Source organism: Alloalcanivorax profundimaris (genome assembly GCF_015265435.1).
GTDB lineage: Bacteria > Pseudomonadota > Gammaproteobacteria > Pseudomonadales > Alcanivoracaceae > Alloalcanivorax > Alloalcanivorax profundimaris.
On record NZ_JABJWH010000033.1, the window covers coordinates 63,984 to 114,665 of the forward strand.

The 50,682-nt window shown below is 68.7% G+C and carries 44 protein-coding genes, 1 tRNA gene and 1 pseudogene (1 of these 46 cut by a window edge); 26 read left to right on the forward strand and 20 right to left on the reverse strand.

What is annotated here, in order from left to right; all coding sequences use genetic code 11:
• The 3 genes in view from yajC to secF are tightly spaced (at most 37 nt apart) and all read left to right on the forward strand, a layout consistent with a single transcriptional unit that may run on beyond the window.
• A protein-coding gene (gene yajC / locus HMJ39_RS14145; protein ID WP_161383289.1) for a preprotein translocase subunit YajC crosses the window boundary here: on the forward strand, positions 1-205 show its 3' portion. Its footprint begins 128 nt before the window's first position; the window shows 205 of its 333 coding nt (coding positions 129-333); the start codon falls outside the window, past its left edge; its stop codon occupies positions 203-205.
• An 11-nt stretch (positions 206-216) separates the two neighbouring features.
• A complete protein-coding gene (gene secD / locus HMJ39_RS14150; RefSeq protein WP_161383290.1) occupies positions 217-2,097 on the forward strand; it encodes a protein translocase subunit SecD in 1,881 nt (626 codons plus the stop codon).
• A gap of 37 nt (positions 2,098-2,134) precedes the next feature.
• On the forward strand, positions 2,135-3,028 hold the full coding sequence (gene secF, locus HMJ39_RS14155; protein WP_256245550.1) for a protein translocase subunit SecF: 894 nt from the start codon (positions 2,135-2,137) through the stop codon (positions 3,026-3,028).
• 187 nt (positions 3,029-3,215) lie between these two features.
• Here secF and HMJ39_RS14160 read toward each other — a convergent pair whose 3' ends face one another.
• From HMJ39_RS14160 to suhB, 7 genes are all read right to left on the reverse strand, one after another.
• On the reverse strand, positions 3,216-4,418 hold the full coding sequence (locus tag HMJ39_RS14160) for a pyridoxal phosphate-dependent aminotransferase (RefSeq protein WP_194297789.1): 1,203 nt from the start codon (positions 4,416-4,418) through the stop codon (positions 3,216-3,218).
• Positions 4,419-4,420: 2 nt separating this feature from the next.
• Complete coding sequence (locus HMJ39_RS14165) at positions 4,421-5,839, reverse strand: amidase (protein ID WP_161383293.1); 1,419 nt, start codon at positions 5,837-5,839, stop codon at positions 4,421-4,423.
• A gap of 15 nt (positions 5,840-5,854) precedes the next feature.
• Positions 5,855-6,820 carry a D-2-hydroxyacid dehydrogenase gene (locus HMJ39_RS14170; protein WP_194297790.1) on the reverse strand — a complete coding sequence of 322 codons (966 nt, stop codon included), beginning with the start codon at positions 6,818-6,820 and terminating at the stop codon, positions 5,855-5,857.
• Positions 6,817-8,067, reverse strand: a complete 1,251-nt coding sequence (locus HMJ39_RS14175; protein WP_194297791.1) for an aspartate aminotransferase family protein — start codon at positions 8,065-8,067, stop codon at positions 6,817-6,819. Before HMJ39_RS14175 ends, HMJ39_RS14170 begins: the two co-directional genes overlap by 4 nt.
• 58 nt (positions 8,068-8,125) lie before the next feature.
• Positions 8,126-9,283, reverse strand: a complete 1,158-nt coding sequence (locus tag HMJ39_RS14180; protein WP_194297792.1) for an isocitrate/isopropylmalate dehydrogenase family protein — start codon at positions 9,281-9,283, stop codon at positions 8,126-8,128.
• Between the two features lie 131 nt (positions 9,284-9,414).
• Entirely contained in the window at positions 9,415-10,869 is a 1,455-nt protein-coding gene (locus HMJ39_RS14185) for an NAD-dependent succinate-semialdehyde dehydrogenase (RefSeq protein ID WP_194297793.1), read from the reverse strand.
• Between the two features lie 219 nt (positions 10,870-11,088).
• Positions 11,089-11,910, reverse strand: coding sequence for an inositol-1-monophosphatase (suhB, locus tag HMJ39_RS14190; RefSeq protein WP_194297794.1), 822 nt, complete (start codon positions 11,908-11,910; stop codon positions 11,089-11,091).
• Between the two features lie 188 nt (positions 11,911-12,098).
• Here suhB and HMJ39_RS14195 point away from each other — a divergent pair, with 188 nt between their 5' ends.
• The 11 genes and pseudogenes from HMJ39_RS14195 to HMJ39_RS18970 form a co-directional block, all read left to right on the forward strand.
• Positions 12,099-12,872, forward strand: coding sequence for an RNA methyltransferase (locus tag HMJ39_RS14195; protein WP_161383299.1), 774 nt, complete (start codon positions 12,099-12,101; stop codon positions 12,870-12,872).
• A gap of 2 nt (positions 12,873-12,874) precedes the next feature.
• Positions 12,875-13,645, forward strand: a complete 771-nt coding sequence (cysE, locus tag HMJ39_RS14200; RefSeq protein ID WP_194297795.1) for a serine O-acetyltransferase — start codon at positions 12,875-12,877, stop codon at positions 13,643-13,645.
• An 18-nt stretch (positions 13,646-13,663) separates the two neighbouring features.
• A complete protein-coding gene (locus HMJ39_RS14205) occupies positions 13,664-14,572 on the forward strand; it encodes a bile acid:sodium symporter family protein (RefSeq protein ID WP_161383301.1) in 909 nt (302 codons plus the stop codon).
• A 52-nt stretch (positions 14,573-14,624) separates the two neighbouring features.
• Positions 14,625-15,335 carry an extensin-like domain-containing protein gene (locus HMJ39_RS14210; RefSeq protein WP_194297796.1) on the forward strand — a complete coding sequence of 237 codons (711 nt, stop codon included), beginning with the start codon at positions 14,625-14,627 and terminating at the stop codon, positions 15,333-15,335.
• 104 nt (positions 15,336-15,439) lie between these two features.
• Positions 15,440-16,468, forward strand: a complete 1,029-nt coding sequence (locus HMJ39_RS14215; RefSeq protein WP_194297797.1) for an ELM1/GtrOC1 family putative glycosyltransferase — start codon at positions 15,440-15,442, stop codon at positions 16,466-16,468.
• A gap of 2 nt (positions 16,469-16,470) precedes the next feature.
• Positions 16,471-17,589, forward strand: coding sequence for a glycosyltransferase family 4 protein (locus HMJ39_RS14220; RefSeq protein ID WP_260550985.1), 1,119 nt, complete (start codon positions 16,471-16,473; stop codon positions 17,587-17,589).
• A complete protein-coding gene (locus HMJ39_RS14225) occupies positions 17,586-18,605 on the forward strand; it encodes a glycosyltransferase family protein (protein WP_194297799.1) in 1,020 nt (339 codons plus the stop codon). The genes HMJ39_RS14220 and HMJ39_RS14225 overlap by 4 nt, the downstream gene beginning before the upstream one ends.
• Complete coding sequence (locus HMJ39_RS14230; RefSeq protein ID WP_194297800.1) at positions 18,602-19,294, forward strand: YrbL family protein; 693 nt, start codon at positions 18,602-18,604, stop codon at positions 19,292-19,294. Before HMJ39_RS14225 ends, HMJ39_RS14230 begins: the two co-directional genes overlap by 4 nt.
• A complete protein-coding gene (locus HMJ39_RS14235) occupies positions 19,291-20,334 on the forward strand; it encodes a glycosyltransferase (RefSeq protein ID WP_194297801.1) in 1,044 nt (347 codons plus the stop codon). Before HMJ39_RS14230 ends, HMJ39_RS14235 begins: the two co-directional genes overlap by 4 nt.
• A 2-nt stretch (positions 20,335-20,336) precedes the next feature.
• Positions 20,337-21,239, forward strand: coding sequence for a hypothetical protein (locus tag HMJ39_RS14240; protein ID WP_194297802.1), 903 nt, complete (start codon positions 20,337-20,339; stop codon positions 21,237-21,239).
• A gap of 107 nt (positions 21,240-21,346) precedes the next feature.
• A pseudogene (locus tag HMJ39_RS18970) lies at positions 21,347-22,282 on the forward strand (O-antigen ligase family protein); the annotation flags it as partial.
• 202 nt (positions 22,283-22,484) lie between these two features.
• On the opposite strand, the gene HMJ39_RS14245 reads toward HMJ39_RS18970, so the two are convergent.
• Complete coding sequence (locus HMJ39_RS14245) at positions 22,485-23,333, reverse strand: DMT family transporter (RefSeq protein WP_194297803.1); 849 nt, start codon at positions 23,331-23,333, stop codon at positions 22,485-22,487.
• A 3-nt stretch (positions 23,334-23,336) separates the two neighbouring features.
• Positions 23,337-24,428: a redox-regulated ATPase YchF gene (gene ychF, locus HMJ39_RS14250; protein WP_194297804.1), complete on the reverse strand. Its 1,092-nt coding sequence runs from the start codon at positions 24,426-24,428 to the stop codon at positions 23,337-23,339.
• Positions 24,429-24,624: 196 nt separating this feature from the next.
• Between ychF and HMJ39_RS14255 the strand changes: the two genes are divergently transcribed.
• Positions 24,625-25,359, forward strand: coding sequence for a glutathione S-transferase family protein (locus tag HMJ39_RS14255; protein WP_194297805.1), 735 nt, complete (start codon positions 24,625-24,627; stop codon positions 25,357-25,359).
• A gap of 77 nt (positions 25,360-25,436) precedes the next feature.
• Here HMJ39_RS14255 and pth read toward each other — a convergent pair whose 3' ends face one another.
• The 7 genes from pth to HMJ39_RS14290 all read right to left on the reverse strand — a co-directional run bounded on the left by pth (position 25,437) and on the right by HMJ39_RS14290 (position 31,180).
• A complete protein-coding gene (pth, locus tag HMJ39_RS14260) occupies positions 25,437-26,024 on the reverse strand; it encodes an aminoacyl-tRNA hydrolase (RefSeq protein WP_194297806.1) in 588 nt (195 codons plus the stop codon).
• A gap of 8 nt (positions 26,025-26,032) precedes the next feature.
• Positions 26,033-26,692, reverse strand: coding sequence for a 50S ribosomal protein L25/general stress protein Ctc (locus HMJ39_RS14265; protein WP_194297807.1), 660 nt, complete (start codon positions 26,690-26,692; stop codon positions 26,033-26,035).
• Between the two features lie 210 nt (positions 26,693-26,902).
• Positions 26,903-27,862 (reverse strand): ribose-phosphate pyrophosphokinase, encoded by a 960-nt coding sequence (locus HMJ39_RS14270; RefSeq protein WP_194297808.1) that lies wholly within the window; start codon positions 27,860-27,862, stop codon positions 26,903-26,905.
• A 59-nt stretch (positions 27,863-27,921) separates the two neighbouring features.
• Positions 27,922-27,997: transfer RNA gene (locus tag HMJ39_RS14275), tRNA-Gln, on the reverse strand.
• A gap of 11 nt (positions 27,998-28,008) precedes the next feature.
• Positions 28,009-28,920: a 4-(cytidine 5'-diphospho)-2-C-methyl-D-erythritol kinase gene (ispE, locus tag HMJ39_RS14280; protein WP_194297809.1), complete on the reverse strand. Its 912-nt coding sequence runs from the start codon at positions 28,918-28,920 to the stop codon at positions 28,009-28,011.
• Positions 28,917-29,483, reverse strand: a complete 567-nt coding sequence (lolB, locus tag HMJ39_RS14285) for a lipoprotein insertase outer membrane protein LolB (protein WP_194297810.1) — start codon at positions 29,481-29,483, stop codon at positions 28,917-28,919. The genes ispE and lolB overlap by 4 nt, the downstream gene beginning before the upstream one ends.
• On the reverse strand, positions 29,480-31,180 hold the full coding sequence (locus HMJ39_RS14290) for a tetratricopeptide repeat protein (RefSeq protein WP_194297811.1): 1,701 nt from the start codon (positions 31,178-31,180) through the stop codon (positions 29,480-29,482). Before HMJ39_RS14290 ends, lolB begins: the two co-directional genes overlap by 4 nt.
• Positions 31,181-31,365: 185 nt before the next feature.
• Between HMJ39_RS14290 and hemA the strand changes: the two genes are divergently transcribed.
• The 6 genes from hemA to HMJ39_RS14320 are packed head-to-tail and all read left to right on the forward strand — an operon-like array spanning position 31,366 to position 39,509.
• On the forward strand, positions 31,366-32,640 hold the full coding sequence (gene hemA, locus HMJ39_RS14295) for a glutamyl-tRNA reductase (RefSeq protein ID WP_194297812.1): 1,275 nt from the start codon (positions 31,366-31,368) through the stop codon (positions 32,638-32,640).
• Positions 32,637-33,728: a peptide chain release factor 1 gene (gene prfA / locus HMJ39_RS14300; protein ID WP_194297813.1), complete on the forward strand. Its 1,092-nt coding sequence runs from the start codon at positions 32,637-32,639 to the stop codon at positions 33,726-33,728. The genes hemA and prfA overlap by 4 nt, the downstream gene beginning before the upstream one ends.
• Positions 33,729-33,732: 4 nt before the next feature.
• Entirely contained in the window at positions 33,733-34,554 is an 822-nt protein-coding gene (prmC, locus tag HMJ39_RS14305; protein ID WP_194297814.1) for a peptide chain release factor N(5)-glutamine methyltransferase, read from the forward strand.
• A gap of 7 nt (positions 34,555-34,561) precedes the next feature.
• Entirely contained in the window at positions 34,562-35,311 is a 750-nt protein-coding gene (locus HMJ39_RS14310; protein ID WP_194297826.1) for a HesA/MoeB/ThiF family protein, read from the forward strand.
• Between the two features lie 47 nt (positions 35,312-35,358).
• Positions 35,359-38,157: a DUF2339 domain-containing protein gene (locus tag HMJ39_RS14315; protein WP_194297815.1), complete on the forward strand. Its 2,799-nt coding sequence runs from the start codon at positions 35,359-35,361 to the stop codon at positions 38,155-38,157.
• On the forward strand, positions 38,157-39,509 hold the full coding sequence (locus tag HMJ39_RS14320; RefSeq protein WP_194297816.1) for a DUF3999 domain-containing protein: 1,353 nt from the start codon (positions 38,157-38,159) through the stop codon (positions 39,507-39,509). The genes HMJ39_RS14315 and HMJ39_RS14320 overlap by 1 nt, the downstream gene beginning before the upstream one ends.
• On the opposite strand, the gene HMJ39_RS14325 is transcribed toward HMJ39_RS14320, so the two are convergent.
• Entirely contained in the window at positions 39,498-40,319 is an 822-nt protein-coding gene (locus HMJ39_RS14325; protein WP_161383325.1) for a Crp/Fnr family transcriptional regulator, read from the reverse strand. The two genes, HMJ39_RS14320 and HMJ39_RS14325, sit on opposite strands and share 12 nt — an antisense overlap.
• 166 nt (positions 40,320-40,485) lie before the next feature.
• Between HMJ39_RS14325 and HMJ39_RS14330 the strand changes: the two genes are divergently transcribed.
• From HMJ39_RS14330 to HMJ39_RS14340, 3 genes are all read left to right on the forward strand, one after another.
• Positions 40,486-40,989 carry a sigma-70 family RNA polymerase sigma factor gene (locus tag HMJ39_RS14330; protein ID WP_323370912.1) on the forward strand — a complete coding sequence of 168 codons (504 nt, stop codon included), beginning with the start codon at positions 40,486-40,488 and terminating at the stop codon, positions 40,987-40,989.
• A 41-nt stretch (positions 40,990-41,030) separates the two neighbouring features.
• Positions 41,031-42,008, forward strand: coding sequence for a FecR family protein (locus HMJ39_RS14335; protein WP_194297818.1), 978 nt, complete (start codon positions 41,031-41,033; stop codon positions 42,006-42,008).
• Positions 42,009-42,189: 181 nt separating this feature from the next.
• Entirely contained in the window at positions 42,190-44,880 is a 2,691-nt protein-coding gene (locus HMJ39_RS14340; protein ID WP_228462380.1) for a TonB-dependent receptor, read from the forward strand.
• Here the strand turns inward: HMJ39_RS14340 and HMJ39_RS14345 are convergent.
• The 3 genes from HMJ39_RS14345 to exbB are packed head-to-tail and all read right to left on the reverse strand — an operon-like array spanning position 44,864 to position 47,069.
• A complete protein-coding gene (locus tag HMJ39_RS14345) occupies positions 44,864-45,856 on the reverse strand; it encodes an energy transducer TonB family protein (RefSeq protein ID WP_194297820.1) in 993 nt (330 codons plus the stop codon). The two genes, HMJ39_RS14340 and HMJ39_RS14345, sit on opposite strands and share 17 nt — an antisense overlap.
• On the reverse strand, positions 45,849-46,283 hold the full coding sequence (exbD, locus tag HMJ39_RS14350) for a TonB system transport protein ExbD (protein ID WP_161383329.1): 435 nt from the start codon (positions 46,281-46,283) through the stop codon (positions 45,849-45,851). The genes HMJ39_RS14345 and exbD overlap by 8 nt, the downstream gene beginning before the upstream one ends.
• Before the next feature lie 3 nt (positions 46,284-46,286).
• Positions 46,287-47,069 (reverse strand): tonB-system energizer ExbB, encoded by a 783-nt coding sequence (gene exbB, locus HMJ39_RS14355; protein ID WP_323370913.1) that lies wholly within the window; start codon positions 47,067-47,069, stop codon positions 46,287-46,289.
• A 279-nt stretch (positions 47,070-47,348) separates the two neighbouring features.
• Between exbB and HMJ39_RS14360 the strand changes: the two genes are divergently transcribed.
• Entirely contained in the window at positions 47,349-49,934 is a 2,586-nt protein-coding gene (locus tag HMJ39_RS14360; protein WP_194297822.1) for a PKD domain-containing protein, read from the forward strand.
• 145 nt (positions 49,935-50,079) lie between these two features.
• Positions 50,080-50,682 (forward strand): IS4 family transposase (locus tag HMJ39_RS14365; RefSeq protein ID WP_194297823.1); only part of this gene is annotated, 603 nt, incomplete at its 3' end.

Genomic DNA, 50,682 nt, shown 5'->3' on the forward strand with positions numbered 1-50,682 from the left:
GCAGAAGCGCGCCAAGGAACACAAGAACCTGGTGCAGAGCCTGAACAAGGGCGACGAAGTGATCACCAGCGGCGGCATCGTGGGCCGCGTCACCAAGGTCACCGACGACTTCGTGGTTCTGGAGATCAGCAACAACCTGGAAATCAAACTGCAAAAACAGAGTGTCCAGGCCACGCTGCCCAAGGGCACCATCAAATCAATCTGAAGTAACGCCTTATGACCCGCTATCCGCGCTGGAAATTCTTCCTGCTCCTGGCCGTGCTGTTGGCGTGCGGTCTCTATGCCCTGCCCAACGCCTTTCCGGACGTGCCCGCCATCCAGATCAGCGCCGATGACGCCGGCGAGGAAGTGCCCGCCAGCGTGCGGCAGCGGGTGCTCGACACCCTGGATCAGGCGGGCCTGTCCCACGGCGAAGGGGAGACCGTCAACACCTCCTGGATGGTGCGGCTGGACAGCACCGACGCTCAGCTGCGCGCCAAGGAAATGCTCACCGAGCAACTCGGCGACGACTATGTGGTGGCGCTTAACCTGGCGCCCACCACGCCGCAGTGGCTGCGCGCGGTGGGTGCCTCGCCCATGAATCTGGGCCTGGACCTGCGCGGTGGCGTGCACTTCCTGCTGCAGGTGGACATGGAAACGGTGATCCGCCAGCGCATGGATGCCTGGTCCGGCCAGGCCAAGATGGCCCTGCGCGACGAGGGCATTCGCTACCGGGACGTGGCCATCGAGAACCGTACCCTGGTGGCCACCTTCGACGACCAGGTGGCCGCCGACGCCGCCCGTTCGCCGCTGCGCACCGCGCTGCCGGAATTCACCCTGTCCCAGGCCAGCGAGCAGCCGCGTCTGACCCTGACCCTCAACGCGTCCACCCTGGAAGAATTGCAGGACTACGCGGTGGAACAGAACCGCACGGCGTTGAACAACCGGGTCAACGAACTGGGCGTGGCCGAGGCGGTGGTGCAGCGCCAGGGCGCCGACCGCATCGTGGTGCAGCTGCCCGGCGTGCAGGACGCCGCCCAGGCGCGCCGCATCCTGGGCCGCACCGCGACCCTGGAGTTCCGCCTGGTGGCGGACCAGTATTCCTCCCAGCGCGCCGCCACCGGCATCGCGCCGCCGGGCACCGAGATCTTCCCGTTCAAGGATCAGGGCGACCGCCCGGTGATCCTGGAGAAATCCAAGATCGCCACCGGCGACCAGGTCACCAATGCGCGCATGGGCTTCGACCAGCAGAGCGGCCAGCCGCAGGTGAACGTGGAGCTGGACTCCACCGGCGCGCGCAGCATGCAGCGCATCACCGCCAAGAACGTGGGCAACCCCATGGCGGTGCTGTTCATCGAAACCAAGACCGACATGAAGACGGTGGAGGGCGAGGACGGCGAGCGCCGCCAGGTGCCGCAAAGCACCACCGAGCGTTACGTGATCAACGTGGCCACCATCCAGGACACCCTGGGCAGCCGCTTCCGGATCACCGGCCTGGACAGCCCGGCGGAAGCCTCGGAACTGGCGCTGCTGCTGCGCGCCGGCTCCCTGGCGGCGCCGGTCACCATCGTCGAGGAACGCACCGTGGGGCCGAGCCTGGGCCGCGAGAACATCGAAGCGGGCCTCAAGTCCATGGCCCTGGGCATGGCCCTGGTGCTGGTGTTCATGCTGGTCTGGTACAAGGTGTTCGGCATCTTCGCCAACATCGCCCTGCTGGGTAACCTGGTGATCATCGTCGGCGTGATGTCGCTGATCCCCGGCGCCACCCTGACGCTGCCGGGCATCGCCGGCATCGTGCTGACCGTGGGCATGGCGGTGGACGCCAACGTGCTGATCTACGAGCGCATCCGCGAGGAACTGCGCAGGGGACGGCGGCCCCGGGAGGCCATCGATGAAGGCTACAACCGGGCCTTCACCACCATCCTGGACGCCAACATCACCACCCTAATCGTGGCGGTGATCCTGTTCTCCGCCGGCACCGGTTCGGTACAGGGCTTCGCCGTGACGCTGTTCATCGGCATCCTGTCGTCCATGTTCACCGCCATCGTCGGTACCCGCGCGCTGGTGGAAATGACCTACGGTCGCGGCGCCCGGGCGCCGGCCAAACTGAGCATCTGAGGTGGCTATGCCTACGCCTACGAAAACGATCAATTTCATGGGCATTCGCAAGGTGCTGGGCACCTTGTCGATTTGCCTGGTGGTGGCGTCCATCATCCTGCTCGCCACCCGCGGCCTGAACCTGGGCCTGGACTTCACCGGCGGCACCACCGTGGTGGTGGAAGCGCCGGCGGACATCGACATCGCCCAGGTCCGCCAGGATCTGGAAGAGGCCGGTTTCAGCGACGCCGTGGTCCAGCAGTACGGCTCCGCCCGCGACATCAGCGTGCGCGTGGCGCCCCAGGAGGGCATGGAAGCCGATCAGGTCGGGCAGAACGTGTACCAGACCCTGTCCGGCGGCATCGATGACCTGCAGCTCAAGCAGGTGGAATTCGTCGGCCCCCAGGTGGGCGACGAGCTGCGCGACCAGTCCGGGCTGGCCATGCTGATGGCCCTGGGCCTGATGCTGGTGTACGTCTGGTTCCGGTTCAGCAACAAATTCGGCATCGCCACCGTGGCGGCCCTGCTGCACGACGTGATCATCGTGCTGGGCCTGTTTTCCCTGGTGCGCTGGCCGTTCGACCTGACGGTGCTGGCCGCGGTGCTGGCGCTGATCGGTTACTCGCTGAACGACTCCATCGTGGTCGCCGACCGCATCCGCGAAAACTTCCGCAATACCCGGGAAACCGATCCCCACGTGATCGTCAACGGGGCCATCAGCGAGACCCTGAGCCGCACCATCAACACCTCCTTCACCACCATCCTGGTGCTGGTGGCGCTGTTCTTCTTCGGCGGCGAGGTGATGCGCGCCTTCTCCGAGGCGCTGCTGGTGGGCATCTTCGTGGGTACCTACTCGTCCATTTACGTGGTGGCGAACCTGCTGTTCACCCTGGGCGTCTCCAAGGAAGACTTCCTGATCCCCGAAAAGGAAGAAATCGACGAAATGCCCTGAAAAGGCAGTTAAGAGTGAATAGTTAACAGTTAACAGTGAATAGTTAACAGCTAAAAGACGCGACGAGCGTCGCCACCAACGAAAAGGCCGTGCCCGCGAATGAACGCTGGCACGGCCTTTTTGTTTTCCCCAGGGCCGGCTATGCCGGCCAACTATTAACTGTTCACTGTTAACTATTAACTGCTCTTTACCAGTCTTGTTTTTCCATCCAGGGGATGATGCGCTCGAAGGCCGCCTCGATCTGATCCAGGGAGGTGGAGTAGCTGATCCTCAGCGCGTTCGAGCAACTGTCCCCGAAGGTTTCCCCGGCCACCGTGCACACGCCGGTCTCGCGCAGCAGCTTCAAGGCCACGTTGCCGCCGTTGACGCCGTCCGGCAGGGACGGGAACAGGTAGAAGGCGCCGTCCGGCCGGTAGCCGGTCAGGTGCGGGGTCTGCTTGACCAGGTCCACCAGCCGGTCGCGGCGGTGCTGATATTCCTCCAGCATGCGATCAATGAAGCTTCGATCACCGCGCAACGCCGCCACCCCGGCCCATTGGCAGGGCGTGTTCGCTACCGTGGTGGTGAACATGTGGTAGCGCCTCAATTTCTTGATCGCCCCCTGGCTGGCCATCAACCAGCCGATGCGCATGCCGGCCATGCTGAAGGTCTTGGAGAAACTGGAGATCACCATGACGTGGTCCAGGTCCGAGCAGCAGGACAGCACGCTGGGGTACTCCTTGCCGTCATAGATCAGATGGTCGTAGACCTCGTCGCTGATCACGTAGACGCCCCGGTAGGCCGCCTCCTGCACGATCGCCTCCACGGTCTCCCGGGGATAGAGGGTGCCGGTGGGGTTGCTCGGCGAGTTGAGCACGATGGCGTAGGTGTTGGCGTCGATGGCGTCGATCACTTCCTGGGGATCGAGCTGGTGCTGGTTTTCCGCCCGGGTGGGGATGCTCTTCACCACGCCGCCGTTCATGCGAATGAGCGGCGCGTACAGCATGAACGACGGCTCCGGCACGATGAATTCCCGGCCCGGCGCCGAGGTGGCGGTGAGCGCCAGATAAATCGCCTCGGTGGCGCCGGTGGTGATCATGATGTTTTCCGGCACCAGGGTGCGGTGGTAGCGCTCGCCGTAATATTCGGCCAGCGCTTCCAGCAGCTCCGGCAGGCCGGCGTCCATGGTGTAGCCGGTCTGCCCGGCCTGCAGGGCGTCCACCGTCGCCTGCACCACGTGCTCCGGCGGTTTCAGATCCGGCTGGCCGATCGACAGGTGGATCACGTCGTCCATGGTCGATGCCAGGTTCACCATGCGGCGAATGCCCGGCACCGGAATGGTGAGCAGCGCCGGGTTCCAGATCGGGTCCTCGGTTTCGTAGAAATCCGTGTCCAGGTTGATGTTGCTCATGATCACGCCTCCATGCCGGCGAGCGCCAGATCCGGGCGCTCGGTGAACGGGCGGGCCTGTTCGAACAGGTGGCCGGCCTTGAGCACCAACTCGTCCTGGAAGCGGCGCCCGACGATTTGCAGCCCCATGGGCAGGCCGTCGCTGGCGCGCCCCAGGGGCACCGACAGGGCCGGCTGGCCGGTCATGTTGAACGGGTAGGTGAAGGGGGTCCAGGTAGGCCAGCGGGTATTGGGCCAGTCCCGCGGCACTTCCCGGTTGGTGTCGAAAGCGGTGATCGGCAGGGTCGGGGTGACCAGCAGATCGTACTTCTGATGAAACACCGCCATCCGTTCCGACAGCGCCATGCGTTCATTGACCGCCGCCAGGTAGTCAAGCATGGACAGCTTCTCCGCCTTTTCCACCACCTGAACCAGAGCCGGGTCCATCAGGTCGCGCTTGCGCGGGCCCAGGTCCCGGCAGGCGTTGGCGGCGCCCCCGTAGAACAGGTGGCCGAAGGCGGCCAGCGGGTTGCTGAACCCCGGGTCCACCTCCACCACGGTGGCGCCCAGATCCCGGAATACCGCCAGCGCCTCGGCGGTGGCGCGTTCGATCTCCGGGTCCACGTCCACATAGCCAAGATTGTTGCTGTAAGCGATCCGCAGGCCGCTCAGGTCGCCCTGGAGCGCGCCCAGATAATCCACGTTGCGGCGCGGCGCCGCCTGGGCGTCGCGCGGGTCCGCTTCGGTGAGCACCTGCATCATCAGCGCGCAGTCTTCCACCGTACGGGTCATGGGCCCGGCGTGGGCCAGGGTGCCGAACGGGCTGGCCGGCCAGTGCGGCACTTCGCCGAAGGTGGGCTTGTGGCCGACGATGCCGCAGAACGCGGCGGGGATACGGATCGAGCCGCCAGCGTCGGTGCCCAGGGCCAGCGGCGCCATGCACGCCGACACCGCCGCCGCCGAGCCGCCGCTGGAGCCGCCGGCGGTCTTTTCCGGGTTCCAGGGGTTGTTGGTGGGGCCGCACAGAGGGCTGTCGGTGATGCCCTTCCAGCCGAACTCCGGCGTGGTGGTCTTGCCCAGGGGCACATAGCCGTGCCGCTCCAGGGCGGCCACCGCCGGCGAGCGCTTGTTTAGGGTGCTCTCCGGGTCGATGGTGCGCGAGCCTTTGACGGTGGGCCACATCGGCGTCAGGAAGACATCCTTCACCGCCACCGGGATGCCGTCCAGCAGCCCGCGGGGTTCCCCCCGGCGGTAGCGCTGCTCGGCGGCGCCGGCCTCGGCCAGGGTGGTATCGCGATCAATCAGACACCAGGCGTTGATGGCGTGGTCGTGGTGCTGCACGTGGTCGAGCAGGGTGGCCGCTACCTCCACCGGCGACAGCTCGCCGCTTTCGAAGGCCCGTTTCAGAGCGGTGGCGGTGAGCATCCTGATTTCATCGGCCATGGCTTTCCTCCTTCTTCAACGGCGTCCATAACCCCGCGCCGTGTCCACCGGATTGGCCAGCGGCTCGCCGAGTCGCCAGCGGTTGAAGTTGTCCACGAACTGCTCTCCCAGGGCCTGGCGCCAGCCGATGAAATCGCCGGCCATGTGGGCGGAGAGCATCACGTCCGGACGGTCCCAGAGCGGGTGGTCCGCCGGCAGCGGCTCCTGCTCGAACACATCCAGAGCGGCGCCGGCCAGCGGCCCGTCCAGGGCGCGCAGCAGGGCCTCGGTGCGAACAATGGCGCCGCGCCCCACGTTGATGAAGGCGGCGCCGGGCTTCATCAGCCCGAAATGGTGGTCGTCGAACAGGCCTTCCGTGTCCGGGGTCAGCGGCGCGGTGACGATCACATAGTCGGCGTCGCCGAGCAGGTCCGGCAGATCCTGCTGGGCGTGTACGCGGTCGAAGGCGGCGTCCTCCCGCGCGCGACGGGCGGTGCCCACCACCTCCATGCCGAGGGCGCCAAGCAGGGTGGCCACGGAGCGGCCGATGGAGCCGGCCCCCACCACCAGGGCGCGTTGGTCGCGGATCAGTGCCGTTTCCCGGTGTTGCCAGCGGTGCTCGCGCTGCAGCGCCAGGTTGGTGAGGGTGTCCTTGGCGAACAGCAGAATGGCGCCCAGCACGTATTCCGCGATGCCCCGGTCGAACACGCCGGCGGCATTGGTCACCGGGAAGCCGCCGTCGCGGATCGGCGGAATCATCAGAGCGTCGACGCCGGCGCTGGTGGCATGCACCCACTGGATCGGGCAGGGCTCCGGCCAGGCCGCCTCCAGGGCTTCCACGCGGAAGTCCGTGACCACCAGCACGTCGGTGTCGGCGAGGGCCTCGGCGAGGCCCTCGTCGCCTTGCAACTGACGCACCCGGGCCAGGCCCTCCAGGGCCTCCAGGCCGGGCAGCGGCGCTTCGTCCGGCGCCAGCAGCACGGTTACCCGGGTGTTGCTCATGCGGTCTCCTCCAGGGCGTCCTGGAACAGGTCCACCGCCTGGTCGATCTCTTGCCGGCTGGCGGTGAGCGGCGGCAACCAGCGCACCACCTGGCCGTGGGTGCCGCAGCGCAGCAGCAGCAGGCCGCTGTGTTCGCAGGCCTTGAGCAGGGCGCCGGCGCGCTCGCCGTCCGGCTGGCGTGGTGCCTTGACGATTTCCAGGCCCAGCATCAAGCCCAGCCCGCGCACCTCGTCGATGCACTCATAGCGCTCCATCAGCCCTTCCAGGCGCTGGCGCAGATAGTCGCCTTCGCCGGCGGCGTGGGCCACCAGGTCCTCTTCCTCGATCACATCCAGGGTGGCCAGGGCGGCGGCGCAGGCCACCGCGTTGGCGCCGTAGGTGCCGCCCTGGGAGCCGGGCCAGCCCTCGGCCATCAGGGCGCGGCTGGCGGCCACGGCGGACAGCGGATAGCCGCTGGCCAGGCCCTTGGCGGTAACCAGCAGGTCCGGGTGCGCATCGTAGTGCTGGTGGCTCCAGAAGCGGCCGGTGCGGCCGTAGCCGGCCTGGATTTCATCGGCGATCAGCAGGATGCCATGCTCGTCGCAGCGCTCGCGCAGCCCCTGCATGAAACGCCGGGTGGCCGGGTAGTAGCCGTATTCGCCCTGCACCGGCTCGATGATCATGGCGGCGGTGTCGGCCGGCGCGGACTGGGTCAGGAACAGGTGGTCCAGTTCCTGGAGGCAGAAATCCACGGTGTCCTCCTCGCTCCAGCCGTAGCGGTAGCTGTGCGGGAAGGGGCTGAAGCAGACGCCGGCCATGAGCGGCTGCCAGCCGCTGCGCACCTTGGTGGTGGAGGTGGTCATGGACGCCGCCGCCAGGGTGCGGCCGTGGAAGCCGCCGGTGAAGGCGATGATGTTGGGCCGGCCGGTGGCCTGACGCACCAGGCGCAGGGCGGTCTCGATGGCCTCGCTGCCGGAGTTGGAAAACGCCACCGCGTCCAGGGACCGGGGCAGGTGTTCGTAGAGCCGGTCGGTGAGCCGCAGCATGTTGGGGTGGGTGACGGTGGCGTACTGGGCGTGCACCAGGGTGCCCACCTGGCGCTGGGCCGCTTCCACCACGCGGGGGTGGCAATGGCCGGTGGCGGTCACCCCGATGCCGGAGGTGAAATCCAGCCAGCGCCGGCCTTCGCCGTCGTACAGCCAGCTACCCTCGCCGCGCTCCGCGCAGATGCCGCTGGATTGCACCAGCAGTGGAGACAGATGATTCATGCCTTGCTCCTCCCTCGTCGATTCGGGCGGGGGGTGCCGGCCTTGGATCAAGACCGGATCAGCGGCTCCCGCCCAGGGCGCCTTGAATCCGCGCACCGATGGCTTCGGTGCCGCTCGCCGGGTGTTCCCCGGCCAGGTCCGCTTTCAGCGTCTCATGCAAATGGCGCGCCGCGCCATTAAAAATCGTGTTTTTTTCACCCAGCCACTGGAGCAGCAGGGCGAGGCTGAAGAGAGTGGCCCGGGGATCCGCCACGCCCTGGCCGGCGATGTCCGGCGCCGAGCCGTGGGTGGGCTCGAACAGGGCGGGCTGCGTCGGATCGGAAGGATTGAGGTTGGCGGAGGGCGCCACGCCCAGGCCGCCGGACAGCACCGCCGCCAGGTCGGTGAGGATGTCGCCGTGCAGATTGCTGGCCACCACCACGTCGAAACGCCAGGGCGCCTGCACGAACTTCATGGCGGCGGCATCCACCAGCTCATGGTGGGTGGCGATGTCCGGATAGTCGGCGGCCACGTCCCGGAACACCTCGGTGTACAGCTCGCCCCAGAACGCCTGGGCGTTGCGTTTGGTGATCAGGCACACCTGGGCGGCCTTGTCCTCGCCGCCGGGCTCGTTGAACACCCGGTCGCGGCCGTCGCGAGCCCGGTCCGCGGCGCGGGCGCGGGCCTGCTCGAAGGCGTGGCGGATCAGGCGTTCGGTGGCGGCGTGGGTGAACACTTCCAGCTGGTTGGCGATCTCGTCGCGGGTGCCGGCGCGCAGCCGGCCGCCCTGGCCGGCGTACTCGCCTTCGCTGTTCTCGCGGATCACCAGCATGTCCAGGTCCCGGGCGCGGGGATCGGCCAGGTACTGGACGGTGCCGGGGTAGAAGCGGGCCGGCCGTTCGCAGGCCCACAGATTGAGCCCCTTGCGCAGGGTCAGCAGCGGCGCCAGGGAAATGCCGTCGGGCAGATGGTAGCGGCGCGGATCGTCCAGCGGCCCCGGGTCGCCCAGGGCGCCGAGCAGCAGGGCGTCGTAGCCGCGCAGCCGCTCCAGCGCGTCCTCGGGCATCATGGCGCCGTGGCGCCGGTGCCAGTCCGTGGCGGGCCAGGGCAGCACCTCGTAGTCCAGAGGCAGATCGTGGCCGTGGATCAGTGTGTTCAGCACCGTCTCGGCCACGGCCATCACCTCGGGGCCAATGCCGTCGCCGGGCAGCAGCGCGATGCGGTATGAATCGGTCATAACGACTCCCGACCAGAACATTCACCCCGTAGGAGCGGCCGGGCGGCGTTTCGCTTCAGCCGCGATCAGTCTCGATCAACGGGACCGCTGATGCCCTTTTCGCGACTAAAGTCGCTCCTACGGTCCGGGGGTTAGCCCATGCAGAGGTACTTGATCTCGCAGTATTCCTCGATGCCGTACTTGGAGCCTTCGCGGCCCAGGCCGGATTCCTTGACGCCGCCGAACGGCGCCGCCGCGTTGGAAATCAGCCCCTCGTTGATGCCCACCATGCCGGCTTCCAGGGCCTCGGCCACGCGCCACACCCGGTGGATGTTCTCGCTGTAGAAGTAGGAGGCCAGGCCGAAGGGCGTGTCGTTGGCCATGCGGATGCCTTCCTGCTCGTCCTGGAAGCGGATCACCGCCGCCAGCGGGCCGAAGGTTTCCTCCACGCAGAATTCCATGTCCTGGCTGGCGTTCACGATCAGGGTGGGTTGCACGAAGTTGCCGCCGCGCTCATGGGGCTCGCCGCCGAGCACCACCTTGCCGCCTTTTTCCCGGGCGTCCTTGATGTGCTCCATGACCTTGTCCACGGCGCCCTTGTTGATCAGCGGCGCCTGGGTGACGCCGTCCTCGAAGCCGTCGCCCACCTTCAGGTCCTGGATCGCCGCCTTGAGCTTTTCGACGAAGGCGTCGTGGACACCGTCCTGCACCAGGAAGCGGTTCACGCACACGCAGGTCTGGCCGGTGTTGCGGAATTTAGAGGCGATGGCGCCTTCCACGGCTTTGTCCAGGTCGGCGTCGTCGAACACCAGGAAGGGCGCATTGCCGCCCAGTTCCAGGGAGATTTTCTGGATGTGCTCGGCGGATTGGGCCATCAACTGGCTGCCCACCTCGGTGGAGCCGGTGAAGCTCACCTTGCGCACCACCGGGGAGCTGGTGATGGTCTGGGAAATGGCGGCGGCGGAGCCGGTGATCACGTTGATCACGCCGGCGGGGATGCCGGCGCGGGTGGCCAGCTCGCCCAGGGCCAGGGCGGAGTAGGGGGTGGCGCTGGCCGGCTTGACCACCATGGTGCAGCCGGCGGCCAGGGCGGCGCCGGCCTTGCGGGTGATCATGGACGCCGGGAAGTTCCATGGCGTGATGGCGGCGGTGACGCCCACCGGCTGCTTGATCACCACGATGTGCTGGCCGGGCTTGGCGCCGGGGATGGTGTCGCCGTAGACGCGGCGCGCTTCCTCGGCGAACCACTTCAGGAAGGACGCGGCGTAGGCGATCTCGCCCTTGGATTCCGCCAGCGGCTTGCCCTGCTCCAGGGTCATGATGGCGCCCAGGTCGTCCTGGTGCTCCATCATCAGCTCGTACCAGCGGTACAGCAGGTCGGCGCGTTCGGCGGCGGTCTTGGCGCGCCAGGCGGGCAGGGCGTTGTCGGCGGCGGCGATGGCCTGGCGGGTGTCCGCCTCCTTCATGCGCGGAACCTGGCCGATGATGTCGCCGGTGGACGGGTTGTCCACGTCCAGGGTGGCGCCGTCCTCGGCGTCGCACCACTGGCCGTTGATGTAGCACTGTTGGCGGAACAGGTCTTTGTCTTTCAGCTGAAACTGGCTCATCGGGCTCTCCTGAAGAAGCATCTTCGCGCAAACGAATTCAATGCTTTAACGCTAGCAGAGCTTGGCGGCCAGTCCTATCCCTTGAGGCAGGCTTTTACGTCGCGCGCCCCGGTAGGAGCGGCTTTAGCCGCGATAGCCATCCATGATTGGAGCGCGGTCGCGGCCAGAGCGGCACACCGCCCGGCCGCCCCGACAAGAGGCGGCGGGTATGGGCGCGGCTTAGCCGCGCTTGAGGCTGTCGGTGAGGTGCGGCTTGATCTTCTGCAGCAGGCCCTTGAACACCTTGGGGGCGCCGGCCACCAGGTTGCCCCGGGTCAGGTGGTTGTGGCCGCCGGCCACGTCGCCCACCAGCCCGCCGGCCTCGGTGATCAGCAGGGTGCCGGCGGCCATGTCCCACTCCTGCAGGCCCAGCTCGAAGAAGCCGTCGGTGCGGCCGGCGGCCAGCCAGGCCAGGTCCAGGGCGGCGGAGCCCGGGCGGCGCAGGCCGGCGGCGTCCTCGGCGATGGCCCGGAACATGCCCAGGTAGGCGTCGATGTAGGCCATCTGGTCCTTGCGGAACGGGAAGCCGGTGCCGATCAGGGCGCCGTCCAGGCTGGCGCGGCCGGAGACCCGGATGCGGCGGCCATTGAGGGCGGCGCCGCGGCCACGGCTGGCGGTGAATTCCTCTTCGCGCAGCGGATCATAGATCACGCCGTGCTCCACCCGGCCCTTGATCTTCAGGGCGATGGACACCGCGTACTGGGGAAAGCCGTGGATGAAATTGGTGGTGCCGTCGAGCGGATCGATCACCCACAGGTAATCGGCGCCTTCGCCCTTGCCGGGCAGTTCGCCGCCTTCCTCGGCGAGGATGCCGTGGTCCGGGTACGCCTTGCGGATGACGTCGATGATGCGTGCCTCGGCGGCCTTGTCCACCTGGGTGACGAAGTCGTTGGCCTCCTTGCGATCCACCTTGAGCGGGTCGCCGTTCTCCGCCGCGCGGCGGATCAGGTTGCCCGCCTGGCGGGCGGCTCGCAGGGCAATGTTCACTTGCGGCGCGTGCATGCAATCATCCTATCGGTTTGGAAGAGCGGGTTCCCGGGAAACGGGGAACCGGACGGGAGGCGGATTGTAGCAGAGCGCGCGGGAGGAAGGCAGGCCTCTCGCCGGCCCCCAACCGGGGCGGTCCTCGCGTTTGCCGGGCGCAGGGCCTAAAATCCCCTTCCTTCTTAGCAAGCTCCGGGATATCGAAGATGCTCGACAAGGTGCGCGTGGTGATGGTGGAGACCACCCACCCCGGCAACATCGGCGCCGCCGCCCGCGCCATGAAGACCATGGGGCTGGCGGACCTGCGCCTGGTGGCGCCCAAGATCCATCCCAGCGCCGAGGCCACCGCCCGCGCCTCCGGGGCCGGCGATATCCTGGCCAATGCCCGGGTCTGCGCGGACCTGGACGAGGCCCTGGAGGGCGCCACCCTGGTGGTGGGCACCAGCGCCCGCCTGCGCCGGGTGCCCTGGCCTTGCCTGACGCCCCGCCAGCTCACCGCCCAGCTCCAGCACGAGCCGGACGACACCCGCATCGCGGTGCTGTTCGGCCGCGAGGACCGGGGGCTCACCAACGAGGAGCTGCACCGCTGCAACCTGCACGTCACCGTGCCCACCAACCCGGACTACGGCGTGCTCAACGTGGCCTCGGCGGTGCAGCTGCTGGCCTATGAACTGCGCCTGGCGCTGGTCGGCGACGAAGCGGAGCCGCGCGGCGCGCGCTCCAAGCGCGCCACCATGCCGCTGCCGGAAATGTTCTGGGACGTGGAGCCGGCCAGCAATCAGACCGTGCAGGGGTTCCTGGAGCACCTGGAGCGGTTGATGGAGGACAGCGGGTTCCTGGACCCGGAACAGCCCGGGCAGGTGATGACGCGCATGCGGCGTTTGTTCCTGCGCGCCCGCCCGGACAAAATGGAGATCAGTATTCTGCGCGGCACCCTGGTGGCTTTGGAGAAGCGCCTGCGGGGCCAGGATTCGAGGTAGCTATGCTTAAGCAGATCAAAGAGGACATCAACTCCGTTTTCCACCGTGACCCGGCGGCGCGCAACACCCTGGAGGTCCTGCTCAACTACCCGGGGCTGCACGCGGTGCTGTTCCACCGCCTGGCCCACTGGCTGTGGCGGCGCAACTTCAAGCAGCTGGCGCGGTTGATCTCCACCTTCAGTCGCTGGCTCACCGGCATCGAGATCCACCCCGGCGCGCGCATCGGCCGGCGTTTCTTCATCGACCACGGCATGGGCGTGGTGATCGGTGAAACCGCCGAGATCGGCGACGACGTGACCCTCTACCACGGCGTCACCCTGGGCGGCACCAGCTGGGACAAGGGCAAGCGCCACCCGACCCTGGAGGACGGCGTGGTGGTGGGCGCCGGCGCCAAGGTGCTGGGCCCCTTCACGGTCCACAAGGACGCCAAGATCGGTTCCAACTCCGTGGTCACCAAGGAGGTGCCGGAGGGCGCCACCGTGGTGGGCATTCCTGGCCGGGTGATCGGCCAGCCGGCCACCGAGCAGGAAAAGAACCGCAAGGAAATGGCGGACAAGATCGGCTTCCAGGCCTACGGCGTCAGCAACGACATGCCGGACCCGGTGGCCGAGGCCATCGGCGCGCTGCTGGACCACCTGCACGCGGTGGACGGCAAGCTGGACCGGGTGTGCGACAACCTGCGCCGCCAGGGCATCCAGGGCTGCGACGAGAAACTGCCGGAGCTCAAGGACGAGGACTTCGAGCCGGTGAAGGCCCGCGGCGGCGGCGACTGAATTCAGGCCACCCGACCGATGATACAAACCCTCACCCGCCTGTTCCCGCTGTGGGCGATTCTGTTTTCCGGCTTCGCGTTCGCGTTTCCCGATCAGCTGGCGACCCTGAGTTGGGCCATCGTGCCGCTGCTGATGCTGATCATGTTCGGCATGGGCATGACGCTCACCTGGGCGGACTTCGCCGACGCGGGCAAGCGCCCGGTGGTGATCGGCGCCGGGGTGGCGCTGCAGTTTCTGATCATGCCGCTGGTGGGGCTGCTGGTGGGCTCCTTGCTGCGCCTGCCGCCGGAATGGGTGCTGGGCCTGGTGCTGGTGGGAGCCTGCCCCGGCGGCACCGCCTCCAACGTGATCTGTTATCTGGCGCGGGCGGACGTGGCCCTGTCCATCGCCATGACCTCGGTGTCCACGCTGCTGGCGGTGCTGGCCACGCCCCTGCTGGTGTGGGTCTATCAGGGCCAGGCCATCGACGTGCCGGTGGCCTCCATGCTCGGGTCCCTGGTCAAGATCATCCTGCTGCCGGTGGTGGCCGGTACCTTCCTGAACAGTGTCTTCGGCGCCCGGCTGACGCCGGTGCGCAACGTCTTCCCATTGGTGTCGGTGATCGCCATCGTGGTGGTGATCGGCGTGATCGTGGCGCTGAACCGGGAACGCATCGCCACCGGCGGCCTGCTGGTGATGCTGGCGGTGGTACTGCACAACCTGCTGGGCCTGAGCCTGGGCTACGGCGGCGCGCGCCTGTTGCGGCTGGACCCGGCGCGGGCGCGCACCCTGGCCATCGAGGTGGGGATGCAGAATTCCGGGCTCGGGGTGGCGCTGGCGGTGAAGCACTTCTCCGCCAGCGCCGCTTTGCCCGCGGCCCTGTTCAGCGTGTGGCACAACCTGTCCGGCTCCTTGCTGGCCTGGTACTGGCGGCGCCGCCAAGCGTAAAAACCGGTAACACGGTAACGGCCTGATCTGGCCGCCGGGGTACACTGCGGGCATGGCACGTTTCGTTATCGTTTTGCTGACCCTGGTGCTGGCCGCCGGGGTCTTCCTGGCCGGCCTCAAGCAGCAATGGTGGCCGGTTCCCCGCCACTGGAATCCCTTCATGGCTCTGCATCTGGACGACCCGGTCACGCCGGTGACGCGCTGGAAGCTGCGCCGGCTGGGCGACCGGCCGCTGGCCTGCCGGGCGGTGCTGAACACGGCGCCGGAGGGCACCCTGGATGCGCTGCCCCTGGAGGACTACACGCCGGTGGAAAGCTGTCCGCTGACCAATGTGGTCCGGGTGCGGTCCACGGTGGTGGCGTTCAACAACAGCTTCGTGGCCCGCTGCCCGCTGGTGGCGGCCTGGTCCCTGTACGAGCGGCGCCGGCTGCAGCCCCTGGCCCGGGAATATTTCGACCAGCCGGTGGCCGAGGTCTGGCACTACGGCACCTTCGCCTGCCGCAACATCTATCACCGCGAGGATGACCGGCGCAGCGACCACGCCACCGCCTCCGCCCTGGACGTGGCCGCCTTCTCCCTGGCCGATGGCACCCGCGTTTCGGTGCAGGACCACTGGGACGACGAGGGCGACAAAGGGGCGTTTCTGCACGCCGCCTTCGACGGCGCCTGCGGCCTGTTCGGCACCGCCCTGGGGCCGGACTACAACGCCGCCCACGCCGATCATTTCCACTTCGGGCTGCGCGGGTTCGGCATCTGCCGGTGATTGTCGTAGCGCTGTAACATCGGTGGCGGACACTGTTCCGGAAGTGATCCGGAGCGAGTTCCGACACCATGAAACCTTCTCCGCTGAATCGGGCCGGAAACCGGATGCGGCCCCCCGCCGATGGCTGGCCGGGCCCGGCTCTGTTCGACGCCGGCGCGGCGTCTTCCGCCCTGTTCGCCGATCCGCGCCTGACGGGCCGGCTCGCTCGCCGGCCCGAGCGGCCGGTGGTGTGGTTGCTCAGCGACGACAAGGCCGGCCACGTGAACCAGCTGCGTGGTCTGGGCGAGCGCCTGGAAGCCCTGCGCGGCGCCCGCCTGGTGTGGATTTCCTGCCGCCGCCACCGGGTGTCCTGGTGGCAGGCGCTGGCGGCGCGCCCGCCGCGCATCGAAGCGCCGGCGCCGGATCTGGTGATCGGCGCCGGTTCCGGCACCCATCCGCTATTGCTTGCTTGCCGGGGCTTCCGCGAAGCGCTCACCGTGGTGCTGATGCGGCCGGGTTTCCCGTCCCGCTGGGTGGATCTGAAGGTGATTCCCGAGCACGACCGGCCCGCCGCCCGGGGCGATATTCTCGCTACCCAGGGCGCGCTCACCGCGGTGCAGCCCAACCCCCGGCTCAGCGCCGCCCGCCGTGGCCTGGTGCTGCTGGGCGGGCACTCGCCGCATTTCCACTGGCGCGATGACTCGATCCTCGAGCAGCTCATCACCCTGCTGCGCGAGTACCCGGATTGGCGCTGGACGGTGACCAGCTCGCGGCGCACCCCGGCGCCGCTGGTGGCGCGGCTGGGCGATCTCAGCGCGCCCAACCTGCGCTTTCATCACCACGACCACACCCCGGTGGACTGGCTGCCGCGCCAACTGCGCGCCCACCGCGTGGCCTGGGTGTCGCCGGACAGTGTCTCCATGCTCTACGAATCCCTCACCGCCGGCGTGCCCACCGGCACCCTGGATCTGGCCACCACCGGCAAGGCGCGGGTGGCCGGCGGCATCCGCACCCTGCAGGGGCGCGGCCAGATCCGGGGCTGGCGGGACCGGGCGGCGCTGATGGGCGACGCCATCCCGAGGCCGCCGCACCTGTGGGAAGCCAACCGGGTGGCGCACTGGCTCATCGACCGCTATGAGGAGGCGCGCCCTTGAGGGTGCTGCAGGTCCTGCCGGCGTTGAACAGCGGCGGCGTGGAACGGGGTACCGTGGAGTTCGCCCGGGAATTGGTGGCCCTGGGCCATGAGTCCTGGGTGCTGTCCAGTGGCGGCGCCCAGGTGGCGCGGTTGGAAGCCGAAGGCAGCCGCCATGCGAGTCTGCCGGTGCACCGCAAATCGCCGCTGTCGCTGCGCCACGTGCCGGCGGTGCGGCGTTTGCTCCAAGAGCTGGCGCCGGACGTGGTGCACGTGCGCTCGCGGCTGCCCGCCTGGCTGGTGTGGCTGGCCTGGCGCAAGCTGCCCGCCGCCGACCGGCCGGCCCTGGTGAGCACCTTCCACAGCCATTACTCGGTGAGCCGCTACAGCGCGGTGATGGCCCGGCCGCGCCGGGTAATCGCCATCTCCGAGAGCGTGCGCGACTACATCCTGGCCCATTATCCGGTGGCGCCGGAGCGCATCACCCTGATCCCCCGGGGCGTCGATGTGGCGCGCTTCCGGCCCGGCCCGCCGGAGCCGGACTGGCTGCGCCGGCTGTACGCCGATTTCCCGCATTTCCGGGGCAAGCGCCTGATCCTGATGCCCGGCCGGCTGAGCCGCTGGAAGGGCCAGGAGACCTTCCTTCAGGTCATGGGGCGGCTGATCGAACGAGACCCGGACGCCCACGGCGTGATCCTGGGCGGCGCCGACGCCAACAAGCAGCACTACCGCACCGAACTGGAAAACACCGCCCTGGCCATGGGGCTGGCGCCCCATGTGACCCTGGTGGGTCGCCGGGACGATATCCTGCAGTTCTACCGGCTGGCGGAAGTGGTCTGCCATCTCTCCAGCAAGCCGGAGCCGTTCGGGCGGGTGATCACCGAGTCCCTGGCCGCCGGTTGCAAGGTGGTGGCCTTCGACCGGGGCGGCGCCCGGGAATCCCTGGCCACCTGTTTCCCGGAGGGCCTGGTGGCGCCGGACGACGTGGGCGCGGTGGTGGAGCGGATACGGACGCTCACCGGCCGGCCGGCGCGCATCGAGCTGCCGGCGCGCTTCCACCTGGGCCAGCAGGTGGCCTCCACCCTGGCGGTGTACCGTCAGGCCCTGGCGGACCGGGACGGCGGCGCGGAGGCGCGGCCATGAGGGTGCTGCACGTGGCCTACCAGCAATGGCGCCGCTACGGCAAAACCCGGGTCAGCTGGGCCCACAAGCTGACCCTGGGGCTGATTCACGACGGGCATTATGTGCAGGTGTTCAGCGACCGGGACGTGGCCGCCCTGGAAGCGCCGTTCGGCATCCGCGACCTGGGCCGCCGGCGCGCCAACCGCCGCCTGCTGGAAACCGTGGAGGCGGTGGAGCCGGACCTGGTGATCCTGGGCCACTGTGACCTGATCGGCAACGACACCCTGCGGCGCCTGCGTCGGCGCTGGCCCCACATCGTGCTGGCGCATTGCAACAATGATCCGCTGTTCGTGCCGGACAACGTGGCCCGGCTGCGCCATCGCGGCGAGGTGGTGGACGCGGTGTTCGTGTCCACCGGCTGGCCGGAGCTGCGCCGCTTCGACGACCTGCCGGCGCGTTTTCATCACATGCCCAACCCGGTGGACGCCAGCATCGAGAACCTGGACAACAGCCGGCGCGTGGACCTGCCGGTGGACCTGCTGTTCTGCAGCAACAGCACGGACTTCACCCGCCGCCTGGAGCAGGTGAAGGGGCTCAAGGCCGCCCTGGACGACGAACTGGTGTTCCGCACCCACGGCAGTTTCGGGCAGCCGCCGGTATGGGGGCGGGACTACGAGCGCGCCCTGGCCGCCACCCGCATGGGGCTGAATCTGAACCGCCAGGAAGGGGATCATTGGTACTCCTCGGCGCGCATGGCGCAGCTGGCGGGCAACGGCATCCTGGTGTTCACCCACGCGGCGCCCCGCTTCGACGAACTGATGCCCGAGCGCTCGCTGGTCTATTTCCAGGACCAGGATGATCTGCTCCACCGGGTCCGCGACTTTCATCACGACGACGACCGGCGGCGGGAATGGGCCGGGCGGGCGCGGAACTTCTTCCATCGGGAAATGAATTCCCGGTTGTACGCCCGCTTCATCGTCGAGTCGGCCCTGGGCTTGCCGCTCTCCCACGACTACGTATGGCGGAGCCGGCCATGATCCTGAACCTCACCGAGCGGGCCCCGTTCGCCCGGGGCGGCAACCGCCTGTGCTTCGTGGACCCGGCGGACCGGTGCCGCTGCATCAAGGTGCGCCGGCCGGACTTCACCCTGGCGGACCGGCGCCGCAAAAAAGGGTTTCCCGGCAACCTGCGGCCACTGTCCTGGTTCGACGACAACCGCGAGGAGCAGCGCGTGCTGACCGTGCTGTGGCGCCGCCACGGCGCGCTGCTTGGCGCTCACCTGCCACGCTGCCATGGTTTCGTGGACACCGACCTGGGCCCGGGACTGGTCACCGAGTTGATCCGCGACGCCGACGGCGCCATCTCCCAGACCCTGAAAAAGGTGCTCTGGGACCAGGGCCTGACGCCCTCCTGCAGCCGGGCGGTGGGCGTGCTTGGCCGGTTCTGGATCGAGCAGCGCATTCCCTCCCGGGACCTGCTGCCGCACAACATCGTCGCCCAGCGCGGCGCCGACGGCGGACTGCGCCGGCTGGTGGTGATTGACGGCCTGGGCCGCGCCGGCCTGGCCGGGACCCGGGGCAGCCGCGCCGCCGCCCGGCGCAAGGTGGCCAACCTGCACCAGCGCATCGAGGACCTGCTGGCCCTGCGCGGCGCCGGCCCCAGCCCCGGGGCCTTCCCCGGCTACCATGGGCTGCTGTTCCACGACGACGCCCCGGAGCGGCCATGAGCGGCGCGCCCCGTCTGGCCCAGGTGCTGGCCGGCGCCCCCCGGGGCGGCGCGGAGAATTTCTTCACGCGCCTGGTGACCGGTTTGCACGAAGAAGGCGGCCTGGACCAGCATGCCTTCATCCGCCCCCACCCGGACCGGGTGGCGCGGCTGCGCCGGGCCGGCGTGCCGGTGTCCGGCTTCCGCTTCCCCGGCCCGCTGCGCCCCCTGGCCCGGTACCGCTACCGGCGCGCCCTGGCCGGGTTCCGGCCGGACCGGGTGCTTACCTGGATGAACCGGGCCAGCGCCGCCACGCCGCCGGGGCCCTACACGCTGATCAGCCGGCTCGGTCATTACTACGATCTCAAGCACTACCGGCACGCGGACTACTGGATCGGCATCACCCGGGGCATCTGTGATCACCTGGTGCGCGGCGGCATGCCGGCGGCGCGGGTGGTGCATCTGCCCAACTTCGCCGACGAAACGCCGGTTACGCCGCTGCCCCGGGACAGCTTCGCCACGCCCGCCGGGCCGTTGCTGCTGGCTGCCGGCCGGCTGCACCACAACAAGGGCTTCGATGTGTTGCTGCGCGCCCTGGCCCGGTTGCCCGACGCCACCCTGTGGCTGGCCGGCACCGGCCCGGAGCAGAGCGCTCTGCACGCCCTGGCCACGGGCCTGGGCGTGGCCGGGCGGGTGCGTTTTCTGGGCTGGCGGGACGACGTCACCACCCTGATGGCCAGCGTCGATGTTTTCGTGTGCCCGTCCCGCCACGAGGGGCTGGGCTCCATTGTCCTGGAGGCCTGGGCCCACGGGTGCCCGATCGTCGCCACCGCCTCCCAGGGGCCGGCGGAACTGATCCGCGCCGACCAGACCGGCCTGCTCACCCCCGTGGACCGCCCGGAAGCCCTGGCCGGCGCCCTGCGTGAACTGCTCGCCGACGACGTCCGGCGCCGGCGCCTGGCGGACGCCGCCCGACGGCATTACCAGGCCCGCTACAGCCGCCGGGTGGTGTTGGACGGTTACCGGGATTTCTTCGCCGGCCTGCCGGCCAAGGGGGCCTGAGCATGTTCAAAGCGAGACGCCGGCAAAAGCGGCTGCGCGCCCGGCGCGACGTCCTGGCCCGGGACACCGCGATCCAGCGTACCGGCCAGTTGCACTGGCGCGCCCTGCACGACGACACCGCCGGCGTGGGCAATGCCCTGGCCGAGGAGGTGGTGGTGTCGCTGACCACCTTCGACAAGCGCATCGACAACGTCTATCTGACCATCGAGAGTCTGCTCCAGCAGTCGCTCAAGCCGGACCGGGTAGTGCTGTGGATCGCCGAGGGCGAGTTGGGCGGGGCGGGCCTGCCGTACATTTTGCGCCTGCAGGAACGGCGCGGCCTGGAAGTCCGTTTTTGCGCCGAGGATCTCGGGCCCTATAAAAAGTTCTACTACGCCCTGCAATGCTTCCCGGACAGCCTGCTGATCACCGTGGACGACGACACCCTCTACCCCCACGATCTGGTGGACCAGTTGTACCGCGCCCACCGCGCCGACCCGGACAGCGTTCCCTGCCACCGCGCCCACCGCATCCGGCTGGCCGGTGACGGCGCCGTGTTGCCCTACAAGCGTTGGGAGAAACCCACCCTGGACGGCACGCCCTCGCCGCTGGTGTTTCCCACCGGCGTGGGCGGCGTGCTCTATGCCCCCGGCCATCTGGATGACCAGGTGCTGGACCGGGACCGTTTCATGGCGCTGTGCCCCGGCGCCGACGACATCTGGCTCAAGGCCATGAGCCTCAAGGCCGGCCGCCGCTGCCGCCGGGTCCCCGACCCCCGGGATTTTCGCGGCCGCTTTCTCACCGTGGAAGAGAGCCAGGTGCATTCCCTGAAACGGGCCAACAAGGCCGCCGACGGCAACGACCGCAAGCTGCGCGCGGTGTTCGATCACTACCATCTCTGGGGTCGCCTCCAGGAGGACGTTTGAGCCTGGCCGGCGCCCTGGACCGGGCCGGCCCCTGGCTGGTGGCCGCCTACGCCGGCACCGCCCTGGCCCTGCCGGAGGTCGGCGAAGGCTTCAAGGTGCTGGTGCTGATGGCCGGGTTCGGCGGCTTTTTCTGGCTGGCCCGGGGGCGCCGCTTCACCGCGCCGGTGAAGCTGCTGCTGGCGGCGGCCCTGGTGGCGCTGCTGTCCTGGGGGCTGTCCCGGTTGCATCATCCGCAGTGGGCGGAGTCCTCGCCCAAGGTGCACCGCCTGACCCACTGGTTCGCTTTCCTGGCGGTGGCCTGGCTGCTGGCGGGCCGGGTCCGGCGCGTGCTGCTGGCCTGGGGCGCCGGCCTGGCCGGGCTGCTGGTGGCGCCCTGGTTCACCGGCCGGGGAGGGTATGACTGGTTCGTCGGCTGGCACGGCGAGCGGGTGGACTTCGGCCTGCACAACGCCCAGCACGCCACCCTGTTGTTCGCCACCGGCTTGCTGGGGCTGATCGCCCTGGCGGGCCGCTGCCTGGGCCCCGGGCCCTGGCGCTTGTTGCGCGGCCTGCTCTGGACTCTGGCCACCCTGGCCTGCGCCGTGGCGGTGGTGATCACACAGACCCGGGGTGTGTGGTTGGGGCTGGCGGTGGCGGCGCTGGTGATGCTGGCCGCCGCCGGCCTGGCCCTGCGCCGGCGGCTGTCGCCGGGACCGCGGCGGCGCTGGCTCACCGGGGCCCTGCTGGCCGGGGTGCTGGGCCTGGTGCTGGCGGCGGCGTGCTCGCCCATCGTCGAGCAGCGCCTGGCCGACGAGCGCCAGGCCATCGCCCAGCTTTCCCGGGGGCAACTGGAAGGCGTGACCGGCAGCGTCGCCGGCCGGGTGGTGAGCTGGTGGGCGGCGCTGCCCTGGATCGCCGAACGGCCCCTGGTGGGGTGGGGCGGCAACGGGCGTTCCCTGGTGCTGACACACTCACCGGGGCTGCCCGGCTGGATCGGGGAGGAGGGCTTCCGGCACCTGCACAACGGCTATCTGGACACCCTGGTCAATTACGGCCTGGCCGGCCTGGCGGTGCTGGCGGGGCTGCTGGTCTGGTTGACCCGTGAAGCATTGAGGGCGCGCCGCACCGGCGCGCTGCCGGCGGACTTCCTGCTGTTCTATATGGCCTTCCTGGGCTTCTGGCTGGTGGTGAACCTGTTCGAGTCGTTCCTGTACTTCTCCAGCGGCGACTGGGTCTTCACCCTGGTGGCCGGCGGCGTGGCCACCTTCATGCCCTGGCGGACGGGCCTCGCGGCAGGGTCAGATAGACCCCCAGCAACAGCAGGGGCGCGCCCAGCAAATGCTCCATGCCCAGGGCCTCTCCGAGAATCAGAAACGCGAACAGGGCGGTGAAGAAGGGCGTGCTCAGCCGCACCACCGTGGCCGAGGTGGCGTTGATGTGCTGGCAGGCGAGGGGATAGAGGTAACCCGGCGCCAAAGTGGAAAACGCCGCCAGGCCCAGGAACAGGCCCCACTGGCGGGCATCGGGCACCGCCGCGCCCGGGTCGGCGAACGGCGCGCTGACCAGCAGGCCCAAGGCGCAGGCGATCCACACCACGTTCCAGCCCTGGCCGCGCAGCCGGTCTCCGGCGCGGGAATAGAGCGCCATCACCAGAGCCGCGCCCAGGCCGCACAGGTCGCCGGTGAGGTGGCTTTCGCCGGCGGCCGGGGCGGCGCCCAGCAGCAACACGGTGGCGACACCGCCGAACGCCAGCAGGCCGCCCAGCAGTTCGCGCCCGGTCAGGCCCTCCCGACGCAGCAGCCGCAACAGCATGACGAAGAACGGCGAGGTGGCCACCAGCAGCGATACCGTCACGACATCGCTCAGGTAGAACCCCACCGTGGCCAGCACATAGTAGGCGGCCAGCAGCACGCCGCCTTCCAGGGCGGAGCGGTTGGGGCGCCGGAAACCGCGCAGGGCGGCCAGCACGATGGTGAGCAGCAGGGTGGCGGTAAGGAACCGGAACACCAGAGTGGTGGCGGTGGGCAGGTCGCGCAGCAGCGCCACCCAGATGCCGGTGGCGCCCCACTGGGCACTGGCGATCAGCGCCAGGGTGGTGCCTTTATGCGTGTCCAAAACTCACACGTTGAACAGGAAGTTCAGGACGTCGCCGTCGTGGACCACGTAGTCCTTGCCTTCGGCGCGCATCTTGCCGGCTTCCTTGGCGCCCTGCTCGCCGTTGCCGGCGATGAAGTCCTCGTAGGCGATGGTCTGGGCGCGGATAAAGCCTTTCTCGAAGTCGGTGTGGATGACGCCGGCGGCCTGGGGCGCGGTGGCGCCCACCTTGATGGTCCAGGCGCGCACTTCCTTCTTGCCGGCGGTGAAGTAGGTCTGCAGGCCGAGCAATTCGTAGCCGGCGCGGATCACCCGGTTGAGGCCCGGTTCCTCCATGCCCAGGTCGGCCAGGAAGTCCGCTTTCTCCTCGTCGTCCAGTTCGGCGATCTCGGATTCGATCTTGGCGCAGATCGGCACCACCGAGGCGTTTTCCTTCTCCGCCTGTTGGCGCACGGTGTCCAGCAGCGGGTTGTTCTCGAAGCCGTCCTCTTCCACGTTGGCGATGTACATGGTGGGTTTGAGGGTGAGCAGGTTGAGGCTACGGATGGTCTTGCGCTCATCGGTGCTCAGGTCGGCGGCGCGGGCCGGCTCGCCTTCGTTGAGCAGGGGCAGCAGCTTTTCCAGCACCGGGATCATCGCCTGGGCGTCCTTGTTCTGGCCCTTGGCGGCTTTCTGCGCCCGTTGCAGGGCGCGCTCCACGGAGTCCAGGTCGGCCAGGGCCAGTTCGGTGTTGATCACCGAAATATCGTCCAGGGGAGACACCTTGCCGGCCACGTGGATCACGTTCTCGTCGTCGAAGCAGCGCACCACGTGGGCGATGGCGTCGGTGTCGCGGATGTTGGCCAGGAACTGGTTGCCCAGGCCCTCGCCCTTGGAGGCCCCCGCCACCAGCCCGGCGATGTCGACGAATTCCATGGTCGCCGGCAGCACTTTTTCCGGCTTGACGATGGCCGCCAGCGCGTCCAGGCGCGGGTCCGGCACCGGCACCACCCCGGTATTGGGCTCGATGGTGCAGAACGGGAAGTTCTCGGCGTCGATGCCGGCCTTGGTCAAGGCGTTGAAAAGGGTGGATTTGCCCACATTGGGCAGGCCCACGATACCGCACTGAATACCCATAACTGCACCTCCGTTTTCGAGGGCGCAATGCTACTCAAGGCGCGGCCAAAATGCGACCGGTAGCGGCACGGGGGCGGCCGTGTCGGGCGCCGGGGCCAGTTGCCAGGGCGCCGCTCAGGTGGGGCTCTGATGCCGGGAGCCGGGGCGCCGGGTTTGGCTAGACTGATGAGTCACGACAGCCGGCAGCACGACGATCATGCGAATTCTGTATCAATTCCCGATTTCCCACTACTGCGAGAAGACCCGCTGGCAACTGGACCACAAGGGCCTCGATTACCGGACGCGCAATCTGCTGCCCGGCCCGCACCGCCTGCGCACCCAGTGGCTGGCGCGCATCAACACCCTGCCGATCCTGCGTGACGGCGACCGCACGGTGGGGGATTCCACCAAGATCGCCTACTACCTGGAAAAGTATTATCCGACCCGGCCCCTGGTGCCCGAGGACGCCGACAGCCGCGCCCGGGTGATCGAGCTGGAGCAGCACTTCGACCGGTTCGCGGTGCATGTGCGCCGCTGGCTCTACGGCCAGGTGCTGGACCGCCCGGAGATCATGGACGCCATGCTCGACCCCTACCGTCTGCCGGGCCCGATCAAGCGCGCCCTGGTGCCGCTTACCCGGGAGGGCGTGCGCCGGCTGTACGCCATCAAGCCCAAGGCGGTGGTGTATTCCGAGCAGCGCGTGGAGGAGGGGCTGGCCCTGGTGGAGGAGTCATTGCGCCGGGGCGCCGGGGATTATCTGGTGGCGGACCGGCTGACCCTGGCGGACATCAGCGCCGCGGCCCTGATGGCGCCTCTGGTGAGCCCGCCGGGCACGCCCTGGGACGTGTTCGACGAAACCGAGCTGCCGGCGTCGTTGCAAAAGAAGCTCAACGATATGCGGGAGCGGCCGGCGGGGCAGTGGATTCTGGAGCGCTATCGCACCGATCGTTAGCGCGGTGCGAGGTCACGGACGCTTTGTAGGAGCGGCCGGGCGGCGCTCCGCTTCAGCCGCGATTCGGGCGTCTGAAATTAGGCGCGGAAGCCGTTCAGGCTGTTCATGGCGATGTCGAGGTCACCGCGCAGCAGATCCGGGGTGAAGCGTACCGCCTCGTCGATGGCCCGCTCGATCTTGTCCCGGTCGGCGGGGGAGGGCTTGCCGAGCACATAGGGGGTGACCAGATCGGCGCTGCCGGGATGGCCGATGCCGATGCGCAGGCGGTGGAAATCCTTGCGGTTGGCATGGCGGGCGATGATGTCGCGCAGGCCGTTGTGGCCGCCGTGGCCGCCGCCCTGCTTGAAGCGGGCCACGCCGGGAGGCAGGTCCAGCTCATCGTGGGCCACCAGCATTTGCGTGACGGGGATCTTGAAGAAATTCGCCAGCGCCGAGGTGGCCTGGCCGCTGCGGTTCATATAGGTGGTGGGCACCAGCAGGCGAACGGTTTCGCCCTCGAACTGAAAGGTGCCGGTGAGGCCGAAGTATTTCTTGTCCTCGGAAAGGAAGATGCCCTGGGCACGGGCCAGGGCATCGATGTACCACACACCGGTATTGTGACGGGTGGCGTCGTATTCGGGGCCCGGGTTGCCCAGGCCCACGATCAGTCGTACCGGATCCGTCACGGCGCGGGTTATTCCTTGTCGGCGTCGTCGTCTTCGCCGGCGGCTTCCTCGCCACCTTCCTCGCCTTCTTCTTCCTCGGCGCGGACTTTCGGCTTGTGCACGGCGACCACCGGCTGGTCATGGTCCTCGCCATGGGTCAGCTCGACGATTTCCACGCCGCCCGGCAGTTTGATCTCGGACAGGTGGATCACCTGGTCGAGTTCCACGGACGCCATGTCCACTTCCAGGTACTCGGGCAGGTTCTTCGGCAGACAGCTGATTTCCACTTCGGAGATGTTGCGGTGGATCTCGCCGCCCTGTTTCTTCACGCCGATGCAGGCTTCTTCGTTGGTGAAGTGCACCGGGACCACCATGGTGATCTTGTGGGTGGCGTCCACGCGCATGAAGTCGGCGTGGATCGGGAAGCCACGGGCCGGATCGCGCTGCAGATCGCGCAGTACCGCCTGCTGGGTCTTGCCGTCCAGCTTGAGGCTGAGGATGTGGCTGTAGAAGGCCTCGGTTTCCAGGGCTTTCTTCAGCTCACGGGATTCCAGGGAAATCATCTGCGGCTCGGCGTCGCCGCCGTAGATGATGCCGGGAATCCGGCCTTGCAGACGACGCAGGCGGCGGCTCGCACCTTTCCCCGTGTCGCTGCGGCTTTCCGCGGTCAGTTCGAATTCGTTGGACATGTCGATGTCTCCATAAGGCTTCCCGCCGCCCCGCGACCAGGCGCGATGGGAAGGGTTGCTAAAAGGGGGCCGGATTATGCCGGAAATCTGGCCGGCAGGCCAGAAGTTGATGTAGGAGCGGCCGGGCGGCGCTCCGCTTTAGCCGCGATTGGCGCCGGAATCAGGCTCCGGATCGCGGCTAAAGCCGCTCCTACAGCGGTGAAGGAGGGGTCAGACCAGCTCGAGGCGGTCGAACATGGCCGACAGGGATTCCTCGTTGTTCACCCGGCGCACGGTCTCGGCGAGCATCGGCGCCAGGCGCAGCACGCGGATCTTGTCGCTGGCGCGGCCCGCCTCGGACAGCGGAATGGTGTCGGTGACCACCAGCTGGTCGATGGCGCTGCCGTTGATGTTGTCGATGGCCGGGCCGGACAGCACCGGGTGGGTGCAGTAGGCGTAGACCTTGGCGGCGCCGTGGTCCTTGAGGGCCTGGGCCGCCTTGCACAGGGTGCCGGCGGTGTCGACGATGTCGTCCACCAGCACGCAGGTGCGGCCTTCCACTTCACCGATGATGTGCATCACCTGGGATTCGTTGGCCTTGGGGCGGCGCTTGTCGATGATCGCCAGGTCGGCGTCGTTGAGCTGCTTGGCCAGGGCGCGGGCGCGCACCACGCCGCCCACGTCCGGGCTCACCACCATCAGGTCATCGTGCTTCTGGCGCTCGATGTCGGCCACGAACAGGGGGGTGCCGTAAACGTTGTCCACCGGGATGTCGAAGAATCCCTGGATCTGGTCGGCGTGCAGGTCCACGGTCACTACCCGGTCGATGCCCACGGCGGTGATCATGTCGGCCACCACCTTGGCGGTGATCGGAACCCGGGCGGAACGGACCCGGCGGTCCTGGCGGGCGTAGCCGAAGTAGGGCATCACGGCGGTGATGCGGCCCGCGGAGGAGCGCCGCAGGGCGTCGGCCATGACCAGGATTTCCATCAGGTGATCATTGGTGGGCTTGCAGGTGGACTGGACGATGAAGACGTCCTTGCCGCGAACGTTCTCCTGGATGTCCACGGCCACTTCGCCGTCACTGAAAATGCCAACGTCGGCGTCGCCAAGCGGGATGTTGAGTTGCTTGACCATGGCCTGGGCCAGTTCGGGATTGGCGTTGCCGGAAAAAACCACGAGTTTGGACACTGGCGTCCCCTGGCTATCAGCTGATGGATTGCGGGGAACCGCGTTCCCTTATAAGAAGATGGCTGGGGTACCAGGACTCGAACCTGGGAATGACGGGATCAAAACCCGCTGCCTTACCAACTTGGCTATACCCCAACACTAACCGGTCAGGTGGCGTTGTCGTTGAACGCCGGACCTGGATCTTGTTGGGCTCGAAGCGTCGCCAGTGCCTCGTGGAGAGGTGAGAGTTGAGTGCTTCGAGCCACGAAAGCTTTCCAGTTTTTCGGCAAGCGCCGCTGAAGATCGCGGGCCGCTTGCGCCCCGGCAAGGCGTGCGAAACAGCAGGCGCCGGTGCCGGTCATGCGGGCGTTGCCCGCTTCGCGTTGGAGCCAGTCGAGCGCGTTATCCACTGCTGGATAAAGGCGCCGGGCCACGGCTTCACAGTCGTTGTGAAAGCGTTCCAGGGTGGCCGCCCCAAGCGAGGCCGGTAATGTAATGGCGGGGGTGTGCCTTGTCAATTCCCCGTCGCCGAAAATTCGAGCGGTTGGAACGGCCACCCCCGGATCCACCACCAGAAACCATTGTTCCGGCAATTCAACGGCTTGCAGACGCTCGCCCACGCCCTCCGCCCAGGCGTTGCGGCCGCGCACGAACACCGGCACGTCGGCGCCCAGGCGCAGGCCCAGCCCGGCCAGCCGCTCCTCGTCCAGGCCCAGGCCCCACAGATGGTTGAGCCCGCACAGGGCGGTGGCCGCGTCCGAGGAGCCGCCGCCCACGCCGCCGCCGGCGGGCAGGCGTTTCTCCAGGTGCAGACGCGCGCCCAGGTTGGTGCCGGTGACGTCGCGCAGCAGCCGGGCGGCGCGCAGAACCAGGTTGCTCTCGTCCACCGGCGGATCCGGCCGGTCGCAGCTCAGGGTCAGCTCGTCGGCGGCCTGGAAGTGCAGGGTGTCGCCATGGTCGAGCAGGGCGAACAGGGTCTGCAGCTCGTGGTAGCCGTCGGCGCGCCGGCCGGTGATGTGCAGGAACAGGTTCAGCTTGGCCGGCGCCGGCAGCGAAAAACGGACCGGGGAGGCGGTCATGGCAGCGGCTGCCACTCGCGGATCAGAAGAGTAAAGCGGTTGGCCTCCTGCTCCGCCTTGATGCGGTGGGGCAAGGCCACCCGGCCCACCGGCTCATAGCGGTCGAACTCCAGCTCCCAGCCCAACTGGCGCAGCCGCACCAGCTGGCCGGCCTCGTTCTCTTCCGCGTCCGCCGGGGCGCCGGGCCAGACCAGGCCGCGGCTCCAGTATTCCAGCGCCGACACCGGCAGCCAGAAGCCGGTCAGGTGCCAGGCCAGCTCCCCGGGGGAGCGCGCCTGCCACTGGCCCTTGGCGGTTTCCAGGCGCGCCATGCCCGGCCGCCAGGTCAGCTCCGCGCTGCCGAAACCGAGCGGGCCGGAGAAGTGGATGGCGCCGTGGCGCGGCGCCTGCTCCCAATCGAAGGTGGCGGAGCCGCCGTCCTCCGGGGTGCGGTAGCCGAGCTTGCCGTTCATTTCCCAGCGTTTGATCTGCTCGGGCCGGGTGAAATCGCCGGTGGTCACCGGGCGGGTCTGGCAGGCGCTCAACAGCAGCGCCAGCACGGGAAGCCACCAAAGCCGTGTCACAGGGTTACCTCCAGGCGTTCCAGGGTGTCGCGCAGCGTGTCGGCGTCGGGCTGGTTGGCCAGGGCGGCGGACCAGACCGCGCGCGCGGTCTCCTGGTCGCCCAGGGCCCAAAGCACCTCGCCCAGGTGGGCGCTCACTTCCGCGTCGGGCATGAGGGCATGGGCACGGCGCAGGTATTCCAGGGCCTCTTCCAGGCGCCCCTGGCGGTACAGCACCCAGCCCATGGAGTCGAGAATCGCCGGGTCCTGGGGCTGCTGGGCCAGGGCCCGGCGGATCATGTCCTCGGCCCGGTCCAGGCGCACGCCCCGGTCCGCCCAGGTGTAGCCCAGGGCGTTGAGCGCGCCGGCATCGTCCGGGTGCAGTGCCAGCACCCGTTTCAGGTCCGCTTCCATGCGTTGGTCCTGGCCCAGGCCGCCGGCGGTCATGGCGCGGGCGTAGAGCAGGTCCGGGTTGTCCGGGTCCGCTTCCAGGGCGTGGTCGAGCAATGTCAGGGCGCTTTCGCCGTCGCCCTGGGCCTTGCGCATTTCCGCTTCGCTGATCCACAGCAGATCGGCCCGTTCCGGGTACTGGCGGGTCAGGCTGGTGATCAACGCGTGGCCCCGGTCGCCGCGGCCGCTGGCGTACAGCAGGCGGGCGGCCTGCACCTGGGCCTGCAGGGCGTCGGCCCCTTTCACCTTCAGGTAGTAGTCGATGGCCTGGTCGGCGTCGCCGGCGGCTTCCGCCGCCTGGCCCAGCCGCAGGCGCATGTCGTCGGGCCGGTAGCCGCGCCGCAGCAGGTCGCGAAGCAGGGTGCGCGCGGTGTCGCCGGCGCCGGCTTCCAGGGCGATCAGCGCCAGGGAGTAGCGCAGGTCCAGGTCGTCCGGGTTCTGCTCGGCGAGAATCATGAGCTGCTCGCGGGCCTGGTCCTGGCGGTTGGCGGCCAGCAGCAGGCGCACATAGGCCAGGCGTGGGCGGCGGTTGTCCGGGTGATCCTCCACCTGGGCCCGGGCGCGGCGCAGGGCTTTCTTGTGCTCGCCGCTTTCGAACAGCAGCCGGGCTTCCAGCAGGGCCGCTTCCATATGCTCCGGATCCTGGTCCAGGGCGTGCTCCACCGCCTCCATGGCGCCGGGCAGGTCGCCCTGCTGACGCCGGTCCAGGGCGCGGGCGTACCACAGCGGCGCCTGGTCCGGGTAGCGTTCCGCCAACTGCGACAGTGCCTTGAGCAACTGTTGATTGTCGTTGTCGCTCAGGTTGCTGGCCTCGGCCACCAGGGGCAGCAGGGCCTCGCTGCCGTGCCCGGCCAGCAGCCGGTCGATGAAGCCGGCGGCGCCGTCGCTGTTACCCAGCTGGATGTCGGCCAGGGCCGCCAGGCGCAGGGCGTCGGCGTTGGCGGGCTCGCGCTCCAGCCACAGGCCGGCCAGCTGGCGGGCCCGTTCCGGTTGCTCCAGATAGGTGGCCAGCTTGGTGGCCTGGCTGATCACTTCCGGGTCGTGGGTGGATTCCGCGGCGCGGCCATAATAGTCCAGGGTGACCCCCAGGCTCTGCCGTTGCGCGGCGCTCTCCGCCACCAGCAGATCGCCGAGGGTCTCGCCGTCGTACTCGATGGGGGGCAGGTCGCGGGGTTCGGGGGCCGGCGTCGGCGCCGGTTGGGAGGGGGTCTGGGCGCAGCCCGCCAGGGTCAGGAGGGCGGCGACAACAAGCGATGGGCGTGCGTTCATCGGCGATTCAGTCCTCGAATTGAGCGGCTATCATTGCACACCAGCCGGCCGCACCCAAGGATTCGAGGGCCTGTCGTTCACCGGGTTGAGGGCCGTAGCACATTGTTTTAAGGGGCTGTTTCGCGCAAAATGCGACACCCTTGCGCGTGTCTGGTACCTATCCCATCGGGTCGTCGTCATTTCCTATGAAGCTGATCGCAGCCGGCGTTAATCACACCACCGCGGACGTGGAGTTACGCGAGCAGCTGGCGTTCTCCGCCGACCAGGCGGACCGGGCGCTGGACCGGCTGCGCGAGCTTCCCGGCGTGCGTGAAGCGGCCTTGCTGTCCACCTGCAACCGTACCGAGCTGTACTGCCTGGTGGACGGCGACGCCCTGGACGTGGCCGGCTGGCTGGCCCGGGAGCGGAGCATGGCCCTGGACCGGATTCGCCCGGTTCTTTATCAACATCACGGCGACCAGGCCCTGGAACACATGATGCGCGTGGCCGGCGGGCTGGATTCCCTGGTGCTGGGTGAGCCGCAGATTCTCGGTCAGATGCGTGACGCCTACGCCCGCGCCCATGAAGTGGGGCTGATCAACGGCGAGCTGGGCCGGGTATTCCAGGACGTGTTCTCGGCGGCCAAGCGCATCCGCACGGAAACCGGCATCGGCGCCAACCCGGTGTCGGTGGCCTACGCGGCGGTGTCCTTCGCGCGGCATATTTTCGCCGACCTGAAAAAGAGCCGCGCGTTGCTGATCGGCGCCGGCGAGATGATCGAGCTGGTGGCCCGGCACCTGGAGGAACAGCAGGTGCGCGAGATCGTGATCGCCAACCGCACCGCCGAGCGCGCCGAGGCCCTGGCCGCCGAGGTGGGCGGGCGCGGCATTACCCTTGAGGAACTGCCGGTGGCCCTGGAGCACGCCGACATTCTTATCGCCTGCACCGCGGCGCCGATTCCGATCCTCGGCAAGGGCACCGTGGAAAGCGCCCTCAAGCGCCGCCGCCACAAGCCCATGTTCATGGTGGACATCGCCGTGCCCCGGGACATCGAACCGGAAGTGGGCGAGATGGACGACGTTTACCTGTACACCGTGGACCACCTCCAGGAAGCGATCCAGGAGAATGTGCGCGCCCGCCAGCAGGCCGCCGAGGAAGCCGCCGAACTGATCGCCGAGGCGGTGCGCCAGCACCACCGCACCCGGCGCGAGAAACGCGCCGTGGGCGTGCTGCGCGACTACCGCCGCCAGCGTACCGAGCTGGCCGACCAGGAACTGGAACGGGCTCTGGCGCAGCTGCGCCAGGGCACCGATCCGGAGGAAGTGCTGCGCCGCTTCAAGCACAGCCTGGTGAACAAATGGCTGCACCGGCCCAGCGTCACCCTGCGCCGGCTGGCCGCGGAGGACCGCGCCGAGGCATTGCTGATGGCCCGGGAAATTCTGCTTGATCAGGACGGCGAGGCGTCCAGCGAGGAATCATGAAGGCGTCCCTGGAAAACAAACTGGAAAAACTGGTCGAGCGGTTCGAGGAAATCAGCGGCCTGCTGGCGGACCCGGACGTGATCGCCGAGCAGAATCGCTTTCGCGGCCTGTCCAAGGAGTACGCGGAGCTGGAGCCGGTGATCAAGGGTTACCGGGAATACCGCGCCACCGCCGAGAACCTGGACACCGCCCGCGCCCTGCTCGACGACAGCGACCCGGACATGCGTGAAATGGGCGCCGAGGAAGTCAGTGAAGGCGAGCAACGCCTGCAGGTGCTGGACGACGAACTGCAGCGGCTGATGCTGCCCAAGGACCCCCGCGACAGCGCCGGCGTCTACCTGGAAATCCGCGCCGGCACCGGCGGCGATGAGGCGGCCCTGTTCGCCGGTGATCTGTTCCGCATGTATTCGCGCTACGCGGATCACATGGGCTGGAAGGTGGAAGTGGTGAGCGCCAGCGAGGGCGAGCACGGCGGCTACAAGGAAGTGATCGCGCGCATCGCCGGCGACGGCGTTTACTCCCGGCTCAAGTTCGAATCCGGCGCCCACCGTGTGCAGCGGGTGCCGGCCACCGAATCCCAGGGCCGCATTCATACCTCCGCCTGCACCGTGGCGATCCTCGCCGAGGCGGAGGACGCCGGCGACATCGAGATCCGCAACGAGGATCTGCGCATCGACACCTACCGCTCCTCCGGCGCCGGCGGCCAGCACGTCAACACCACCGACTCGGCGGTGCGCATCACCCACCTGCCCACCGGCGTGGTGGTGGAGTGCCAGGACGAACGCAGCCAGCACAAGAACAAGGCCAAGGCCATGTCGTTGCTGAAGGCGAAACTGCTCGACGCCCGCGAGACCGCCACCCAGGCGGAGCAGGCCGCGGAGCGCAAATCCCTGGTCGGCTCCGGCGACCGGTCCGAGCGCATCCGCACCTACAACTTTCCCCAGGGCCGGCTCACCGACCACCGCATCAACCTGACCCTCTACCGGCTCAACGAGATCGTCGCCGGTGATCTGGACGAGGTGGTCGGCGCGTTGCTCGCCGAACACCAGGCGGAGCAACTGGCGGCCCTGGCCGAGGGCCAGGGCTGACGCCGTGCGCATCGACGAGGCGCTGCGCTTGGCCCGGGACGCCCTGACCGCGTCGCCGACCCCGCGCCTGGACGCGGAACTGCTGCTCGGCCGGGTGCTGGGCCGCGACCGGAGCTACTTCTACACCTGGCCGGAAAAACAACTGGACGGCGACCAGCAACGGCTGTTCGAGCTGCTGGTGAAACGCCGCGCCGCCGGCGAGCCGGTGGCCCACCTCACCGGAGAGCGGGAATTCTTCGGCCGCCGTTTCGTGGTCACCGCCGCCACTCTGATTCCCCGCCCGGACACCGAAACCCTGGTGGAAGCGGCACTGGAGACCCTGCCGGACATGCCGTTTAGGGCGGTGGACCTGGGCACCGGCACCGGCGCCGTGGGCCTCAGCCTGGCCCTGGAACGGCCCGCCTGGCGGGTTACCCTCACCGACGCCAGCGCCGCCGCTCTGGCGGTGGCCCGGGACAACGCCGAGGCGCTCGGCGCCAACGTCACCCTGCTGCGCGGCGACTGGCTGGAAGCCCTGGCCGGGCCCTTCGATCTGATCATCAGCAACCCGCCCTACGTGGACCCGGACGATCATCACCTGGAACAGGGCGATGTGCGCCATGAACCCCGCTCCGCCCTGGCCGCCCACGACCGTGGCCTGGCGGACCTGCGCGTGATCACCGCCCAGGCCCGGGAACGGCTCGCCGACGGCGGCTGGCTGATGCTCGAACACGGCCACGACCAGGGCTCGCTGGTGCGCCGGCTGCTCGCCGACCACGGCTTCCAGGACGTCACCACCCGGGGCGACCTGGGCGGCAACGACAGGGTAACCTTGGGTCATGTCTAACCAAGAAGTGTTCAGCGACGACCAATTGCAACGCTACAGCCGGCAACTGCTGGTGGCGGAGTTCGACCTGGACGGCCAGGAGGCCATCGCTGGCGCCACCGTGCTGCTGGTGGGCTGCGGCGGCCTGGCCAATCCGGCCGCCCTGTACCTGGCCGGCGCCGGGGTGGGGCGGTTGATTCTGGTCGACGATGACACGGTGGACACCAGCAACCTGCACCGCCAGATCGCCTTCCGGGGCGACCAGGTGGGGCAGGGCAAGGCCGCCGCGCTGGCCGCCCAGCTCAACGCCCTGAACCCGGACGTGACGGTGGAGCCCCACGCCGCCATGGCCGGCGATGACTGGCTGGACCAGCAGCTGCCCGGGGTGGATCTGGTGCTGGACTGCTGCGACAACTTCGCCACCCGCCAGGCCATCAACGCCGCCTGCGTGCGCCACCGCAAACCCCTGGTCAGCGGCGCCGCCATCCGCCTGGACGGCCAACTCGCCGCCTTCGACCTGCGCGACCCGGACAGCGCCTGCTACGCCTGCGTGTACGGTGACGGCACAGACGGCGATCTGGCCTGCAGCGAAGCCGGCATCCTCGGTCCGGTGGTGGGCACCATCGGCACCCTGCAGGCGTTGCTCGCCCTGCACCTGCTCACCGGCAAACCGGTGGCGCCGCGCCTGCGGCTGTTCGATGGTCGTACCCTGTCCTGGCGCGAGATGGCGTTTCGCAAGGACCCCGCCTGCCCGGTGTGCGCTCGGTCCCGGACATAAGCCGGCAAACGGTATTCAATCGGCGCTATTCAATCTGAGGGATGGGAATGACCGGCAAGGACGACAGCAACAACCCGCCGACCGTGGCGCCCTGGCCGGTGATGTCGACGGTGCTGCTGGCGTTGGCGGGCGCCGTCGGCGGCGCGGCGATTCTGGCGGTGCCGGGGCTGATGCTGGGCGCGATGATCGGTTCCTGGACGGTGAGCGCGGTGCTGGCCGGGGTGTTCGCCGCCTTCGGCGCCCTGGCCGGATTCGCGCTGGTGCTGGTGGCCCTGATCGGCGACCGCGTGCGTGCCACGGAACGGCGCCTGCGGGCGCTGATTCTGGCGGCGGAGCGGGCCGCGCCGGAGCCGCCGGCCCAGGCGGCGACGCCACCGGCGGCATCGCCGGAGGCGGCCCCGGCGCCGGTGGAGCCCGCCGCGCCGGTGGCCCCGGCGGCTCCCGCCGAGGCGGACGTCGCCCCGGTCGCGGCGGCCCGGCGCGCCTCCGAGCCGCCGCGCGCCACGCCATCCTCCACCGCCTTCCCGACCGTCACGCCGTCGCCCCTGGCCATCGCCTGGCGGCGCGGCCTGGACTGGTTCAGGAACGGCAACACCATCGCCCGGGTGGGGATTGTGGTGCTGTTCGTGGGCGCCGCCCTGCTGGCCCAGTACGCCGCTGAAAGCGGCTGGTTTCCGCTGGAGGCCCGGTTGGCGGCGGTGGCCTTGCTGGGCATGGGCCTGCTGGGGCTGGGCTGGCGGTTGCGCCAGCGGCACCAGGGTTATGCCCTGATTCTGCAAGGGGGCGGCGTGGCGGTGCTGTATCTGACCCTGTACGCCGGCTTCCGCCTGTTCGGCGTGCTGCCGGCGGGGCTGGCGTTCGCCCTCATGGTGGTGGTGGCGTTGGCGGCGGCGGTGCTGGCGGTGGCCCAGAATGCCCTGGTACTGGCGGTGATCGGTTTCTCCGGCGGCTTCCTGGCGCCGCTGCTCACCGCCGAAGGCGGCGGCAGCCACATCACCCTGTTCAGTTATTACGCGGTACTCAACCTGGGCGTGTTCGCGGTGGCCTGGTTCCGGGCCTGGCGGTTGCTGAACCTGGTGGGTTTCCTGTTCACCTTCGGGGTCAGCGCGCTGTGGCGCGGTACCGGCTACGGCGCCGAGCATCTGGTCAGCACCGACGCCTTCCTGATCCTGTTCTTCCTGATGTACGTGGCCGTGTCCTTGCTGTTCGCGCGGCATCGGACCGCCGGCCGCGTGGATTATATTTCCGGCAGCCTGGTGTTCGGCCTGCCGGTGGCGGCGTTCACCCTGCACGCTTCCCTGGTGGGGCGGTTCGAGTACGCCCTCGCCTGGAGCGCCCTGACCCTGGCGGTGTTCTATCTGGCCCTGGCGGTGACGCTGTGGCGTTCCCGGGGCGCCGCCTGGCGCTTGATGGCGGAAGCGTTCGCCGCCCTGGCGGTGATCTTCGCCACCCTCACCGTGCCCCTGGTGCTGTCCGGCGGCGCCACGGCGGTGAGCTGGGCCCTGGAAGGCGCCGGGCTGGTGTGGCTGGGTGGCCGTCAGGGGCGCCGTCTGGCCCGGGGCTTCGGTTTGTTGTTGCAGGTGCTGGCGGCGCTGGCCTGGGTCCGGGACGGCGGCGGCCCGGCGGCGATGCCGGTGTTCAATGCGTCGTTCATGGCCATGGCGGGCCTGGCGGTGGCCGGCTACCTCAGCGGCTGGTTCCTGTTCCGGCTGGGCGATGAACGGCCCGCCTACGAGCGCGTCCTGACGCCCCTGTTGCTGGCCTGGGCGGTGCTATGGGCGCTGCTCGCCGGCATCACCGAGGTGTCCTCGTCGATGCCGGCGGGGGGCGAGGCCGGCGGCGTGTTGGCGGTGCCGGCGTTGATCGTGGCGCTGCTCGCCGTGGTTGGCCGCCGGTTGGCCTGGCCCGCCAGTTACCGGCTGGCGGCGCCCCTGGGCGCCGGCTTCCTGGTGCTGGCCACGCTGTCCCTGACGGTGCTTTCCCATCCTCTGACCCGTGGCGCCTGGTGGGGCTGGCCGGCGCTGTGGCTGACCGTCTACGCGGTGCTGTGGCGGCGCGACCGGGATGACGGCGCCTGGCTGCCCGGGCTCACGCCCTGGTTCCATGCCCTGGGGGTGTGGACCCTGGCCTGGGTGGCCATGGCTGAGTTGCCGTGGTGGATCGACAAGGCGGTGCAGGGCGTCTGGCCGGCGCTGGCCCGGGGCCTGGTGCTCGCCGGTCTGCTGGTGGTCTGCGCCCGGCGGCCAGCCCTGTGGCCCTGGCGGGATCACGGGCGCGCCTATCTGCTTCTGGCCGGCGCCCCCCTGGCGGCGCTGCTGGCCATCTGGGTGGTGGTGATCAACCTGGGCAATGCCGGCGACCCGGCGCCCTTGCCCTATTGGCCGTTGCTCAACCCCCTGGATATTACCCTGGCTCTGGTACTGCTGGCCGGCGTTGGCTGGTGGCGCACGGCAGTGCCCGGCCGTTTGGCCATTGGCCTCGCGGCGACCGGCGCGCTGGCCTTTTTGTGGTTGAGCGCGGCGCTGGTGCGGGCGCTGCATTACACCGCCGGCACACCGCTGGAGGCCGGTGGCATCATGGCGTCGGTGACGGTGCAGATGGCCCTGTCCCTGTTCTGGGCCCTGCTCGGGCTGGCCGCCATGATCACCGCCACCCGCCGGGGCTGGCGGCGGGTCTGGATGGTGGGCGTGGCTCTGCTCGGCGTGGTGGTGGTGAAACTGTTCCTGATCGATCTGGCCGGGACCGAAACCCTGGCGCGGACCGTGTCGTTCCTGGGCGTGGGCCTGGTGTTGCTGGTGGTGGGGTACTTCTCGCCGCTGCCGCCCCGGGCGGAGGAGGCTTCCTGATGGGGTATCGCCGGAAATGGAGTGCACTGCTGGTGCTCGGCGTGGCCGGCGCCGCCCTGGCGGCGCCGGTGCCGGACGATTTCGCCGAAGGCATGCCGCTGGAGCCGGAGGCGCCGGGCAGCGCTTACCGGTTGCCGTTGCCGGAGGCGGTGTACGGCTTGAGCACCCGCGCGGATCTGGGCGATCTCCGGGTCTTCAATCAGGCCGGCCAGGTAGTGCAGCACGCTCTGTGCGTCGCGCCGGCGCCTTTGTCCCCCCGTGCCCGGCCGGTGCCGGCCCATGGCTTGCCGGCGGGGCGCGCCGACAAAGGGGGCGGAGAACGCTTCTCTCTGGAGACCGCGGACGGGCTGCGCCTGCGCTGGGACCAGGACGACCCGGCGCGGATGGCGTCGGCGCCGGGCGCGTTCGAATACATTCTCGATGCCCGCGACCTGGACGCGCCGCTGACCGGCGTGCGTCTGGACTGGCAATGGCGCTCACCGCAAGGGCGCGCGGAATTGCCGATCCGCTTGGAGGCCAGCGACAACCTGGAGCAGTGGCGCACGGTGGTGCCGCGCGCCACGCTTTTGCGGGTGGAGGGTTCGCCGGCGGACGGCGAGGCCCTGGAGACCGGGTCCGTGACCCTGCCGGAGCGGCGTTACCGGTTCCTGCGTCTGGTGCCCCTGGATGAACGGGCGCGGGACTGGTTGCAAGGGGCCTCGGTGTTGTTCCGGCCGGCCGGTGAGGACAGTGCATCGTTGAGCTGGGTGGCCGCTGAGCGGCCACCTGAGCCGGACGCCGACGGCGCCCGCCAATACCGGAGCGCGCGGCCGCTGGCGGTCCGTCAGTGGCGGCTGCGGTTGCCGGGGCCCAACCGGGTAGTGGGTGTCAGCCTGAGTTCCCGAGCCAGTGAGGACGCCCCATGGCGCCCGCGTTTCCAGGGCGCGGTGGCGTCCGGCCCCGACCGGTCGTTGAGCAGCGCGCACCCGGCCGGCGGCGTGTCGGACCGGTTCTGGCGTTTGCGAATCCTGTCCGGCGAGGAATCCCTGGGCGACGCCCCGGTGACCCTGGAACTGGGCTATGTCCCGCTGGAGCTGGGTTTCCTGGCCCAGGGCGAGGGGCCTTTCCTGCTCGCCTACGGCAGCGGCACGGCACCGCCGGCCCAGCGGATTGATTGCGCCCGGCTGGGCACCGCGCCGGCGGCGGCCCGCGCCCGGCCGGAACAGCGCCGCGAGCTGGGCGGCCCGGCGGCGCTGCGGCCGGCGCCGGAACCCCTGCCCACGCGGCGCATCGTGCTGTGGGGCGTGCTGATCCTCGGTGCCGGCCTGGTGGTGGCCATGGCCGTGGCACTGCTGCGCAAATTACGCCAATGACCCGGTGCCCGGTCGGCGCTCCGGGTTTTCGCCATGGGATAACGACACCACCTGACCATTCAGGTCGGTGATCTGACGCGCCATGTCGGTCATCAGCCCCAGGATCATGGAGGGGTTGGAGCGGATCAGGGACTGGAACTGATCCGCCGGCACCTTCACCGCCGCGCAGCGGCCGAGCGCGCGCACGGTGGCGCCGCGTGGCGCGCCGGTGAGCATGGCGATGGCGCCGAGTACTTCGCCGGCGCCCACCCGGCCCACGGCGACGCCGTCCACCAGCACTTCCGCTTCGCCCTCGAACAGATTGTAGACGCCGTCCGCCGGCTCGCCCTGGCGAACCAGGTCGTCGCCGGGGTGAAAGTAGGCGAACCGCGAACGGGCGTGGGCGTCCTCGGGAATGCGCGCGGCCAGCAGCCGCGCGAACAGGGCCTGGCGGGTGACCAGCAGCTCGCTCCAGCGGCGCGCCCGCGCCGGATCGCCGAGCAATTCGTCCAGCACCGCCGGGTAGTGGTAGCCACCCAGCAGCACGGCGCCGTCCGTCTGGTAGGTGAGGCCGTCTTCCGGATCCGGCGGGATCACGTCGCCTTCGTCCCAGAGCAGCAGCCGGCGGCCCTGGTAGCAGGCCATCAGGGCGCCGCCGCGCACCACGTAGAGCCGGTCGTGGCGCCAGCCCTGGTCGCGGGCATCGCGGCCGGCGGCCAGGGACAGGGTCTCCGCCTCCGCGCTCAGGTCGTGGATCAGGTCGTGGCCCAGCCGTTTGTATTGACGGGCCAGGCCGGCGAGTCCGTCGATGCGTTCACCCAGGGGAATCATGGAGTACTGCCTTCTACTGCGTGGAAAGACCCTAAGCAGACATTGTGCCACCTTGATGAATCCGCAACAGCATGCATTGAAATGAGAATGATTTCCGTTTAGATTGGTGCGCTGCCGGCATTCGCCGGGGATGCAACGAGGGGGCGCGCATGGATCGGGTGACGACGTGAAATACGCCGACAGCAAGCTCAATGCCTATCTGGATCATCGGGCCGCTTTGGTGGACTACGTCACCTCCATCACCGGCTGCCGGGCGCGCGCCGAGGACGTGGTCCAGGACGCCTTCCTGCGCTTCGTGCCCGATGGCGGCGGCGCCTCCACGCCGAGCACCTCGGGTATCGCCTACCTGTACCGCATCGTGCGCAACCTGGCCATCGACCTGGCGCGCCGGTCGGCCATGGAAAGCCGCCACCAGAACGAGGAAACCGTGGAGTGGCTCAAGCCCCGGGAGGAAAGCAGCCCGGAGCAGACCCTGCTGCAGCACGACCGGCTGGAGCGGCTCGCCGCGGTGCTCGACGAACTGCCGGAGCGCGAGCGCGTCGCCATCGAAATGCACCGGGTCGGTGGCTATACTTTGTCGGAAATCGCGCGGCGTCTGGATGTCTCCACCGCCACCGCCCACCGCCTGGTTCGCAACGCGGTGGTGCACGTCGCCGCGTCCATGGAGTAGCCCGGTTTCGCGCCGCGAAGCCCAGCCTGTCCGGATCTGAGATGGAAACTTCCGAAAAGCGCACGTCCGCCCGGGAAGACGGGACGCCGGCGCGGCCCGACGCCGCGCTGCTGCGCCGTGCCACGGACTGGATGCTGCGCCTCGAGGCCGCCCCCGATGACCGGGGCCTGCGCCGGGAGCTGGACGCCTGGCTGGCCGCCGATAACGCCCACCGCCAGGCCTGGCGGCGGGTACGTGGCGCCTGGGATCTGATCGGCGAGGCCCCGGCGGACCCGGAAGCCTGGCCCGGTGGGGCGGCGCCGGCGACCCGCCTTCGTCGGCCGGGGCCGGGGGCCCTGGCCGGCCTGGCCCTGGCCGCCTGCCTGTTGCTGGCGGTGCTGCCCGGCGCCTGGCGTTATTGGCAGGCGGATTACCGCGCCCCGGTGGGCGACACCCTGGCTTTGACTCTGAGCGACGGCAGCCGGGTGATGCTGGGAGCGGGCAGCGCCCTGGTCGAGGATTTCACCGCCGGCCGGCGCCGGGTGCGGCTGCTGGACGGCGAGGCGTTCTTCGAGGTGGCGGAGGACCGGCGGCCCTTCCTGGTCCAGGCCGGGGAGATGGAAGCCCGGGACATCGGCACCGCTTTCAATGTGCGCGCCGACGACCAGGGCTACGCCGTGGCGGTGCGCGACGGCGAGGTGGCGGTGCGTTACCGGGATGGCGAGCACCGTCTGCTGCCCGGTGACCAACTGGCCCTGGACCGGGACGGCGGCGCCCGCCGATATCGGCTGCCGCCGGACCGGGTGGCGGCCTGGCGGGAAGGCCGACTGTTCGTCCAGGACCGTACCCTGGCGGACCTGGCCGACACCCTGGAACGCCATGCCCCCGGCTACATCCTGATCGCCGACGGCGACCTGGCCGCCCGCCGGGTTACCGGCAGCTATGACCTCACCGACATCGACGGCGCCCTGAGCGCCATGGTCCAGCCCCACGGTGGCCGAGTGCTGCACATCACGCCATTGTTGCGCATCGTTCTGTAGCCGGCATCGCGGCTGAAGCCGCATGACACGCCATCCCTGAAAAAACGCCCGCCTTCGTTCGTTGTTCCGGTACTCGTCGCGAAATGCGTCGCATTCATGATACGCGATCCGGAGACACAGGAGCATGACACCAACCTTTTTCCCGCCAGGGCGCGGACTCCGGTCCGCGCCGGTCTGGCTATTGGCCTTTTTTCTGCTACTGACGGCGGGCGCCCGCGCCCAGGAGGACGCCGGCCAGGCCCGGTTCGACATCCCCGCCCAGCCGCTGCCCGCCGCCCTGGACAGTTTTTCCCGCCAGTCCGGCTACCAGGTGTCCGCGGACGCCGGCGACCTGGCCGGCCAGCGCTCCCACCCGGTGAACGGTGACCTGACGGTGTCCTCCGCCCTGGACCGGTTGCTGGCCGGCACCGGCCTGAGCTGGTACTTCGGCGCCGGCCGCACGGTGGTGGTGCGCGGGCCGGTGGCCCTGGGCGACGCCCAGATGCTGCCGGCGGTGAAGGTGCAGGGCGATGCCCCCCGCCAGGCCGCCGCCGCGGACCGGCCCTACGCCACCGCCGGTTCCTCCGCCTACATTGGCAAGAAGGACATCGAGCGCTTCAGGGGCCTGTCCGTGGGCGATATGTTCAAGGGCACCACCGGCGTGCTGGTGGCGGAGAACCGCAACAGCGGTGGCCTCAATATCAACATTCGCGGCATGCAGGGCCAGGGCCGGGTGCCGGTGCTGGTGGATGGCGCCCGCCAGGAGACCACCGTCTACCGGGGCTATGCCGGCGTCACCAGCCGCAGCTACGTGGACCCGGACCTGATCGGCGGTGTGGAAATCGACAAGGGCCCGACCATGGGCGCCAGCGGCACCGGCGCCATCGGCGGTCTGGTGAGCATGCACACCCTGAACGCCGACGACATCGCCAAGCCCGGCAACGACTGGGGGCTGCGCCTGCGCGGCAGCCTGGTGGGCAACAACAGCGGCTCGCCGGCGCCCATCGGTACCCAGGCGGGCTACAACGTGGGCGGCCTGGCCACGCCTTCCCATTACCGCACCGACTGCCAGGCGGGCAGCACCCTGTGCGACGGCATCTATAACCTGAACAACGCCTACCCGCCGGATGGCTCCATGGACCGCCCGGGCCTGCTGGACTTCGACGGCCACGCCGGCAGCCTGGCGGTGACCCGGCGCCTGGCCGGCGCCGACCTGGTGGCCGCTTACGCCCAGCGCCGCCAGGGCAACTACTTCGCCGGCGAGCACGGCCCCACGCCGACCCTGGATTTGTCCGACCGCATCGACCGGGGCTTCTACACCGAGATTCGCCCGGAGGTGGACGGCGCCTCCCGCGTTCGCGGCGGCGAGGAAGTGGTCAATACCCACTTCGAAAGCGAGTCGGTGCTGCTCAAGACCCGCCTTTACCCCAGCGACGAGCACACCCTGGATCTCAGCTACCTGCGCTATGACAGCGAATACGGCGAGCTGATGCCCTCGGAGCTGCTGTGGCTGGGCCGCATCAAACAGACCCGGGCCTCCGAGGTCACCGCCAACACCTACACCGCCCGTTACCAGTGGCAGCCGTTCGATAACGACTGGCTGGACCTGGACTCCCACTTCTGGCACACGGACACCGAGAGCCGCAACAACAGCTACTCCGACGAGATGCTGGAACTGCTCAACGGCCGGCCGGGCACGGAGATTTATCAGCGCTGGGGCGGCGATGTGAGCAACACCACCTCGATAACGAGCCTGGGCGATCTGCAGTTCCGCTACGGGCTCGCCTGGCAGCGCGAGGACGTTGAACCCAAGGATGATAAGGTTGGCGAGGATTTCGCTATGCGTGACGGCGAGCGGGAGGAAACCAGCGGCTTCCTGGCCATGAAGTGGACCTTCGTGCCCACTCTTACCCTGGACGCTGGAATCCGCTACACCCGTTACCAGACGGAGGACAATACGCCGGTGGAAGTGGACGATCAGGCTAGTGAATATTGCGTGGACGGCGATGACGATGGCCTTTGTGACCCGCTCTACAACGACTTCAGTGGCTCCGGCTCCGCGCCCATGGCCAGCCTGCTGTGGGAGCCCCTAAGGGGGCTGCAGTTCTTCGCCAAATATTCCGAGGCACTGCGCATGCCGAGTCTGTTCGAGACCACCAGTGGCTTTTCCGTGGCCGCGGTGCCCGGCCAGCGCATCAAGCCCGAGCGCGCCAAGAACAAGGAAGTGGGCATGAACATCCTCAAGGACGACCTGTTCGCCGGCGGCGACGCGCTGCGATTCAAGCTGGCGTACTTCGAGAACCGCACCGAGGATTACATCACCCGCACCATCCCCAACACCTGGGACAACACCAGCATCGGCCAGAACGCGGCGCTGTTCCGCATCCAGAACCTGGAAAGCGTGGAGTTCCATGGCCTGGAGCTGTCCCTGGAATACGATCTGGGCTGGGTCTACACCGAGCTCGGCGGCACCCGCTACAACGACATCGAGCTGTGCCATGAAGGCAGCTATCGGCGCCAGCGCTGCACCGACTACGGGGTGGCGAGCAGCTACATCAACAACATGATTCCGCCCAAATGGCAGGCCAACGCCACCCTCGGCTTCCGCCTGTTCGACCGCACCCTGGAAGTGGGCGCGCGCAACACCTGGATGGGCGCCCGCAACCGGGTGCCGGAGTACAACGACCAGACCGCCGGCCGCTTCGCGCGCCCGATTCCCTGGCACAAATATTCGATCCTGGATGCGTTCGTGACCTGGACGCCCAACGACACCCTGTCCGTGGATTTCAACGTGGACAATGTCACCGACGAGTATTACCTGGACGCCCTGAGCCTGGGCATGGTGCCGGCGCCGGGCCGTACCGCCCGGCTCGGTGTCACCGTGAATTACTAAGAAAGAACTCCACCGGCACCACGAACTCCAGCCGTTGCCCGGCCAGCTCCTTGGGCGGGCGCGGCAGCGGTTCGATGCGGTGGATCAACGCCAGGGTTTCCCGGTCCAGCAGTTCGTAGCCGGAACCACGGGTGATGCTGGCGGCCAGTACCCGGCCTTCCATGTTGGTCTCGAAACGAAGGTAGCTGACACCTTCCTGGCGCAACCGCTGCGCCCGTGAAGGATAGCGCTTGGCCTCGGCGAGCCGGCGCAGCAGGGCGTCGCGCCAGCTCGGCACCTGGTTAAGATCGGCTCTGGGCCGCTGCATGCCCTGGCGGGGGGCCGCCGCCTGTTCCGATTGCAGGGCGGCGTCCGGTGGCGCGCTGGCGGTGGAGGCCGTGGCGTCTCGGGAAGCTTCTTCCGGGGACGGCGGTTCCGCCGCTTGCTCGGTGGGTTGCGGCTCGGGCGTCGGGTCCGGTTGGGGCTGAGGCTCTTCTTGTTCGGGCTGAGGCTCTTCTGGTTCAGGCTGAGGCTCCGGTTCGCGCTGAGGCTCCGGTTCGGGCAGTGCCACCTCCGGCTCGGCATGGGCCGGGGGCTCCGGGGCCGGGGAGGGGGGCGTGACCGGTTCCGGCGGGGCCGGTTCGGGCTGCGGTTCCGGTCGCGGTTCCGGGGGTGCCGCCCGGGATGCCTGGTTGGCCTGGCTTTCAGGTCCCGGTGGCAGGTCCGTGGGATTGGCCGGGGAGCTGGCCACCGGCGCCAGCTCCACCACCATGGCCGCCGCCGGGGCGCTGTCCATCGCCGGCGGCGGCGCCCGCCACAGCCACCAGCCCAGTGGCGCCGTGTACACCAGGGTCACCAGCAGCGCGGAACTCAGCCAGCGGCGGGTGTCCGCGTCCAGGCCACGGCGCCCCAGGCCGGCGCCCAGCATCAGGCTGGGCGGCAGGTCCAGAGGGGCCACCGGCTTGAGCGCCGGCCCCGGCCGGCTCAGTTCATTCATCGCCGGCGCTCCCGCCCGGGCCTTCCCGGGCCACCAGGGCCACCTTCAGGTAGCCGGCCTCGCGCAGGCGGTCCAGGGTGCCCATCAGGGTCTGGTAATCCACCCGGCTGTCCGCGCGCAGGAAAATTCTCGGGTCCTCGCGGCCGCCGCTGGCCCGGGCCAGCGCCGCCGCCAGGCCGCCGTCGGCCACCGGGGTTTCGCCCAGGGTCAGGGTGTGGTCCTCGGCCAGGGTCAGATAGAGCGGGTCGTCCGGCCGGTCCTCCGGCGTGGCGCTGGCCGCCGGTAGATCCACCTTGATGTCCACCGTGGCCAGCGGCGCCGCCACCATGAAAATGATCAGCAACACCAGCATCACGTCGATGAACGGGGTGACGTTGATCTCATGGTTTTCCGCCAGTTCGTCGTCCTGGTCGATGCGCATGCCCATGGCTTAGCCCCCGGCCACCGCCGCCAGCCCCCGGCCCTGGCGGCTCAGATCCCGGGACACCAGCCGCAGCACCGCCGCGCTGGTGTCACCCACCAGGGCGCGGTAGCCCTGGATGCGGCGGGCGAAGTGGTTGTAGATCACCACCGCCGGAATCGCCGCCACCAGCCCCAGGGCCGTGGCCAGCAGCGCCTCGGCGATGCCCGGCGCCACCACCGCCAGATTGGTGGTGTTGGCCTGGGAGATGCCGATGAAGCTGTTCATGATCCCCCACACGGTGCCGAACAGGCCCACGAACGGCGCCGTGGCGCCGATGGTGGCCAGCACCCCGGTGCCCCGGCTGGCGCGTCGGCCGCTGGCCGCCGCCAGCCGCTCCAGGCTGGCCGCCACCCGCTCCTTGAGGCCGTCACGGTCGTCCAGGGCGCCGCCGGACAACCGCCATTCCTCCCGCGCCGCCGCCAGAAAGGCGTCCGCGCGCGGCTCGATTTCCGCCGCCTCCAGGCTCGGTGCCTGGGACAGCGCCACCAGCGCGCGCTTCTGCCGGCGGGTCAGCAGTGCCAGCTCCCGGCTCTTGGCCACCAGCACGATCCAGGTGATCAATGACGCCACCAGCAGGCCGATCATCACCGCCTTCACCACCCAGTCCGCCTGCCGGAACATGCCCAGCGGCGTCAGATCATGGGGCAGGGTGTCGGCGCCGGCCGGCGACGCGGCGGCGGGGGCCTCCATCGCCGGGGCGGTGGCCGGCTCTCCAGCGTCGCCGCTGGCGGTGTCGTCGACGGTCGTCACCGTCGTTGTTTCCCCGCTCGCCGGGGCCGGCTGGGCGCCGACGGGCGCCCCGATCAGCAAAAACAGAACAGCGAACAGCGCGACGCCGCGCCGTGCCAGACTTCGTTGCAACATGCGTTCTTCCCAAGGTGATGCATCCACCCTAATAACGAAGCCCGCGCGGGGATTTTTCAGCGCCAGGCCGCTGCCCTGAAAAATACCCGCCTCTCAATCGTTATAGGGCTGTAAATGAGAATCACCCTCAACCGGGTGCGACGCTTTCTTTGGGAGACTCCCCTTATGGCCCTGCTGATCAGACCGATATCCCTGTTTTGCTTATTGCTGGTGCTCGCCGCCTGTGGCGGCGGCGGTGGTGGCGGAGGCGGCGGTGACGCCGTGGACCGCCCCCAGGCCCGCGCCAGCGCCGACACCACCGAGGTGAACGCCGCCGAAGGCACCGTGCACCTGGATGGCGGCGAGAGCACCTCGCCCAACGGCGACATCACCTCCTGGCAATGGCGCTTCCTGAGCCGCCCGGACGGCAGCGAAGCCACCCTGGACGGCGCCGACACCGCCCAGGCCAGCTTCACCCCGGACCTGCCCGGCACCTACGTGATCCAGCTGGTGGTCAACGACGGCACCGCCGACAGCGGCGACGGCTCGTCCAGCCGCGTCACCGTCACCGCCCTCAATCCCAACCCGCTGGCGGTGGTGCCCAACGAGATCAACTGGATCCTGGGTACCGTGCAATTGGACGGCTCGCGCAGCCTGCCGCCGGACGGCGGCGATGCCGGCCAGCTGGTTTATGACTGGACCCTGACGCAAAAGCCGGACGGGAGCGCGGCGGAACTGGACGATGGCAGCCAGATCTATCCGCGCTTCACCGCCGATGAAGTTGGCGTCTATCAAGCCCGGTTGGTGGTGCGCTATGGCGATAAGGTGAGTCAGCCGGACACCGTGAACATCAATATCGTGGAGGCCAACGCCATTCCGGTGGCGCGCATCGACGCGCCCAGCGATGTCACCCGAGGCGACACGGTGACCCTGGATGGTAGCGGCAGCGAGGACGCCGATGGCGACAGCCTTCAGTACCGCTGGCGCTTTATCCAGAACCGGCCACGGGGTTCCAGTGCCGAACTCAGCAGCACCGACCGCGCGGAGACCACCTTCGTGGCGGATTCCGCCTATGGCACCGGCCGTTACAACGTGGAGTTGTGCGTGTTCGACGGCACTTCGCGCAACTGCACCGACACCCGTATCGAGGCGGCCCCGGCCACCGGGGGCGCCAACACCGCGCCGGTGGCGGAGATCAACCCGGGCAACGGCGATACCTTCGAAGCGGAACGCGGCGCGGAGGTCACCGTGAGCAGCGGTGCCTACGACGTGGACGGCGACGCCCTCACCCATGAGTGGGAATTCACCGATTACCCGAGCGGCTTCGACCCGGAAAGCGCCAACGGCCTGGAACCGAGCAGCTACTGTTCCGCTACCTATTGCCCGGCCACGTTCACCCCCACGGTGGATGGCGACTACACCGTGCAACTGACGGTTTCCGACGGGCAAGCCAGCGACACCACCACGGAAACCTTCACCGCCCGCCTGGGCGCTAACCGGGAACCCTCCGCCCGGGCGGCCATCGCCGGCGGCACGCCCACCACCCTGGTGGGGAACCCGGTGACGCTGGACGGAGAAGACAGTTCCGATCCGGATGACAACCGTCTGAGCTATCAATGGACCATTATCCAGCGCCCCGACGACAGTCAGGCGCAACTGCAACGTCCCAACACCGCCTTACCGACCCTGACCCCGGATCGGGCCGGGGCCTATGTGGTATCCCTGGTGGTCACCGATGAACATGGGGCCACCAGCAACTATGTACCGGGTAACAGCCTGTACGAAGTCACGGTGCTTGCCAAAACCGAAAACAACGCGCCCATCACCCGGATATACAAAGCCACCGCGGGCATTGCCGACTATGAGAATCGCGCCAACCCGGGGCCGCAACATCCACACTACGATACGGCGCAACCCTTCGTCATCACGAACCAGTGGCTTGAGGGTGACCGAAACGAGTTCCGGGCTGACCGATTCAAACTGGAAGCGGACAGCACCGATCCGGACGGCGATACGCTCAGTCACCTCTGGACCCTGGTCAGCGCGCCGGCGGGCAATCGGATGCAGGTAAACGGGTCCTCCGGCATGGACGGCGTCTTTGGCGATAATACCTGTGTGGAAGCCTGGACGCCGGTGAGCGAGGAGACCTGGCAGGCCTTCAGGGAACGTATTGAGGCGTACACGGAATGGCCCTGTTCAAAGCCCGCCTTGTCGCCCACCGAGCCGGGCGTCTATGTCTTCGAGTATCAGGTCTACGACGGCAGTGAGTTCGCCGGACCGTTCACGGCCACGGTACATGCCGTGGAGCGGGCGAATTACCCGACGTTGCTGATGGAAGTCCCTTCAAAAAATCTAGCGGCGGAGCCGTCCAGTGTTGATGTGCAGACGTTTTTCCCGCTTACCATAGGCAATGCATTTGGTGCCTCGCACGTCTACCCCTGGAAGGGGCCGGAAATTGAAGTGCAACGTTTCCGGCTCACCGCCTTCGGCGGCGACTACACGCTGATGAACGTGGAAACCGGGTCCGAGAACATGAATTACAGTTCCTTGTTCCTGGATACGGCCACCGGTGAAACCGTGGGTAATGGCTATCTCATCGCCGAGGGGGAAACCGTGGAGCTTGTCTATAAAGTGGAGATCACGGGGGAGACACCACCTTCCAGCTTTAGTGAAGCCTTTCAGATTCTGCAACGTTTGCGGTCCGCCAATATCCGGGGCAGCTTCAGTGTGCAGGAGAGGCCGGGCTGGACGGTAACAATCGAAGGTTATTAAGCCTTTCTCCTTTTTCCCTTCCAACATGAACCGGCCCCCTGGGGCCACTGCTGTCCCACAGTTGAAGGGACATAAAGAAAAAGCCTGAACCACCCGGGTACAATGTTTTTGTCGAGAAAACCTTGTATTCCGGGAGGTCCAGGCTTTGTCACATCATAACACCGCGTTTCACCAACTGCTCAAGCCCCTGTCCAGACATGACTTTGAGAGACTGGCGCGGGAGCACCATCGCGGGCAGAAACTGCGCTCGGCGTCGCGCTGGGATCAGTTCGTCGGCATGGCCATGTCGCAGCTCTCCGGTCGGCAAAGCCTGCGGGATATCCAGTCGAACCTGGAAAGCCAGCGCCACAAGCTTTACCACCTGGGCGCCAAGCCGATCCCGCGTTCGACCCTGGCCCGGATCAATGAGAAGCAGCCGGCGGCGTTGTATCAGGCCCTTTTCGGGCGATTGCTGCAGCACTGCAAGAGCCTGCCGGGGCGGCACAAGTTCCGCTTCAAGAACCCGCTTTACTCACTGGATGCCAGCGCCATCGATCTGTCGCTGAAGCTGTTCCCGTGGGCCGCCTATCGGCCGGACGCGGGCAACATGAAACTGAGCGTGGGGCTCAACCACGGCACCGATGTACCGGAGTTCGTGGCGGTGAGTGACGGCAACGAAAACGATCTGGTGCAGGGACGGCGGTTCGCCTTCCCGAAGAGCAGCATCGTGGTGTTCGACAAGGGGTATGTGGATTACGGCTGGTATAAG

Bases quoted from the DNA above. Each gene is read 5' to 3' on its own strand.
- secD (WP_161383290.1), top strand. From the start codon at position 217: ATGACCCGCTATCCGCGCTGGAAATTCTTCCTGCTCCTGGCCGTGCTG.
- secF (WP_256245550.1), top strand. From the start codon at position 2,135: ATGGGCATTCGCAAGGTGCTGGGCACCTTGTCGATTTGCCTGGTGGTG.
- HMJ39_RS14160 (WP_194297789.1), bottom strand. From the start codon at position 4,418: ATGAGCAACATCAACCTGGACACGGATTTCTACGAAACCGAGGACCCG.
- HMJ39_RS14165 (WP_161383293.1), bottom strand. From the start codon at position 5,839: ATGGCCGATGAAATCAGGATGCTCACCGCCACCGCTCTGAAACGGGCC.
- HMJ39_RS14170 (WP_194297790.1), bottom strand. From the start codon at position 6,820: ATGAGCAACACCCGGGTAACCGTGCTGCTGGCGCCGGACGAAGCGCCG.
- HMJ39_RS14175 (WP_194297791.1), bottom strand. From the start codon at position 8,067: ATGAATCATCTGTCTCCACTGCTGGTGCAATCCAGCGGCATCTGCGCG.
- HMJ39_RS14180 (WP_194297792.1), bottom strand. From the start codon at position 9,283: ATGACCGATTCATACCGCATCGCGCTGCTGCCCGGCGACGGCATTGGC.
- HMJ39_RS14185 (WP_194297793.1), bottom strand. From the start codon at position 10,869: ATGAGCCAGTTTCAGCTGAAAGACAAAGACCTGTTCCGCCAACAGTGC.
- suhB (WP_194297794.1), bottom strand. From the start codon at position 11,910: ATGCACGCGCCGCAAGTGAACATTGCCCTGCGAGCCGCCCGCCAGGCG.
- HMJ39_RS14195 (WP_161383299.1), top strand. From the start codon at position 12,099: ATGCTCGACAAGGTGCGCGTGGTGATGGTGGAGACCACCCACCCCGGC.
- cysE (WP_194297795.1), top strand. From the start codon at position 12,875: ATGCTTAAGCAGATCAAAGAGGACATCAACTCCGTTTTCCACCGTGAC.
- HMJ39_RS14205 (WP_161383301.1), top strand. From the start codon at position 13,664: ATGATACAAACCCTCACCCGCCTGTTCCCGCTGTGGGCGATTCTGTTT.
- HMJ39_RS14210 (WP_194297796.1), top strand. From the start codon at position 14,625: ATGGCACGTTTCGTTATCGTTTTGCTGACCCTGGTGCTGGCCGCCGGG.
- HMJ39_RS14215 (WP_194297797.1), top strand. From the start codon at position 15,440: ATGCGGCCCCCCGCCGATGGCTGGCCGGGCCCGGCTCTGTTCGACGCC.
- HMJ39_RS14225 (WP_194297799.1), top strand. From the start codon at position 17,586: ATGAGGGTGCTGCACGTGGCCTACCAGCAATGGCGCCGCTACGGCAAA.
- HMJ39_RS14230 (WP_194297800.1), top strand. From the start codon at position 18,602: ATGATCCTGAACCTCACCGAGCGGGCCCCGTTCGCCCGGGGCGGCAAC.
- HMJ39_RS14235 (WP_194297801.1), top strand. From the start codon at position 19,291: ATGAGCGGCGCGCCCCGTCTGGCCCAGGTGCTGGCCGGCGCCCCCCGG.
- HMJ39_RS14240 (WP_194297802.1), top strand. From the start codon at position 20,337: ATGTTCAAAGCGAGACGCCGGCAAAAGCGGCTGCGCGCCCGGCGCGAC.
- ychF (WP_194297804.1), bottom strand. From the start codon at position 24,428: ATGGGTATTCAGTGCGGTATCGTGGGCCTGCCCAATGTGGGCAAATCC.
- HMJ39_RS14255 (WP_194297805.1), top strand. From the start codon at position 24,625: ATGCGAATTCTGTATCAATTCCCGATTTCCCACTACTGCGAGAAGACC.
- HMJ39_RS14265 (WP_194297807.1), bottom strand. From the start codon at position 26,692: ATGTCCAACGAATTCGAACTGACCGCGGAAAGCCGCAGCGACACGGGG.
- ispE (WP_194297809.1), bottom strand. From the start codon at position 28,920: ATGACCGCCTCCCCGGTCCGTTTTTCGCTGCCGGCGCCGGCCAAGCTG.
- HMJ39_RS14290 (WP_194297811.1), bottom strand. From the start codon at position 31,180: ATGAACGCACGCCCATCGCTTGTTGTCGCCGCCCTCCTGACCCTGGCG.
- hemA (WP_194297812.1), top strand. From the start codon at position 31,366: ATGAAGCTGATCGCAGCCGGCGTTAATCACACCACCGCGGACGTGGAG.
- prfA (WP_194297813.1), top strand. From the start codon at position 32,637: ATGAAGGCGTCCCTGGAAAACAAACTGGAAAAACTGGTCGAGCGGTTC.
- HMJ39_RS14315 (WP_194297815.1), top strand. From the start codon at position 35,359: ATGACCGGCAAGGACGACAGCAACAACCCGCCGACCGTGGCGCCCTGG.
- HMJ39_RS14320 (WP_194297816.1), top strand. From the start codon at position 38,157: ATGGGGTATCGCCGGAAATGGAGTGCACTGCTGGTGCTCGGCGTGGCC.
- HMJ39_RS14325 (WP_161383325.1), bottom strand. From the start codon at position 40,319: ATGATTCCCCTGGGTGAACGCATCGACGGACTCGCCGGCCTGGCCCGT.
- HMJ39_RS14335 (WP_194297818.1), top strand. From the start codon at position 41,031: ATGGAAACTTCCGAAAAGCGCACGTCCGCCCGGGAAGACGGGACGCCG.
- HMJ39_RS14345 (WP_194297820.1), bottom strand. From the start codon at position 45,856: ATGAATGAACTGAGCCGGCCGGGGCCGGCGCTCAAGCCGGTGGCCCCT.
- exbD (WP_161383329.1), bottom strand. From the start codon at position 46,283: ATGGGCATGCGCATCGACCAGGACGACGAACTGGCGGAAAACCATGAG.
- HMJ39_RS14360 (WP_194297822.1), top strand. From the start codon at position 47,349: ATGGCCCTGCTGATCAGACCGATATCCCTGTTTTGCTTATTGCTGGTG.